Origin of the sequence: Pseudomonas sp. BGI-2, assembly GCF_004310295.1 — a bacterium.
Lineage (GTDB): Bacteria > Pseudomonadota > Gammaproteobacteria > Pseudomonadales > Pseudomonadaceae > Aquipseudomonas.
On sequence record NZ_SISB01000037.1, the window covers coordinates 1 to 55,377 of the forward strand.

The following is a 55,377-nucleotide window of genomic DNA, read 5'->3' on the forward strand; positions in this document are numbered from 1 at the left end:
GAAGCATACAACGTTCGCTTAAGTAATTATTTTTCCAAAGAGAAAGCCGCCAAAGAGATGGCGTCGAGTCCCGGGGGCTCGGGGAAGGGTAAAAGAGACAGCGTCGCACCGCCCCGTTGGGCTGCGAAGCGGCCCCCAGCGTCCATTCTGACAGACCGAGTTGTCCGGATTTACGACTGCTGCGCAGCCGAACGGGGCGGTGCGACGTTTCGCTAAATCCCCTCGCCACAGATAAATCCCCTTACCATAGATAAGCCCCCTCACCACAGGTTTATGCTCGGCTGAACATTGTCTTAAGTGAACAGCATTTCATTAACAGTTGGGGTTTCTGTGGGCGAGCGACTCTTATTTGACGAGTCGCTTTTCCTTGGAAGGTCTGTAGCCGAAATACGAGCTGTAGCACTTGCTGAAATGGCTCGGTGACACAAACCCACACGCCACCAACACGTCCACCTGGGACAACTCCGTATGCTGGAGCAGCCGCCGCGCTTCGGTGATCCGCAATTCCATGTAATACCGTTGTGGCGTGGTGCCCAGTTGCTCCTTGAACAAACGCTCAAGTTGTCGACGGGAACGGCCGGCGTAAACCGCCAGCTGCTCCAATTCCAAAGGCTCTTCGAGGTTGGCATCCATCAGCTTCACCACCTCGCGCAAGGGCGCACTCACACAGACATTTTCAGTCGGCTTGATGCGTCGGTAGCGGGACTCCTCGAAGGCCAGGATGTCCTCGATCCCCTCGACGAGCGCTTTACCGTACAGTCCTTTGATCCAGTCCAGCGCCATATGGAATGCCCCGGAAGGACTGGACGCCGTCAGCCGGTCTCGATCAATGATGTAAGGCTCACTGCTGACCTGCGTCGCCTTGCAGAAATCCGCGAGCGCGGGGCGATGCTCGGGGTGAATCGCGCAACGGTAACCGTCCAGCAAACCGGCCTTCCCCAGGAACCATGCTCCGTTCCATAACCCGGCCAGACTGACGCCCTGGTCTGATGCCGTCCTCAACAGGCTGATCAAGCCTTCGCTGGCCTTGAGTTCTGTCCTGTAGCCGCCGCAAATCACCAGCAGGTCCAGCGCTTTTATCGCTGCACTATCGATGCGCGCATCGGGTCGGATGACCAGGCCCAGATCGCTGACGACTTCGCCTGCATTCAAGCCGAATGTCCGTGAAGAGAATGAGTCAGGTCGGAGCAGATTGGCCGTGATGACCGTATCCAGCGCCTGAGTGAACGCGGGCAGCGAGAAATGTTCGAGCAGCAGGAATCCCGCGCGAACCGTTTGCTGGCTCCCATCGGGGTGTTCATTCAGATAGCGAAGGTTTTTACCCTTCATGCCTCCGCTAAATTGGCGTCGTTCGATCAATGCTGGCCCCACTCCATTACGTTACCGAACCGGTTGTCTATTGCCTTGATAAGGCGCCATGTTAACCCGCAGCGCCACTATGGCGTATCCACGCGCCTTGATGGAACGCCAGATAGCGCTCTGCCTCAGTTATTTATACTCAAATGCCAGCTTAATAATATTTTACCGATACCAGGGTCATCCCTAGTCTTGAACCCAAGAAATGGCAGGTCGTTCGCGACCTAACTCCAACTTCGAAGGGTATTGAGATGACCACTGAAAAAATAAAAACAGATACGCTGATTGTTGGCGCCGGTCAGGCTGGCGTGGCCATGAGTGAACACCTGAGCAAACTCGGCGTGCCGCACCTGGTGCTGGAGCGCAATCGCATTGCCGAGCGCTGGCGCACCGGACGCTGGGATTCGCTGGTGGCGAATGGTCCGGCGTGGCACGACCGTTTTCCAGGGCTTGATTTTGACGACCTCAGCCCGGATGAGTTTGCCCCGAAAGAACGCGTAGCCGATTACTTCGAAGCCTACGCAAAGAAGTTCAACGCTCCGATCCGCACCGGCGTGGACGTGCTGAAAGTCGAGCGCAACATCGGTCGCCCGGGCTTCACCATTGAAACCTCTGAAGGCGTGTTCGAGGCCAACCGCGTAGTGGCTGCCACCGGGCCTTTCCAGCGTCCGGTCATCCCGCCGATTGCGCCGAAAGATCAGCCGTTCATGCAGATCCACTCGGCCGACTACCGCAACCCGGCGCAACTGCCTGATGGCGCGGTGCTGGTGGTTGGCGCGGGTTCGTCCGGTGTGCAGATTGCCGATGAATTGCAGCGTGCCGGCAAGAAGGTTTACCTCTCGGTCGGCGCCCACGACCGCCCGCCTCGCGCTTATCGCAACCGTGATTTCTGCTGGTGGCTGGGTGTGCTGGGCGAGTGGGATCAAGCGGCGATGAAACCGGGTCGGGAGCACGTGACCATCGCGGTGAGCGGTGCCCATGGCGGCCGCACGGTGGACTTCCGTGGACTCGCCCATCGCGGCATGACGCTGGTCGGTTTGACTCAATCGTTCAACGGTGGCGTGGCGACGTTCCAGGCGAATCTGGCCGACAACCTTGCACGTGGCGATGAGAACTATCTGGCGCTGCTGAATGCTGCCGACGCCTACATCGAACGCAATGGCCTGGACCTGCCGGAAGAACCTGAAGCGCGCCACGCGTTCCCAGATCCGGAGTGCGTCACCCACCCGATCCTTGAACTCGACCTGGCCAAGGTCGGCGTGACCTCGATCATCTGGGCCACCGGTTTTGCCACGGATTACAGCTGGCTCAAGGTTGATGCCTTCGACGACAACGGCAAGCCGCAGCATCAGCGCGGCGTATCGAGCGAGGCTGGTGTGTATTTCCTCGGCCTGCCGTGGCAGTCCCGTCGCGGCTCTTCGTTCATCTGGGGTGTCTGGCATGACGCCAAGTACGTGGCTGATCACATCGCCATTCAGCGCTCTTATCTCGACTACCACGATGCGGCGCAACGCGAGGCTGAACAGGCCCCGGTCGCCCATAAAGCCACGGTCAGTGCCTAAGCCTTTTTCTTTTCAGGAGCTTCAAATGTCCACGCCAACCCATACCCGCATTCGCATGTTCAACACCAAGGAAACCTACCCGAACCAGAGCCTGGACAACGACCTGTGCCAAGCGGTCCGCGCCGGTAACACCGTTTATGTTCGTGGCCAGGTCGGGACTGATTTCGAGGGCAGACTAGTGGGTCTGGGTGACCCGCGTGCTCAGGCCGAGCAAGCCATGCGCAACGTCAAGCAGTTGCTGGAAGAGGCAGGCAGCGACCTCAGCCACATCGTGAAAACCACGACTTACCTGATTGACCCGCGGTATCGCGAGCCGGTGTATCAGGAAGTGGGCAAGTGGCTCAAAGGTGTATTTCCGATTTCGACCGGGCTGGTGGTGTCGGCACTTGGGCAGCCGCAGTGGTTGATGGAGATTGATGTGATTGCGGTGATTCCTGAGTAAGCAGGTAAGACCCAGTCGCGGCCTTCGCGAGCAAGCTTCGCTCCTACGTTAGATCTCTGTTTCATGCACGACCCCGATCCTCTGTAGGAGCGAAGCTTGCTCGCGAAGAGGCCCGCCCAGGCACCACACTCTCCAAGGCAACCCAAGGAGCAAAACCATGACCTTCTCCATCACCGCCCGTTGCCCCGAAACCGGTCAGTTCGGCATTGCGATCAGTTCCTCCAGCATCGCCGTCGGCGCCCGTTGCCCGTGGCTGCTGCCGGGTGTCGGCGCCGTGTCCACACAAAACATCACCCTGCCGTCGTTAGGCCCGGAAGTCCTCGCCCTGATGGAGCAAGGCCTCGCCCCTGCCGAGGCGTTGGACAAAGTCCTGACCCGCAACGGCTACAGCCAATACCGGCAGATCACTGCGATTGACCACCTCGGCCAGACCGCCCATTTCAGCGGCGCGCAAACTCTCGGCAACCACAACGCCGTGTCCGGTGAGCAATGCGTCGCCGCTGGCAACATGCTCGCGGACCGCGCGGTGATTGAGGCCATGGTCGAGGCCTTCGAACACGGCGAAGGCCAACTCGCCGACCGCTTGCTCGCGGCTATGAAAGCCGCCATCGCCGCCGGTGGCGAAGCCGGGCCGGTGCATTCGGCGGCGATGGTGGTGGTCGGTGAACTGACCTGGCCGATCATCAACCTGCGGGTCGACTGGGCTGACGAAAATCCCATCGGCCAGTTGGAAAAACTTTGGGACGCTTACCGCCCACAAGTGCAGGACTACATCGACCGCGCCCTCGCCCCCGACAAATCCCCTGGCTACGGCGTCGCCGGAGACGACCGATGAGCAGCAGCCGCGATTTGCTGCAAACCCTGGTGGCGTTCGACACCACGAGCCGCGAATCCAACCTGCACCTCATCGAGTTCGTCCGCGACTACCTCGCGGGTTTCGATGTGCCTTGCGAACTGGTCTACAACGAGCAGCGCAGCAAGGCCAATCTGTTCGCCACCATTGGCCCGGCGGATCGGCCGGGCATCGTGCTGTCGGGGCACACCGACGTAGTGCCCGTCGACGGCCAGCCGTGGACGGTTGCGCCGTTTGAACTCACCGAGCGCGATGGCAAGTTGTACGGTCGCGGCACGGCGGACATGAAAGGCTACATCGCTTGCGTGCTCGCCCTTGTTCCGTCGTTGGTGAATGCCACGCTGCGGCTGCCGGTACACATCGCGCTGTCCTACGATGAAGAAGTCGGCTGCCTCGGCGTGCGCTCGTTGCTGGCGGAGTTGGAACAGCGACCGGTCAAACCGATGCTGTGCATCATTGGCGAGCCGACCGAACTGAAACCGGTGCTCGGGCATAAAGGCAAACTGGCGATGCGCTGCGATGTTCATGGTGAAGCGTGCCATTCGGCGTACGCGCCGCTTGGGGTCAATGCGATTGAATACGCCGCCGAACTGATCGGTGAACTGGGGCGGATTGGTCAACGCCTCAAAGCGCCTGAGCATCACGATGCACGGTTTGATCCGCCGTTCAGCACCGTGCAGACCGGGGTGATTTCCGGTGGCAAAGCGTTGAACATCGTACCCGCCGATTGCCGCTTCGACTTCGAAATCCGCGCGTTGCCTTCGCATGATCCGAGTGAGGTTGCGCAGGCATTGAAGGCCTATGCCGAGCAGCAGGTTCTACCGCGCATGCGTGCGGTGAGTGAACAAAGCGAGATTCGATTTAGCCAGTTGTCGGCGTATCCCGGTTTGGCCACCGACGCACACAGCGAAGCGGCCGAGTTGATCGCCATGTTCTGCGGCTCCCGAGCATTCGGCACGGTCGCTTTCGGCACTGAGGGCGGCCTGTTCGACGCCGCCGGTGTCCCCACCGTCGTCTGCGGGCCCGGCAGCATGGACCAGGGCCATAAACCGGATGAATTCGTCAGCCTAGAACAACTCACCGCCTGCGACGCCATGTTGCAACGGATGCTGCAATCGATCAGCGCTTGAGACCCGGCAACCACTAATCCCTGGAGGAGCGAGCGGTGCGGCGATCCGACTTGCCCGCGAAGACGGCCTAACATCCAACATCGTGGCTGACTGACACTCCGCCTTCGCGGGCAAGCCTCGCTCCTACGGGGTCCGCGGTGCTTTAACAATCCGGTAAGCCTGAATCGCGAAAGAATTTGAACACTCAAAAATCCCTGTGGGAGTGAGCCTGCTCGCGATAGCGGTCTGTCAGCCAAATCAATTTTGACTGACAGACCGCTATCGCGAGCAGGCTCGCTCCCACAGGTTTTTCGGCTACCCGGCGACATACATTTTTTAACGTCTATACCCACAATCTTACTAATTTATCTATCCGCCCCCACCGCACATCATCAACTCCAACAAGAAAAGCGTCGCCCCGTGCAGGGCTCACCGAAGTACGTCCACGTACTCAAAATGCCTTGGAGTCCGTCATGGTTACCACAGCAACAACCGCCGCCCCGCTCATCGAAAAACACACCATCGGCTACGTGCCGCCCGAAGATCGCCACGGCAAAACCCGCGACCTGTTCACCCTCTGGTTCGGCGGCAACATCGCCCCGCTGCCCATCGTCACCGGCGCCCTCGGCGTGCAGATGTTCCACCTCAATCTGGTGTGGGGTATCGTCGCCATCCTCGTCGGCCACCTGGTCGGCGGCGTGCTGATGGCGCTGCACTCTGCGCAAGGCCCGCAGATGGGCATTCCGCAAATGATCCAGAGCCGCGCCCAGTTCGGCTCCCTCGGCGCGCTGCTGGTGGTGTTGATCGCCGGCATCATGTACATCGGCTTCTTCGCCTCCAACATCGTCCTCGCCGGCAAATCCCTGCACGGCGTCGTCGACAGCGTCCCGGTGCCGGTGGGCATCGTCATCGGCGCCCTCGGTTCGGGCATCATCGGCATCATCGGCTACCGCTTCATCCACGTGCTCAACCGCATCGGCACCTGGGTGCTCGGCGCCGGCATCGTGCTCGGTTTCGGCTACATCTTCACCCACGTGCAAACCGCCGACTTCCTCACCCGCGGCAGCTTCAACATCTCCGGCTGGCTCGCCACCGTGTCGCTGGCCGCGCTCTGGCAAATCGCCTTCGCGCCCTACGTCTCCGACTACTCGCGCTACCTGCCGGCCAACATGCCCGTCGCCGCAACGTTCTGGACGACCTACCTGGGCACCGTCCTCGGCTCCAGCCTCTCGTTCATCTTCGGCGCCGTCGCCGTCCTCGCCACGCCCGTCGGCATGGACACCATGGACGCCGTCAAACTCGCCACCGGCTCCATCGGCCCGTTGATGCTCGTGCTGTTCCTGCTCAGCGTCATCAGCCACAACGCCCTCAACCTCTACGGCGCCGTGCTGTCGCTGATCACCCTGATCCAGACCTTCGCCTACCGCTGGATCCCCACCGCCAAAAGCCGCGCCGTGCTTTCGGTCGTCATCCTCGCCGCCTGCTGCTTCGCCGCCGTCGGCGCCTCCGCCAACTTCATCGGCCACTTCGTCGACATGGTGCTGGTGCTGCTCGTGGTGCTGGTGCCGTGGACCGCGATCAACCTGATCGACTTCTATGCGATTCACAAAGGTCAGTACGACATCGGCTCGATCTTCAAGGTCGACGGCGGGATCTATGGCCGGTACAACCCGCAGGCGTTGTTGGCGTATGCGATCGGGATTGCGGTGCAGATTCCGTTTATGAACACGCCGCTGTATGTCGGGCCGATCTCCGAGCACATCAACGGCGCTGACTTGTCCTGGCTGGTCGGCCTGCTCATCACCTCCCCGCTCTACTACTGGCTGGCCAACCGCGACACCGCCTACAAACGCCGCCTCTCCACCGGAAAACTCGCCAACAGCCTCTAACCGAAGCACCGCTGTTCCTTGTAGGAGCCAGGCTTGCCGGCGAAGACGTCCTCAAAAACGCCATCGCCAGCAGGCCATTCCCTCTGTAGCAGCTGTCGAGTGAAACGAGGCTGCGATCTTTTCATCTTCCTCCCGCGATATTTAATGAACCCCTCCCGCGCCCACCCACCTAACAAAAAGACTATCTGGAGGGTGACTAATGCAAATCGAAACAATCTGGATCGTACTGACCGCAGCTCTTTTGCTGATCGAGCTATGGGCCATCAACCGAGTGCGCAAAGCCCAAGGCAAATCGAGCAACAAACTCCTGTGGATCGTGGTGATCGTGTTTGTGCCGCTGATTGGGGTGGTGGCGTGGGCATTGGCGGGGCCGAAACACACTGAACACAATCCGCATTCGCCGCAGGCTGGGCAATGAGGTCGAGTGGTCCGCGATAACGATTTGAAAACTGCACAATTTGAAATGACAAAGCCCCGATGATTCGGGGCTTTGTTGTTTCTGGCCATCCGATCAGCGTGTGGACTGCCGAAAGCCAAAATCTTTTGATTTTCCCATCCGAAAATCATGTAGGAAACCACCCTCCGTGGCGAGGGAACTTGCTCCCGCTGGGTGGCGAAGCCGCCCCAAACCCTGCAAAGTTTTTAAACAACACAAACCCCTGTAGCAGCTGGCGAAGCCTGCGTTCGGCTGCGCAGCAGCCGCGAATCCAGCAAACACGATCCGCCTGACACTAAACAACCTCTGAATTCACGTCAGCTGCTCAACCTAGCGCAGTCTCCACCACGAGCTACAAAACTCGGATTTTGGTCCTACACACCCGTTTGCAGACATAAAAATCGACGCCTATATTCGACCCGTCGCTGACCGCTGTTAGCGATTGGGTTTCGCAGCCCTAAGAGATGGCCTTAACCGTCGAATGAAAAATCTGGCAAAATTCGCCCGCATTTCATTTCATGGCGGTTGTGCGTGGGAGACTTTCGAGTCTGCCGGGTTTAGGTCATCTCGGTCTGCGAACCCGCGTACAGCTGCCACCCAATTGTTTCGCAGCAAAAAAGTGGCGCCTCTATTCATTCTCGTAGAGAACTACCAATGACCATGAACAACCCGCCTCGCCGCTTCACCCCAATGTCCCAACTCGCCACCAACCACCCCGTACTGCTCATCGACTACGACGCCCCACTGCGCGAACTCCACAACTGCCTCAGCGAACGCCTCAACGCCGTCCTCAAATACCTCAACCTCATGGCCTGCACCAGCCTCCCCGACTACGCCGAACACGACATCAACACCGTCACCAACATCGCCCGGATCATGGTCCAGGATGTGAGCGATGTGTTTCGGGTGATTGAGCAGCGTGGGTTTGATATGCCCAAGGGGCACTGACCCGTTTTAAACCGCAGCAACACCCGTTGCTGCGGTTTTCCGATGACCTGAACACATGCCGTCATAGTCGTTTACTTTTCAGTGAACAGATTTCAAGGGATCGTTACGGATACTTCAGGGCAGAAGTGACATGCATTTCATATTGGAAAATCTGTCCCTTTACCCATTATTCAAGGCGTAGACTACCGAGGAGATTGAAATGGACCTGATGACATTCGAAAGCCCGGTTGCTGCGGTATTATCCGGGCACGAAGCACCAGAGCGCTCGCTCAAGCGGAGAATCCCGATGACTGCAAAAACCAAAAAGCTTTCGGAACAGGAAATGGACGCGCTGGAGCGCCAGGTACCGGATCTCGCTGAAATAGCTACCAAGACGGCATATGCTCGCGCACTGTTGGTGAGCGATAGCGTACTGCGTGTCGATTCTGGCGATTTGGTATGGATGTCACTTGACGGCAGCAAGACGGTTGTAGCCAAAGCAAAACCGCGCCGCAAAGTCAAGGTAGGCGAGGTAATCAAAGTGCGCCGTATCGAGGATCAAACGGCTGGTGGTCATGCCTAGGTTTCGAATATTTGCGGGACCGAATGGGTCTGGCAAGAGCACCATCAAGGGAGAAATTGATCCCGCCCTTATCAAGACGTACGTGAATGCCGATGATCTCGAGAAGGAAGCAAAAGAGACCGGGTTCATCGATCTGGCTACCTTTGAAGTCGCCACGACATTATCCGAGTTGCTCACATTCCATACCGAACACTATCTGATCAGAAACAGAGGGCTCAGCGGTCAAGCCGAACAGATTGGATTGCTGGGCACCAAAGTCGACTACCGAAACGTCAACGTCAATTCCTATCTGGCCTCTGTGCTATCGGACTTCCTTCGCCAACGCCTGCTGGAAAAAGGCGTGAGTTTTACCTTCGAGACGGTGATGTCACATCGCAGCAAGGTCGACTTCATGAGAGAGGCCCAGGCTCGCGGTTACCGGACATACCTTTACTTCGTTTCAACTGAAAACCCGGCTATCAACATAGACCGCGTAGGAATCAGAGTACGCGAAGGCGGACATCCCGTGGCTCCTGAAAAAGTGAGCGAACGGTATTACAAATCTCTGGGCCTTCTACCAGACGCCATTGCAGTCAGCAACCGGGCGTACATCTTCGATAACTCCGGCGACAGTACGGTTCTTCTGGCGGAGATTACAGATGGAATTAGTCTTGAATTTCAAACTAACGAAGTCCCGGATTGGTTCTTCGAATCTTATGTCGATAAAGTCGAAACCACTTAAAAAATAGAAAAACAAACATGTAATTCAAATAGATTTGTCACCTTTTCCTGTGAATATGCCAATGAGCATACGTCACAAAATCGCCCGGATCATGGTCCAGGATGTGAGCGATGTGTTTCGGGTGATTGAACAGAGAGCATTTGATACGCCGAAGGCGTAGCTAACATTTCAACCTCAAAAAAACCCGCATTGATGCGGGTTTTTATGCCTATATGTTTTCTTTAAGATACTGTTATTTTTTTGAAAACAATTTTCTCGCAGAATAGTTCGAGACCAGTCAATTGCGATCTTGCCGCGTCCCAAACCAATAAGTCTTTCACCTTTCCAGTAAAAAAACTCCCGCTTTGGCTAACCCGCCTGAGTAGTGAATTTATTTACATTTGCAAACCCATTAGCATACCGCGCCACGTCAGCCAAAGTAACACACTCTCTAATCCTATCTTCATCAGGGTGGCTTGCATTAAACTGATACTCAAGCATAGAGACAATCATCTCAATCAACTTGTCATACAACTCCGCAGACTCAGAAGAAATAGATTTTAATTCACATAGTTTGTTTTGCACAGCAACAAACTCCGGTGAGCATGGTTCTACTCTATCCTCCTTGAAAGAATAATCCCCGTTGAAATGCGCCTTTGTTTTCAGGTAGAAATATGGAAGCTTTTCCAGCATATAATGTAGCATGTAAGCGTATTGCGTTTCAGAGGCTGACATTTTAAAACTCCTTTATTGGATATAACTCGCCTATCAAAACCCACTACCAAGGAACTAAATTACATACTCGCCATGCAACTCAATTTCCTTCTCTTGACAAGTGAAATACAAATGGAGTGAATCATTACAGCCACTGTAAAATCTGACAGTTTTTTATATTAGTTTGCGATAACTCATCAGCGCATTACGAGAAAACAACGAACCTAAATCAACCCCTTTTCATCCGTTTTCATACTTGGTCGCCGTTCGAGAGCGCATTTACATAGACCAGTTCTGGAACGAGTACGCGGGCGATCCCAGCAAGGTGGATGAAGAAGCCCGCAAGCATTACGCCACGCGCGTGCCCGCCCCGGCGCCATGCACGCAGCCTTCGCTCAGTTCCGCAGCATTCGTCAGAATGAGTTGGACAACAAGGCTTTGATGGCGACGCGGCTCACGATGCCAGTGTGGGCCATCGGCAGCGAAAACTCCTTTGGCACCCATAAAGCGATCGTGATGCGCAATGCGGCGAATAAGGTCACCGAAGTGGTGATTCCGAAGAGGGGCGGGACATTGGCTGATGGAAGAAGCGCCAACACAGACTGTTCAAGCGATTCGTCACTTCATCGCGCAGTGATCGGAAAAGGTCTCGAAGAAGGCCCTGTCTTCAGGGCCACCATGACAACAGCGATCAGTAAACCTGCACCCGCCACAACTCGCGCGACGAAGAAGCCGGCGACATCGGCAGTCGACCGTGCAGCGTTCGATAGTTGTCGATCAGCACCAGATCACCTTCGCTCCATTGATGGGCGATCAGGCAGTCCGGGTCGTAAACCAGCGCGTTGACCTGTTCGAGCAACACTTGCTGAGCCTCCTCGTCATGGTCCTGCACAGACTGGCTCAGGGTCTGCAGTGTCGAGTCGGCGCCCTCTTGGTAACGCAGGATGAGTTCGCCACTGCGGGGGTGATGATCCACCAGGCTGTACATGCGCGGCGAGCCACCGAAGTAGGTCATCTTGGTGTAGTAGGTGATGTTCACCGACTGCCATTGCCGGGCGACTTGCCGCCCGACTTTTCGCAGTACGTTTCGGCTGTCGACGATGGTGGTCTGGCCCTCGCCCGGCTGCGGCGCGGTCTTGCAATACAGCATGAATTTACTGGCGCAGAATTTCGGGTTGCGCTGAACCTGTGCGTCGCTGTCGGGCAGCATGTTCAGGTCCCAGTGCAAAGGCGTTTTCTCCAGAGAGTGCACCACGCCTTGCGGTTTGTCCGCGGGTTTGACCACATGCACGGCGCCGAAGGCCCATTCGTACAGCGTGCCGAAGCGTTCGCAACTGCGAGCAAAACTGTCCTGGTCGTCGAAGCGACAGCCCTTGAGGCAGACGAAACCAAAGGTTTCCACCAGTGCTTCCAGCAGGCCCGTGGACAGTCGTTCGAAACCCTGCCCCAACGGGTCTCGCACCACTAGGCCAAAGAGCGGAAGTTTTTGCAGTTCGTATTCGAAGCCTTTGGCCTGCGGATTTTCCGTTTGGTGGAAGAGCCACGGCCGCCCCTGCCAGGTGACCAGCACATGGTGGTCGAGGTCGACCTGGGCGCGTGCGCGAAGGCTCTGGCTGCCATCGATGTTGCACACCGGCACGGCATGCCAGGGGCTGTCGACACGAGTCAGCCCTTCGGCCAAGCCAAAGGTGAATTTGGGCCCGGCATTGCTGTATTGATGGACCGACAATCGAATGTCATCGCCGAAAAAACGATCCACTGCCGCATTCAATGCCTGCCCGCGAAACATCATCTGGAAGGCTTTGAAATTGATATGCTGCAGGTACTCGTCCTCGCTCTGCCCGTCTTCACGGCACAAACGCAGGTCGTTGTAGAGGTGACTGCAGAGGTCGTCATGCGCCTGGCTGAGGGATTCATCGTGCCGGCTCTGCTCGATCAGTTCCCCAAGGTTTTTCCAGGGCAGACGGGCCTGCTTGATCAGGCTGGCGCGAACCGACTCGGCACTTTGGGCCTGTGGGAACAGGTCTTCCATGCTGACCCACTGAATCGTATGGGTGGTGCACAGTTCACGCAAAGCCCGGTTGTAGGTCTCGCGAACGTCGTCGGCCACCCCGACGATGTCATTGAATGTCGTGCCGTCACTGAGGATCGACACCACACAACCCGGTGCGTGCAGCGCGGCGATGGCTTGGCCGAGCTGGTCGAGGCGTTCGATGGCGATGACCTCGCCGTAGTCCGGCAGCACGCCGAATGTCTGGTCAATGGCGTTTGGCGACTTGCAGGGAAAGCCTGGCAGTACCAGACGCACCGGCAGGCTCTGATCGAAGCAATGCCCCAGGCGTAGCGCGAGATGCGCCCTGCCTTGTGTGTCGAAACAATCATCGGTGCCTTTGAGCAGATAACCAGCGAGCAAATCGCTGACGGCAGCGATCCATGCGTCTCTATGTTCCATAGAACAACTTCCTTGAGAGTGTGTGTATCAATAGGATTTAACGGTGTCGCCATGATCGGTGAACACATGCGCTGTACCGCAGACTTGCTGCAGAATGCGCAGCAACCCGGCCGGCTGTTCGCAGCAGAAGTTTGGGGCCTGGGCCTGCAATGTAGGGGTAAGGCCATACCCCCAAGTGACCGCCGCCGAGTACATGCCTGCAGCACGGGCGGTCTTCAGATCGATCTCGGTGTCACCGACGAACAAACAGCGTTGCGGATCAACCGACAATCGCTGGGCGGCTTCCCATGCCACCTCCGGCTCAGGCTTGAGCGCCCTGCCCGCGCGATGCCCCAGAATTGTTCCGAAGGTATTCTGTGGAAGCAGTGCATCAGCTACTTGCCGGGCCATTTCCTCGGTCTTGTTGGTCACGATTGCCAGCGGCACTTGTAGCTGGCGACAACCTTCAAGCAAGGCAAGCACACCGCTGAATGGCCGGGAAAATTGAACCAGGTTGTTTTGGTATAGCGTCACATAACGCTGGTGCAGAGCGACCGCATCGGCGATACCAAACTGCGTGGCAACCCGCTCGATCATCGCCGTGACCCCACCGCCGATATAACCCCGCACTGTCTCCGCAGTCAGCGCCGGGCAACCCTGTTCGAGCAACACCTGGTTCAGGCACCAGGTGATGTCAGGCAAGGTGTCGACCAAGGTCCCATCCAAATCGAAGAGTACGGCTTCCACCCGCAACCGAGACGCCATCATTGAGCACTGGCGTAGTGACAAGGGCGCCCTTTGCGGAACACCAGGCGATGGTAGCGCTCATCGACATTGCTGCGTTTTTCGAGCGTGACCACACCCCGCCGCTTGATGGCCACCGAATGCCAGGGCGTGCGCCACAGATCACTGGTTGGCACCAACCGGATACCGATCTTCGTCGAGACCGCCAGTTGCGGGTGAATCGACAGGCGCAGGCAATGCGGGTAGCGCGCCTGTAACAGGGCACTCCAGGCTTCACTGCGCTGGATCACCCGCTGCGAGGCCGGTTTGGCAACTTTCTTCACCGCATTAAGGCTCATGCCAGCGAATACCTTGAGCCCCGAGTAATCCTCGGAAAGAAAGCGATGGATGCCGCAGTACATCAACATCATGTGCGGATCATCCTTGAAGCGCTGCTGCAACAAGACCAAAGACTGGCCATGTTCGATCATCATCTCCTCACGCATGGCGTCCAGACAATCAAGCGGAGGATAGGCATCTCTGAGGTCGAAATGGGCGAACGTGCCGGGATAATGCTGTTCGGCGTAGTCTTGGATAGCATCGGTGTAGGCTTTGACATCCGTATCGGGAACATGCACCAGGTCAGAGAATACATAGCCATCGGAGCAGATATGAATCAGCGCCCCCGGTGCGTAGATCTCCTGGATCTCCTTGCACAGGCGATGTAACTCGTCGATTGCATGATGTTCCGCAAGATCAGGCAGATGGCTGAGGGTTTTCTTGCGGCTGGGCGACTTGCCGGGAAAGGCTGGCAAGACCATTTCGACCTTGCGACCACTCTCGACCGCTTGCATTACCTTCGCTAGATGGGGTTCCAGTACCTGTAACGAAAGTTCGTGATCCTGCCCTGGGGCAAGGTTACGACGTTGAAACAAGCATCCTAGGATTTGCTGGGCAATGTTCATGTGCGCGATGTTCTGATGCTCATGCACCAGCTGACCGCACACCTGTTGAGCAACGGTGTTTGAACCCTGCATAGACAATCCCTTGTGTGGTGAATAACGGCCATTTTTTGGCCGTCAGCAGATATTCCTTACCTGCGGGCGGCTAAATTCCTACAAGTCGTTAGGGCTGTCAATCGTGGCAATCAGGAATATTTCGGCCTGCACGAGCCCCCCCGAGTCTGCCGTCGGTCAAGCAATCAACCCTGTCTAGCCTAAAAAAGCCCTTTCACCATAGGAACACAAGCCAGTTGAAGCCCGGAGGGCGAATGGTAAATAGCAGGTTCGTCACCAACGAAACCGCAGCGCCGGTAAAAGTCAGCGGCGTTCAATGTGGCGTCCAGATTGACTTCCCTCAGCCCCAGTTCCCGCGCCCGGTTTTCAAGGTAGTTCAGGATTCCCACGCCGATGCCTTGCCCCATGAAACCTGGCAGCACAAAGATCGCGCCGATTTCACTGTTCTCCAGATCAAGCATCCCTGTCGCCACCGGTTCACCCTGAATACAACCCAGGTAAAAGTGTTTTTCCATAAGGTCGCTGTACCCGTCCTTGGCGGCTCCGGCCGTCCAGGCAAGCATTTGTTCTGCGGTATAAGCGCCGATGCATTGGTGCCGTATCGCTTGAAGGCGGATATCGAATGCCGTTTGGGCATCGCTGGGCTGGGCGCGTCTGATCTCGAACATTTCATTCTCCTTTAGCCATTTGTGGGCGGAGAACTAAAAAGCTCCGTCCATTTCTGGCGGGGCCTTGGGTAACTACGTCAAATCCTGTGAACGCGTGACCTCACGGCCCGCCAGAGGCGGTCATGGAGGAGCACATCATGTTCATGCTGCAAATGTAGGTCATGGATCGATAGTGTTTTGGATGATCCGGGTTGTCAATTTTGAAGAGGGAAATAAATGCGTCCCCTTTTTCCCTTTCCGAGAAACCAGCCTCCGTGGCGAGGGTGCTTGCTCCCGCTGGACGGCGAAGCCGTCCCTGCCTCCTCACGTCACGATTTTGTACTATTTTTATAGATTCTCTGGATTGACCGCTCCTGATCAGAACGGGCTGACGGTCATCAAAGATCCGTAACAGGAGATCGCATCATGAAGCGCTTGCTGGGGTCCCTTGGATTCTCATCGTTACTGGTGGCATCGGCGGTGTTCGCTCATCACGGCTGGAGTGAGTACGACTCGAGCAAAACCTTGCAGCTGGACGGAACGATCGAGGAATCCGGTTATTCCCACCCGCATGGGTTTGTTCGCCTGAAGACTGACGACAAGACCTGGAACGTCGTGCTGGCGCCACCATCGCGCATGGAGAACCGTGGTCTTTCCAGGGAAATGCTGACTGTCGGCAAGCGGGCTATGGTGGTTGGCTATCAGAATCGCAACAAACCCGATGAACTGCGCGCAGAAAGCATCACGGTCGACAACAAAACCACTGAGTTACGCTGATGCAATCAACTGGCACCAGCGGTGGATCGGGTCTGGAAGGCTGGCTGGACTATGTGGGTGACTCGCAACTCGGGTCGGCCATGCGAAGCGAAATATGGCTGTATCCGATAGTCGAGGTGGTTCACATCCTTGGTTTCGTGGTGCTTGTCGGCTCTGTCGTCATGTTCGACCTGAGGGTTCTCGGGCTGTCGAAAGGTCTTCCGGTGACGGCACTGGCTCGTCACCTCCTGACATGGGGAGTAGCGGCCCTGCTATTGATAGTCCCGGCTGGGCTGATGATGTTTTCAGCCCATCCGCACGACTTCGCATCCAACGGCGTTTTTATTCTGAAGCTTTGCTTGATCGGTATTGCGGGCCTCAATGCGGCTCTTTTTCACGTGGGTGTCTTCCGTTCAGTAGCCCGGTGGAACACCGACACCGCGGCGCCTGGAATAGCGAAAATCCAGGCGGTTTTTTCGATTATGTTATGGATCAGCGTGGTGCTCTGCGGTCGACTGCTGGCCTACACCTGACAGGGCGACATGGAAAAAGGGACCAGATCTATTTTTTCACTTTCAACAAATAGTATTAGAGTGCCCACCTCAAACCGCTACAGACAGAACCCCCCATGAAACCGTTGTACTCAGGCTCGCTCCTGCTTCTGATTACGGGTTGCTCGCCGATCCCGCAATACGAAACCCCTGCCAATGCCCCCCAAGCGCAGATTCGCAGTGAAATGGACGCACTAACCAACCGTCGCAACTACCTGACCCTTAGCGCAGCGCCGACCACGGCCTGCAAGTACGGAAGGTCGGTACCCGTGACACCCGCTCGGGAACTATTCTCGGTCAGCGGTGGGCACCCTTCGAAACCCGAAGGTTTTCGAGCTATCGAAGCGGGTAAACCGATCCACCTGGTGCTGGAGGGCGGAGCCAGCGGCAACCGCAGATGCACGGTCGATTTTGTCAGTGAGTTCATGCCGGGCGCCCGCTATGTGATCAAGGGTGGCATCAGCGATGGCCCCAATGTCATGAGCGGCTGCCAGATCAACATCGTTGATCTGGATTCCAGAGCTCGACTCTTTCAGGCTAAGCAGTCACCGGCCAACGGCTGTGCTCTGGATCGGTTATCACTGCCGACGCGTTGAGCGCGCTGACCGATTGAGCGGCGTCATCTATTCCCTTTGTAATTCATTGGCGTTGGAAATATACAAATATGGCGACAAGACCTGAAACAACCTGGGAGATGCTGAATGAGGCCATGTCCCATTTCCAGGAGCACATTCGCAACAAGAAGTTAATCTGGGAGCTTTCGCTGACCGACCTCCTGCACGTAAGCAATTTCAAGGGTGGAAATGCTTCTATAACAGAGCCGATGGCTACGCTGCCCCCGAAGCTGAAACAATACGAAATTGTTCTCAGAGACATCGAAACAACCTTTAAGAAAAAGGGCTTGAATGATCTGACAGAAGAAGAGCTGACTCAATTGACGGGTCGTTGCACAGACTTCCTCGCTTTAACAACAAAACCGAAAAGTAAAATCCGAGGGCTGGGGCCGTCTTACGCTTCAGCGCTACTGGCGGCGCATTTTATAAATCTCATCCCCGTTCTGGATCGTCGAGTCCTGAACGGTGCCGCTATCAGCGTTACAACGCAGGCTAACGGCCAGGTCAAGGACATCGCTAAACACTATGCGGAACTCATCAAGGCGTTCAGAGCGGCGCTGCGACTGACGCCAGAAATGAGTTTGCGAGAGCTGGATAAAAAATGGTTCATTAAAAGTCTCTGAGATCGTCATAACCAGAGAAACGGCCACCCGCCGCTTCTCTTATTTAAATAGATCTGTCATCTGTCACCTTTTCCCTGCCTTTTCCTCTTTTCGATCAATAGGTCAAACAGCGCTATTGCTAATGACCGAGCATCAGTCCAGCAACGCGAGCTTCTTCAGCAGCTCGTACAACCCGTCAGGAACCAGCGACGTATCGCCAGTAATACTGTCGAGCGGCAGCCACTTCGCAATAAAGACTGCACCGTCGCTTTCATGAGCGTTCAAGTGGGGCCGTTCATAGACGCTGGCATCCACGAATTTCGCATCGTAGACCTGCACGATTTCGTGCCCTGGCGTGCCGGCAAAGGTGAAGATGTTTTCGAGTGTGCCGAGTAAGCGAACATCGGTGATGGATAAACCGAGTTCTTCATCGACTTCACGTATTACGGCTTGGGCGCTGGTTTCGCCAAACTCGATTCCGCCACCGGCGCAAGAATGGCTTTCCAGTAATGGGGTCATACGCTTCGTTGACCAGTATCTTGCCATCGTGATGGAAGATGCAGAGTGCGAGGGGGCGGATGCGGTGTGTAGTCATGAAGTGAAGTCCATTTACTTTGTTTAAACCCTGTAGCGGGTGCTTCCATTTGGCATGGATGGTGGCCGCGGACGCAGCCTTCGGCAACTGCTACAGGGTAGTGTCCATTTTGAGATCAGAAGTTGGCTGGAGTATTGGCGCTGATGATTTCCGCCTCATCCTGGCCGATATTGCGAAACTTGTGAGGCAACGTCGTCGGAAAGTAATACCCATCCCCGGCATTCAGCACACTGATCTGTCCATCAACCGTCAGCTCAACCGTCCCACGAGTGACAAGCCCACACTCCTCCCCTTCCGAATGCACAATCGGCTCTTCCCCCGAACTCGCCCCCGGCGCGTATTGCTCGCGCAACAAGCGCATCTGCCGGCTCGGTACCGAAGCGCCAATCAACAACAACCGCAGCCCATGACGCCCAAGATCCGGCTGTTCATTGGCACGGAACACGTATTGATGTTCGCGCGGCGGCTGGTCGAAGGTGAAGAAGTCCGCCAAAGACATCGGTATGCCTTCGAGCAGTTTTTTCAGGGAGCTGACGGAGGGGCTGACGCGATTCTGTTCGATCAGGGAGATGGTGGCATTGGTGACGCCGCTACGCCGGGCCAGCTCGCGCTGGGAGAGTTTGTAGCTTTCGCGTACTAATTTGAGTCGTGAGCCCGTGTCCATGACAGCCTTATGCGAGAAATACTTAAGGGTTATGGGGGTGGATGGCGGGCGACTTTTGGCCGCGAAAGTACCGCTTCCCTGTCCCGGAAATGTGAAAGGCGGGTATTAAATCACGTTTGGTGGTGTTGCTCAGCAGGTTCGATGTGTGGGTGGGTGAAAAGGTTGTTCGGTCTATTACCAGCCGGCAATTCTGCGGAAATTTTGGCAGGTGAGCTGGTTTGCGATAGCGGTGTGCCCGGTAGGATTGATGGCGGCTGAATTGGCCTCATCGCGAGCAAGCTCGCTCCCACATTTGGGCGGTGGTGTTTTTGGAATCTGTGCATGGCGCCGAATGGAGGTGATTGGGCTGGCCTCTTCTCGAGCAGACTCGCTCCCACGGTTTGGTCCCGGTCGTATACAAGCTTTGTACTCGCCATAGATCTCCTGTGGGAGCGGGCTTGCTCGCGAAAGCGGTGTGTCCGCCACTTCAATGGCGACTGACAGGGCCCCTTCGCGAGCAAGCCCGCTCCCACATTTGATCTGTGGTGTTACTACATTATCTGCTCCGGGCTTAGATGCCGAACCGGTCACGCAGCGCGTAGTACGCTGCGCCCATGGCGGTGAGTGGGGCCTGGAAGGTGCGGCCGCCGAGCATGGGCATGTGCGGGAGCGAGGCGAACGCGTCGAAGCGTTCGGCGTCGCCGCGGATCATTTCCGAGATCAGTTTGCCGGCCAGGTGCGAGCAGGTGACGCCGTGGCCGCTGTAGCCTTGCATGTAGTAGGCGTTTTTCTCGATGCGGCCGAATTGCGGCATGCGGGACATGGTCAGCAGGAAGTTGCCGGTCCAGCGGTAGTCGATCTTCACGTCCTTCAGTTGCGGGAAGGTCTTGAGGATTTTCGGCTTGATCAGTTGCTCGATGTCGTCCGGTTCGCGGGCGCCGTAGACTACGCCGCCGCCGTACAGCAGGCGGTTGTCGGCAGTGAGGCGGTAGTAGTCGAGCAGGTAGTTGCAGTCTTCGACGCAGTAGTTGTTTTTGATCAGGCTGCGCGCAACCTTCTCGGACAACGGCTCGGTGACAACGATTTGCGAGCCGCACGGCATGCTTTTGCGCGTGACGCGGTTGTCGAGGTCTTGCGGCAGGTAGGCGTTGCCGGCGATCAGCAGGTACTTGGCGCGGACCAGGCCTTTAGCGGTGCGCACGGTGATCGGTTCACCGTAGGTGATTTCAACCGCTGCAGATTGTTCGTAGATTTTGCCACCGAGGCCGATGATGGCCGAGGCTTCCCCGAGGGCCAGGTTCAGCGGGTGGATGTGGCCGCCCTGCATGTCGAGCAGGCCGCCGACGTAGTTGTCGCAACCGACTTCGCGCTTGATGTCAGCCGCGTCGAGCATCTTCAGGTTTTTGTTGCCGTAGCGTTCCCAACTGCTCTTCTGCTCGGCCAGGCCTTTGAGCTGCTTCTTGTTCAGCGCGGCGAAGATGCCGCCCGGCTTGTAGTCGCACTGGATGTCGTAATGTTGTATGCGCTGACGGATGATGTCGGCGCCTTCGAAGATCATGCTGCCGAGGACTTCGGCGGTTTTGTCGCCGTAGCGTTCTTCAATTACGTCAACGTCGCGGCTGTAAGAGTTGACCAGTTGGCCGCCGTTGCGACCGCTGGCGCCGAAACCGACTTTGGCGGCTTCGAGCACGGTCACGCTGTAACCCGCTTCGCAGAGGAACAGGGCCGAGGACAAACCGGTGTAGCCGGCGCCGATCACGCAGACGTCGCAATCGACCGCTTGTTCCAGCACCGGAAAGTCGCCGGTGAAGTTGCGGGTGGCGGCGTAGTAGCTGTTTACATGTGTTGTTTGTTTCATACGTTTCTCCGATGGCCGCAGGATGGCCTGCGACCGCCGCTGTAGAGGTATTAGAGCTTGATCCAGGTCGCTTTGAGTTCGGTGTATTTGTCGAACGCGTGCAGCGATTTGTCCCGACCGTTACCCGACTGCTTGTACCCGCCGAACGGCGCGGTCATGTCGCCGCCGTCGTACTGGTTGACCCAGACGCTGCCGGCGCGCAAACCGCGGGCGAAGGTGTGGGCCTTGCTCAGGTTGCTGGTCCAGACGCCAGCGGCCAGGCCGAAGATGCTGTCGTTGGCAATCGCCAGGGCTTCTTCAGCGGTGTCGAAGGTGATCAGCGACAACACCGGGCCGAAGATTTCTTCACGGGCGATGGTCATGGCGTTGGTCACGCCGTCGAAAATCGCCGGTTCCACGTACAGGCCACCAGTGGCTTCGAGGGTGCGGCTGCCGCCGGCGATCAGTTGCGCGCCCTGGTCTTTGCCGACCTGGATGTAGCGCAACACGTTGTCCAGTTGACGCTGATCGACCACGGCACCGACGGTGGTTTCCGGGTCAAGCGCGTGCCCCGGTTTCCAGGCTTGCAGCGCTTCCACCAGCAGCGGAATGAACTGCTCGCGAATCGAACGCTCCACCAGCAAGCGCGAACCGGCGGTGCAGACTTCGCCCTGGTTGAAGGCAATCGCACCGGCCGCCGCTTGTGCTGCCGCGCGCAAATCCGGCGCGTCGGCGAACACCACGTTCGGGCTCTTCCCCCCCGCTTCGAGCCAGACGCGTTTCATGTTGCTTTGCCCGGCGTAGATCAGCAGTTGCTTGGCAATCGCAGTCGAGCCGGTGAATGCCAGCACGTCGACGTCCATGTGCAACGCCAGCGCCTTGCCGACGGTGTGACCGTAGCCTGGCAGAACGTTGAACACGCCGTTCGGGATGCCCGCTTCCAGAGCAAGCTGCGCGATGCGGATGGCAGTCAGTGGCGACTTTTCCGAAGGCTTGAGGATGAACGAGTTGCCTGCGGCGAGTGCCGGTGCGAACTTCCAGCTGGCCATGATCAACGGGAAGTTCCACGGCACGATGGCGGCGACCACGCCCGCAGGTTCGCGGGTGATGAGGCCGAGTTGATCGTGTGGCGTGGCGGCGACTTCGTCGTAGATCTTGTCGATGGCCTCGGCGCTCCAGCGGATCGCGTTGGCGGTCGCCGGGATGTCGATGTTCATCGAATCGTTGATCGGCTTGCCCATGTCGAGGGTTTCGAGCAGGGCGAGTTCTTCCTGGTTGGCCAGGATCAGGTCGGCGAAGCGGATCAGAATGCGCTTGCGCTCGGCCGGGGCAAGGTTAGCCCAGATGCCTGAATCGAAGGTGCGGCGCGCGACGGCGACGGCTTCATTCGCATCGGCTTCGTCGGTACTGGCGACGTTGGCCAGGAAACGGCCGTCGACCGGGCTGATGCATTCGAAGGTGTCACCGCTGAGTGCTGCGCGGTATTGGCCGTCGATGAAGGCGCGGCTTTCGATGGTTAAGGACTGGAAGCGTTGTTCCCAGTCGCTGCGAGTGTTTGTCATTGTTGTGACTCGACGCAGAGGAATAGTTGATCGTCAGTTAAAACTTGAAATGCAATCCCCTGTGGGAGCGGGCTTGCTCGCGAAGGGGGAGTGTCAGTCGACATCATCGTTGGCTGATATACCTCCTTCGCGAGCAAGCCCGCTCCCACAGGTGATTCACCAGCCGTCAAACCGTGTGCAGGTACCAGTTGTACTCAAGATCGGAGATGGAGTTCTCGAACTCGGCCAGCTCGCTTTCCTTGCACGCCACGAACACGTCGATGTACAGCGGGTCGATGTATTTGGCCATGACTTCGCTGTCGTCCAGCTCGCGCAGTGCATCGCGCAGGTTGTTCGGCAGGCTCTGCTCGTTCTGCTCGTAGCTGTTGCCTTCGACCGGTGCGCCCGGCTCGATTTCGTTGGTCAGGCCGTGGTGAATACCGGCCAGCACCGAGGCCATTAGCAAGTACGGGTTGGCATCAGCGCCGGCTACGCGGTGTTCGATGCGCACCGAGTCCGGCGAACCGGTCGGCACTCGCACTGCAACGGTACGGTTGTCGATGCCCCAGCTCGGCGAGTTCGGCACATAAAACTGCGCGCCGAAGCGGCGGTACGAGTTGACGTTCGGGCACAGGAACGCCATCTGCGCCGGCAGGGTCTCGAGCACACCGCCGATCGCGTGTCGCAGCGCGGCGTTCTGCTCGGGATCCTCGCTGGCAAAGATGTTGTTGCCTTCTTTATCGAGAATCGAAATGTGCACGTGCAAACCATTGCCCGCCTGGCCAGGATACGGCTTGGCCATAAACGTGGTGTCCATCTCGTGGTCGTAGGCGATGTTCTTCACCAGACGCTTGAGCAACACCGCGTAGTCGCAGGCCTTGATCGGGTCATTGACGTGATGCAGGTTCACTTCGAACTGCGCCGGGGCGCTTTCCTTGACGATGGCGTCGGCAGGAATGCCCTGCTCTTTCGCGCCTTCGAGGATGTCTTGCAGGCAATCGACGTATTCGTCGAGGTCGTCGATCAGGTAGACCTGGGTCGACACCGGACGCTTGCCCGACACCGGCGAACGCGGTGACTGCGGACGACCGTTCACGTTGTCCTGGTCAATCAGGTAGAACTCCAGCTCGAACGCCGCGCAGATGGTCAGGCCAAGCTCGTCGAACTTGCGCACCACGTTGGCCAGCACTTCGCGCGGATCGGCGAAGAACGCCTCGCCTTCCAGTTCGTGCATGGTCATCAGCAACTGAGCGGTTGGGCGCTTCTGCCACGGCTCGATGCTCAGGGTGCCAGGGATGGGAAAGCAGATCCGGTCCGAGTCGCCGATATCCAGACCCAGGCCGGTGCTTTCCACCGTAGAACCGTTGATGTCCAGGGCAAACAGTGACGCCGGAAGGTTGATGCCTTTTTCGTAAACCTTATGAAGACTGGTGCGCTCGATGCGCTTGCCGCGCACCACACCGTTCATATCCGCAATCAGAAGGTCGACGTACAAAACCTCAGGATATTTCTTAAGGAATGCGTTTGCTTCGTTGAGTTGAACGGCACGCAGAGGGACCGACATTTTGCACCTATTAGCTGTTAATTATTATGTTCACTACCTTATTGCGAGCCCAGTCAACCCGAACGGCAAAGTGAAGTCAATAGCGAACACTTGCCCGCTCAACCTTTATTTTCGGGCCTTTTATGGGCACGAGAGTGCCAATCAAGTCCTGCGTACCGCGTAAACCCTCAGGATCAGACGCACGGCGTTTAGAATTTTTTACATGAGAGTTGTTAATTAAAATCAACAAGGCTAAGCTCCGGAAAAGCTCGTTCAAGTGTGAAACTTCGAGGTGATAAAAATGGCATTCAAGCCATTGATCGGCGTTACTGCGTGCGTCAAACAGATTGGCCTGCACCCCTACCACGTCAGCGGCGACAAGTACTTGCGTGCTGTCAGCGTCGCGGCTTTGGGGCTGCCTGTGATCATTCCTTCCTTAGGCGAACTGACTGAAATCGACGATGTGCTCGCGCATCTCGACGGTCTGCTGCTGACCGGCTCTCCCTCGAATGTGGAACCTTTCCACTATCAAGGCCCGGCCAGCGTCCCCGGCACGGATCACGATCCGGCGCGGGACGCCACCACCCTTCCTTTATTGCGTGCAGCCATTGCGGCGGGCGTGCCGGTGCTCGGCATCTGCCGCGGCTTCCAGGAAATGAACGTGGCGTTCGGTGGCAGCCTGCATCAGAAGGTGCATGAACTGCCCGGCATGCTCGATCACCGGGAAGCCGACAGTCCGGAGCTGGCGGTGCAATACGCACCGGCGCATGCGGTGACGGTACAACCGGGTGGCGTGTTCGAAACGCTGGAGTTGCCGGCCGAGTTCATGGTCAATTCGATTCACAGCCAAGGCATTGATCGACTGGCTCCAGGCTTGCGCTCGGAAGCCATCGCGCCGGACGGTTTGATCGAGGCGATTTCGGTGGAACACAGCAAGGCGTTTGCCGTCGGCGTGCAATGGCATCCGGAATGGCAGGTCCTGTCGAATCCGCCTTACTTGAGTATTTTCCAGGCGTTCGGCGATGCGTGCCGGCGACGGGCCGCGCTGCGTAAAACCCGCTGACCTAAAACACAAATTTACTGCCCCCGCGAGTCAGGCGGGCGTGCCTTTGCGCGTCCGTCCTTCGCGATGACAACACACTGCAATAACAACAAGTACGACCCCGGCAGCCAGGACGGCGGCGCCGAATAAGCCCGAACGGTATGGATCAGGCGAGCGCAATCCCTTGTAGGAGCGAGGCTTGCCCGCGAAGGCGGTGTATCAGGTAACGATGATGTCGACTGACACGCCGTCTTCGCGGGCAAGCCTCGCTCCTACAGGGTCCGCGCTCTGGCTGGCATCGCACGGTTTGGGCTTGCAATCCACTCTTAAGTCAGGCCGCGTTGGCCCGACGACTGAAACCTGTTGGGAGTTTCACATGGCAAACGCCTCCAGCATCTACAGGAAGGCTCTTGAAGGTCACCAGACATCGAAAAAGGTGCTGGTGAAAGTCGACCGCGTCACCAAGAAATTCGACGAAACCTGCGCAGTAGACGATGTCTCGCTCGAGATCCATCAAGGCGAGATCTTCGCCCTGCTCGGTGGTTCCGGTTCCGGCAAATCGACCCTGCTGCGCATGCTCGCCGGCTTCGAGCGCCCGACCGAGGGCCGGATTTTCCTCGATGGCGTGGACATCACCGACATGCCGCCGTACGAACGGCCGATCAACATGATGTTCCAGTCGTACGCGCTGTTCCCACACATGACCGTGGCACAGAACATCGCCTTCGGCCTCAAGCAGGACCGCTTGCCCGCCAGCGAAATCGACGCCCGCGTTGAAGAGATGTTGCGCCTGGTACACATGACCCAGTACGCCAAACGCAAACCCCATCAGTTGTCGGGTGGTCAGCGTCAGCGCGTGGCCCTCGCCCGCTCCCTGGCCAAACGTCCGAAGCTGTTGCTGCTCGACGAACCGATGGGCGCACTGGATAAAAAGCTGCGTTCGCAGATGCAACTGGAGCTGGTGGAAATCATCGAGCGGGTCGGTGTGACCTGCGTGATGGTGACCCACGACCAGGAAGAGGCCATGACCATGGCCCAGCGCATTGCGATCATGCACCTGGGCTGGATCGCGCAGATCGGCAGCCCGGTCGACATTTATGAAGCACCGGTCAGCCGCATGGTCTGCGAATTCATCGGCAACGTGAACGCCTTTGAAGGCACCGTTGTGGAAGACCTTGAAGGTCACGCGATCATTCACAGCCCGGATCTGGAGCAGAAGATTTACGTCGGTCACGGCGTCAGCACTTCCGTGCAGGACAAGTCGATCACCTACGCGATCCGCCCGGAAAAAATGCTGGTCAGCACCCTCAAGCCGGACACCCGCTACAACTGGTCCGAAGGCAAAGTGCATGACATCGCCTACCTCGGCGGTCACTCGGTGTTTTACGTCGAGCTGCCTGGCGGCAAGGTCGTGCAATCGTTCATGGCCAACGCCGAACGCCGTGGCGCCCGTCCGACCTGGGACGACAAAGTCTACGTGTGGTGGGAAGACGACAGCGGCGTGGTACTGCGCTCATGAAAACACTCAATCAGCAGTTCATGCGGCTGATGCCGAGTGGTCGAAAGCTCGTCATCGGGATTCCGTTCCTGTGGCTTTGCCTGTTTTTCCTGTTGCCGTTCTTCCTGGTGATGAAGATCAGCTTCTCGGAAGCGGCGCTGGCCATTCCTCCTTACTCAGAGATCTACACCTTCGCCGAGCAGAAATTTCAGCTATTGCTCAACATCGGTAACTACTTGCTGCTGACCCAAGATGAGCTGTACATCTCGGCTTACTTCGGCTCGTTGAAGGTCGCGTTTTTAAGCACGCTGATGTGCCTGGTGATCGGTTTCCCGATGGCCTACGCGATCACCAAGGCGAACAAGGAAACGCAAAACGTTCTGCTGTTGCTGATCATGATGCCGACCTGGACCGCAATCCTGATCCGCGTGTATGCGTGGATGGGCATCCTCAGCAACAACGGTTTGCTCAACGGTTTTTTGATGTGGACCGGGCTGACGGATCACCCGATCGAGATCCTCAACACCAACACGGCCGTGTACATCGGCGTGGTGTATGCGTATCTGCCGTTCATGGTGTTGCCGCTGTACGCCAACCTGGTCAAGCACGATCAGAGCCTGCTGGAAGCCGCGTCTGACCTGGGTTCGAGTAACTTCAACAACTTCTGGAAAATCACCGTGCCGCTGGCCAAGAACGGGATCATTGCAGGCGCAATGCTGGTGTTCATTCCGGTGGTCGGTGAGTTCGTGATTCCGGAGCTGTTGGGCGGCCCGGAGACACTGATGATCGGTCGCGTGCTGTGGCAAGAGTTCTTCAATAACCGCGACTGGCCGGTGGCGTCTGCCCTGGCGGTGGTGATGCTGTTGATCCTGATTGTGCCGATTCTGCTGTTCAACCGCAGCCAGGCCAAAGAGATGGAGGCACGGGGATGAAACGTTTTGGATTTTCAAAGTTGATGCTGGTGTTCGGCCTGTCGTTTATCTACCTGCCGATGTTGATTCTGGTGATTTACTCGTTCAACGCCTCGAAACTGGTGACGGTGTGGGGCGGCTGGTCGTTCAAGTGGTACGCCGGTTTGCTCGACAACACGCAACTGATGGGCTCGGTGGTGCGCTCGCTAGAAATCGCCTGCTACACCGCGATTGCCGCTGTTGCGCTGGGGACGTTGGCAGCGTTTGTGCTGACGCGGGTGACGCGCTTCAAGGGTCGTACGCTGTTTGGCGGCCTGGTGACGGCGCCGTTGGTGATGCCGGAAGTGATCACCGGTCTGTCGCTGTTGCTGCTGTTCGTGGCGATGGCGCAGTTGATCGGTTGGCCGATGGAGCGTGGCATCGTCACGATCTGGATCGCCCATACCACGTTCTGTGCGGCGTATGTGGCGGTGGTGGTCTCCGCGCGTTTACGTGAGCTGGATTTGTCCATCGAAGAAGCGGCCATGGACCTCGGGGCGAAGCCGTTCAAGGTGTTTTTCCTGATCACCATCCCGATGATCGCGCCTTCACTGGCGGCCGGCGGCATGATGTCGTTTGCCTTGTCGCTGGATGATTTGGTGCTGGCGAGCTTCGTGTCCGGCCCGGGCTCGACGACCTTGCCGATGGAAGTGTTCTCGGCGGTGCGCCTGGGTGTGAAGCCTGAGATCAACGCCGTGGCAAGTCTGATTCTGTTGGCCGTTTCGATCGTGACGTTCATGGTCTGGTACTTCAGCCGCCGCGCCGAAGCCAACCGCAAACGTGCGATCCAGGAAGCGATGGACCAGACCGCCAGCGAATCGTGGCAGCAACCTGAAAAGAAAATGGCAGGAGCGACAGCCTAGTGCATCTGGTGAGTTAACTGTGGCGAAGGAGCTTCTGTGGTGAGAGGGATTTTTGTGGCGAGAGGATTTATCCCCGTGGGTCGCGTAGCGGCCCCACAACCTGCAACCTAGGTGTATCAGATACACCTGCTTCACAGGTTTACGACTGCTTCGCAGCCGAACGTGGATAAATCCCCTCGCCACAGGCAAAGCTCCTCACTACAGGTAAATCCCCTACTACAGGGTTCTGTATTCACTGCTTTTTGCTGTGTGATTTTGAATAAAAAGAATTGGAGTTGTACCGATGAAAATGTTTGGCAGGACTCTGCTGACACTGTCCTTATTGGGCGCGATTGCCACGGTTGCCCAGGCCAATGACAAGGTTCTGCGCGTCTACAACTGGTCGGATTACATCGCACCGGACACGGTCAAGAAGTTCGAAGACGAGACCGGCATTCGCGTGACCTACGATGTGTTCGACAGCAATGAAACCCTTGAGGCCCGTCTGCTCGCGGGCAAATCCGGCTACGACATCGTTGTGCCGTCCAACAGTTTCCTGGCCAAGCAGATCAAGGCCGGTGTCTATCAGGAACTGGACAAGTCGAAGCTGTCGAACTGGAAAAATCTCAACCCGGTGCTGCTGAAAAACGCTTCCGCGAGCGACCCGAATAACGGCCACGCCTTCCCGTACATGTGGGGCTCAATCGGTATCGGCTTCAACCCGGCCAAGGTCAAGGAAGTGCTCGGCGCCAACGCACCGACCAACTCTTGGGACCTGCTGTTCAAACCGGAAAACGCCGAAAAACTGAAAGCGTGCGGCATCAGTTTCCTCGACTCGCCGACGGAAATGCTCCCAGCGGCCCTGCATTACCTGGGTTACCCGGTGAACTCGCAGGACAAGGGGCAGATCGCTGAAGCTGAAGCGCTGTTCATGAAGATTCGCCCTTCGGTGGCGTATTTCCATTCGTCGAAATACATCTCCGACCTGGCTAACGGCAACATCTGCGTCGCGGTCGGTTACTCCGGCGACGTGCTGCAAGCCAAGGCTCGCGCTCAGGAAGCGGGCGACAAGGTGAAGATCAATTACAGCATTCCAAAAGAAGGCGCCGGCAGCTTCTACGACATGGTTGCCATCCCACGGGACGCGGCGAACGTGGAAAACGCCTACCTCTTCATGAACTTCCTGATGCGCCCGGACATCATCGCCGAGATCACCAACAACATCGGCTACAGCAATGCCAACGCGGCGGCTACGCCGCTGGTGGATGAGGCGATCCGGGATGATCCGGGATCGTACCCGCCGCAAGACGTGATGGCGACGCTGTATGCGATTCCGGACATGCCAATCGGCGTTCAGCGGGTGATGACCCGGGGCTGGACGCGGGTGAAGCTCGGGAAGTAATTGCGCGCGCCCTTTGTAGGAGCGAGGCTTGCCCGCGAAGGCGGTGTGCCAGTCACCATCAATGTTGAATGTGATGGCCTCTTCGCGGGCAAGCCTCGCTCCTACGGGGACGTAGGCATGACACAAATATTGGGGTTTTACCTGTTTTCCGTTCACGCAGCGCCTTACCACCGCTGCACGCCTCTCTGACGAACGGCCTCACCTGGCTTCCTCGGTTCAGGTGAATTCGGGCGCCCTCCTCGGGCGCCTTTTTTTATGAGGGGACGAGCGGCCATTCGGCCAGTGCCCGATACCGCCCCTTATGGGATTCAAACAAGACAAAGCGATCAGCCCGCAGGAAAAACTCGGGCGGCGTCGCGGACTCAGGCACCGGCACTCGGTAGTCGCGCATCAACGTCAAATGCGGCCGAAACTCTTTCGGCGCATCCTCAAACCCGAACGGCAACATCGCCTGTTCCAGCGCATACACCAGACGCAGCAACTCCGGCGGTGCCTGCTCCGGCGCCAGCACCAGAACCCCTGCCCTGCGCCAGACATCCATTCGATCCAGCACCAACCTCAACGGCGCACCCTGTACGCGAACCTTTGCCGCAGCCGTGCAGATCTCGCCGATTTGCGCCACCGCCACGGCCCCCAAAAACAACAACGTCAGGTGGAAGTTTTCCGCCGGCACCGGGCGCCCGCTGCGCAGCTCAAGTGCGCTGCGCCACTGGGCAATGGCCTTGCGTTGCTCGGGCGGGCAATGGAGTGCGAAAAACAGCCGTTTGGAAGGTTCATGGGATTCGTCAGTCATGCCTGGCAGCTCCTGACATGCACGTTATAGTTGAACCAGCCGAATTCAACGGGAGGGGGCCATGCGAGCAATCATCAGCAAAGAGCCATGGTGGGCGATGCCACCGAAACCGGGTCAGGATGAGTCCGAGCTGGAATGGGGCTGGCTGGTTCACTATAGCGAAGGTGAGCCGCGCTTCGAGTTCGTGAGGGAGCGGCCGACGGACAGTGAGATCCGCAACCGCAAAAGTTGCAGGATCACCCCGTCGGCGGAGTGATCCTTTGGTCGGGATCAGGCCTTCACGATCACTTCGAAACCACCAAAGACCAGGCGCTGACCATCGAAGGGCATCGGATTGACGTCCGACTGCATGCGCGCATCGTTCATGAGTTTGTCCATGCCCGCATTACGGGTGGCCTTATCGGGCCAAATGATCCAGCTGAACACCACGGTTTCGTCTTCCTTGAGTTTCACCGCCATGGGAAACGAGGTCACCTTGCCGTCCGGCACATCGTCTCCCCAGCACTCTGTGACGCTGAGCGCGCCGCTTTCCTTGAAAATGACGGCGGCGGTTTCGGCGTGTTTCTTGAATTTCTCGCGATTGGCGGTGGGTACGGCAGCGAGGAAGCCATCAACGTAGGACATGGTGTTTCTCCTTCGGTTATGGAACGGTCTGCTGGTTAGTCGATTCCGCAGGGCTCCAATCGACAGCGCCGTTGCCCAAACTGACAGGCGGTACATCGGCACTCCCCGCCAGGCTGCCCTCGATCTGCGCAGCCAGGTAAAACGTTCCCGCCATCACGCCGGTGGTCGGGTTCTGCACAAGCTTCATCCAGGCCTTGTCGAACGTATTGCCCAGGCTGCTGCGAATCAGCGCCTCGCTGTCCGGCCGGTCGGCGGCCTGAATCATCGCGCGGATCCCCGCCACCCCCACCGTAATCAATCCCCCCGCGAGTTTTCCGGCCGCCGCAGCAACGGCACTGGCTGCGCCTCGAGGGGCCATTTCGGCTTCCATCCGCTGGCTGGCGCGCTTGGCCACCGGCGCCATCGCCGTGTCGGTCGACCCGACGCCCCTGTCGCCGCCCGCCTTGTGGATCTTCTCGATCAACGCCGCGTAGGCCGGCAATGTGTTCAGCGGTTGGGTGTGCACGACCTGATACAACGACGCATCGCGAGCAGGCGGCGGGCCCAGTGCAATCGCCGGAATTTTCTGCAGGCGGCCGTTGAGTTGGGCCATCGGCACGCCGTGGCGCTGGGAGATTCGCTGCAGTTCTTCCTGAAGAATGTCCACGTAGAAGGCCGTCGCCAGGCTGAGAATCGCATCAGGATCGATCTCCACCGCGACCGGCGCCAGCACGCGCTTCTGATATTGCTCCAGCAGGTAGGCCGCCAGGCGCTTGGCCGAGGCATCCTGTTCACCCGCAGCGCTGAGGGTGTACCAGCTGACCTTCACCGAGAGCCATTCCTGGGTCCAATAACTGCTGAACCAGGGAATGAAGTTCTCTTCGGTCAGTTGGTAGACGCGGGTACGCCAGTAATCCATGGCACCACGGGCGTAGATTTTGGTCTGCTCGGTGGCCGATTTCGACGCTGCGACAATCTCCTGGTCCACCTGCCGCCAAGTGCTCTCGGCCACCACCACGATCGGCACCACCACCGGGGCACGCACGGGCGTGGCGCATCCCGCCAACACTACCATCACGGCGACGATCAGCGAACGCAGGTTCAAGATCGCGGTTTCCTACAGTGATCCCCGGACGGTATGCCCGGTGCTCGAAAAGCCTATTTATTTGAGTATAGGTGGCGGGGTTTGTTCGCTTGGGGTTGATGGACGGCTTATGGCCTCATCGCGAGCAGGCTCACTCCCACAATGTCGAGTTCACCACAATCCAATGTGGGAGCGAGCCTGCTCGCGATGAGGCCCTGAAGATCACCATCATCTCTATCGATACTCACCATTGCTGCTATTGCCTTCCGCAAAAAAACCACCAGGCGCAGGATCACCCCATCCCAAGGCACAACCCCACACCGGAGGGGCAAATCATGTTGATCCATCTCCTGACCTGCCTGGCCCTGACGGCCATTACCCTGACTGTTTTCTCCTACATCGTCCTCGCCGAGGAGCGCAGATCATGATCCACGCCATCAGCCTCTCCGTAAGCTTCCCGGTGTTCGGCAACAACCTCTATTCGCAGGAATTCGTCTCTCGCAAAGTGCTGTCGCTGGTGTTCGACAAAAACTTCGAGGCGTTGCTGATCCCGGCAGCCGCGAACCACTTCAACAACGAAGTGGTCGGGCTCAACGATCAGTTCCGGTTTCTCAATGACGTATTGGTTGAGCATCTGCTGGAGATCGAGCTGGCTCAGAGCGCACCCCGGTCTTCGCGTCAGTTCACGTTTTAGGATGAGGCGGGCCGACGAACGGCCCTCACCTTCCCACTGTTTCCTCCACCACAGAAAAACCGGTCCGCGCCGTCGGACTCAAGCCCTGATACGCCAACACCGGTTGGCAGCGTGAGGCTTTCCAGCACCTCGCCGGTGTTCGGGTCGACTCGCCGCAATTCACCTTCCTCTCCTTCCCAGGTACCGTGCCACAGCGCGCCTTCCACCCAGGTCACGCCGGTGACGAAGCGGTTGGACTCGATCGTGCGAAGAATCTTGCCGGTGTCGGGGTCGATCTGATGGATCTTGCGTTCCTGATACTGGCCTACCCACAGCGTTCCTTCGGCCCACGCGAGCCCTGAGTCGCCGCCGCCGCCGGGCGCAGGAATGGTGCCGAGTACCCGGCCGTTTGATGGATCGATCTTCTGGATACGATCCTCGGCGATCTGGAACAGGTGCTGGCCGTCAAAGGCTGTCCCGGCATGCGCGGCGATATCAAGCGAGCGCAGCGTCTTCCCGCTAGTCGGATCGAGGGCATTGAGTTTTTCTCCGGAAGCGAACCAGACGTGCTGACCGTCATAAGAAACGCCATGCACGCTGTCGACGCCCGGAAAGGGTCCGTATTCGCGGATGATTTCGGCGGATGATTGCTTCATGGTTGTATCCTCTTCGTTGGGGGGGTGGAATGGATCCTAGTCACCCGGCACCCACGCTGTGAGTAACAAAGTCGTCGCGAATCCCGGCATCGGTGGCGTCATCCAGCGCCGGGCCCGCCCGCGACCAAACGCCTGCACTTTTCCGGCGGTGGCCAGCGCGTCGAGCGAACGCTGCACGGTGCGCTGACTGGCTTTCAGCGCCAAGGCGAGCGCAGAACTGGACCACGACTCGCCGTCGGCGAGGAAGGCGAGTAGCGCCGCCTGCGGTTCTTCGATGGGCCGCGCCAACACCACAACGTCGTCCGCAACCCGTGGTTGCAGCGCAAACCCGCGTTTCGTCGCGCTGACACCGGCCAGCGGATCCAGCGCCGCGCGAAGTCGACCGATTTCGACGCGCAGGCGCGCTCGATGGGACTCATCGGTGAGCTTCAAGCGAAAGGCCTGGGTGATCAGCGCTTCCCTTGCCACATCCCCGGGCCAGGCTTCGGCCAACGCCCGCACGAGGGTAAACAACACCGGGCGTTTGGCCAGGGACACCGACATTCCAGCGCCGCGCACGCCGTATCGGCACGCGTCCACCACCAGGGATGTTGACCCGAGCAGCGCTTGCACTTCATCCAGCAACAGGGGGCGTTCTTCACCACGAGCAATCAGGCGCGCTGCGGGCGTGTTGAGGACTTGAGCGGCGTGTGCGACCTCGGCGGTCAGTGCGGGAATACCGGCGTAGAACGCAGCACGCTGAGCCCTTTCGAGGGCAGAGCGCGCCCTTTTTGTTTCGAGTCGCCGCACGGCGATCCCCGCCACCACCAGCTCATGAACGGCGCGCAATGCCGGTGGCAGTGGCGCAGGGTCAAGCTCGGCGAGCAGCCCTTCGACCTCATCAAGATGCCCGATCAACAACAACCGTCGAATCTGCAAATACCGCGCATGGGCCGCATTCAGGCCATCGCCATGCGCCTCCAGCGTCACTCGCGCCGCTTCGAGCGCTTTCACCGGCCAACCCAGATCTCGTGAAGCCAGGGCAATTTCGGCCTCGGCAACCACGCACCGCGCGCGGGCCACTGGCGCTTTCGGACCGAAGGCGCGCGCGGCACTGCGCACCAATTCCTTTGCCCGAACCAGATCGCCCAACTGCGCCATGGCGATACCGCGAAGCGCCAATGCCGGTGCATCGTCGCGTAGGGCAACCCGGTTCAGCGCACCCAAGGGATCACCCGCTGCGAGAGCGTGCGCTGCAGCGGTAATCAGCGAGTCCATTTGAAATGCGCCACACGTGCCACTCCCACGGTTCGATGCCCGTTGATGAGTCTATCTCACGCCCACCAAACAGCCCGCCGGTAAAGCGCAATCCCTGTGGGTGTGAGCCTGCTCGCGATGATGGCGGTGTTTCAGTCGGTATCAATGTTGGCTGATACACCGCCATTACGCCCTGAGCCTTTCCGTCAACGCGGTTTTGCTGTGTCCAGCTCGCTGGTCATCGCGGGCGTTTGGCCTCCTGCACCCACTCGCGCGGGCTAGTGCCGGTTTTACGACGAAAAGCCCGGGCCAACGCCGAGGGGCTTTCATAACCGACTTCATCAGCGATCAGCGCAATGGACTTGCCTTCGCGCAAGCGTTTCTGCGCCAGGCTGATCCGCCAGCTCACCAGGTAGTCGACCGGCGTCTGCCCCACCACCGAGCGAAAGTATTCGGCGAAACTGGCGCGGGACATGTTGGCCGCCGCCGACAGTTCGGCCACGGTCCAGGCCTTGCCGGGCGAGTCGTGCATCAGGCTCAAGGGGCGCGCCAGGCGCGGGTCGGCGAGACCGGCCATCATGCCGGGCGTCTGATCCCGGCTGGTCAGAATGTGCCGCAACAACTGAATCACCAGCAGTTCGAACAGTCGGTCCATCATCGCTTCGCGACCACAAATGCCGCCGAACGCCTCGCTGAACAGCCAGTCCAGCGTACCGGCCATCGTCGGGATGCTGTCGAGTTTGAGCACCAGGTACTCAGGCAGCGCGGCGGCCAAAGCATTGCCCGACCCACCGTCGAATTCCAGGGTGGCGCACACCAGTTGAGTGCCCGACGCTTCGCTGGCGAACAACCGATGACGATAAGGCCGCGGAAAAGAATCAGCGTTGGCTCGTTGAGCTGAAGGTCTCGCTCATCGGCCAGTCTGAGCGTCAGTTCGCCGGCCTGAAGCAAATGCAGGTGCCCGGTGGCCTGATAACCATCAAAGGCCGTGGCACCACAAAAATCCCCACTGTGGAAAGTTCCGGCACTGACACCGAAATGCGTGAGCAAGGTGGACAAGCGATCCATGGAACGACTCCCGGGGACATATCTGGACGATCTGTCGCATATCCTCGACGTTTTGCACCCTCAAGGCCAGCGTTGATCAATAGCATGGACCCCGTACCCAGCGCATACCGCGCTTGAATCTACGGAGCATCACCATGAGCTGAATCACCACCCTGAGCCTTGAACACGCCACCGACACCACCCGCCCGCTGCTGGAAGGCGTGTAGAAAAAAATAGGCTTCTTGCCCAACGTCTTCAAGACACTGGCCCATGCCCCCGCCGTACTTGCTGCCTATCTGCAACAGTCGGTAGCCCTGGGCAAAACGTCCCTGAGCGGCCCTGAGAAAGAAGCCATTTTTTTGGCCACTTCGCAGGTCAATGGTTGCGACTACTGCTTGGCGGCGCACACCCTGTTTGCCGGCAAGGTCGGGCTGTCCGCACAAGACATCCTTAGTGCCCGGCAGGGCCAACTCAATGCCTTCGCCACGCTGGCCCAGCAGATTACTGAAAGTCGCGGCCACTTGAGCAACGAGCAAATTGAAGCGGCGCGTGCAGCCGGTATCACCGACGCCAAGATCATCGAGGTGGTCGCCCACATTGCCTCGCAGACCCTGACCAACTACCTCAACAATCTGGCCCTGACCGAGATCGACTTCCCTGCGATCGACGCTTGAATCGCATCTCGAATCCGAGGAGTACACACCATGAGCACTGTGACGCTTTACACCACTGACACCTGCCCCTACTGCCGCAATGCCAAGGCATTGCTGGCCAGCAAAGGCATCGCCACCCGGGAAATAAACATTCAGTCGGACCCCCGCAGATTCCAGGAGATGCTCACCCGCAGCGGTCGTCGCAGCGTGCCGCAAATATTTATCGGTGACACCCATGTCGCAGGCTTCGACGACCTGGCCAAACTGGACCGTCAAGGTGCCTTGTTGTCGATGCTGGCCTGAAGCAGTGATCCAGAGCCCCCTTTCCTGGCAAGACTTCTATCACCCCATGGAAGTCTTGCCGGTCGTTTTGCCACTATTCAATTAAATTCTGGCTAGCTGTACGATGACCGACGATGGGTTGCTGATAGGCCGACAAGCCTTCCGCATCTGAACAACAAAAATCCCGCCCAGGAACACCTGAGCGGGATTTTTTATGCCAACAATTTAGGCAATCGGGATCAGCGGATCAGCGGCTGCCCATGCCGTTTCGCGATTGGCCACCGGAGGGTAGATCCACACGGTGTTGATCTGGGTTTTCAGCGACTTGCCTTCCTCCTTGACTAGTTTGACCTGGCGGTCCCAACCTTCGGTGTAGACCGCACCCCAGGCCCCCAAATCCAGGCAGGTCACGTACTTCGGCTGACTGTACGGCGTCGGGTCCACGCCGAGGATCTGCGCGGCGACGTTGTTGCCCGCATGCCGGCCCAGGACGATGGCGTGTTGGCACGTCATCAGGGCGTAGTTACCGATGTCATCAGACGCGGCGTAAGCCACATCGCCCGTGGCGAAAATGTCGTCCTGGCCGATGACTTTCAGATGCGCGTCGACGTGCAGGCGGCCGAGGTGATCGCGTTCGGCCGGGATCTGCTCGGTCAGCGAGCTGGCCCGCACACCAGTGGTCCAGACCACAGTCTTTGCGTCGATGCGTTGGCCATCGGCCAGGGTCACACCGTTTTCATCGACGGCAACCACCGAAGACTTCAAGCGCCATTGCACGCCCAGCTCAGTGCTGGCTTCGGCGATCGACTGGGCGATTTCGCTGCCCATGGACGCACCGACTTTTTCACCGCGATCAACGATGCTCACTTCAATGTCGGCCTTGTCACCGAGGATGGCCCGCAAGCGCGCCGGCATTTCAGTCGCCGTTTCAATCCCGGTGAAACCGCCACCGGCCACCACCACGGTGTTACGCGCCTTGCTGTCTGGCAGCTTGGCCAGGGATTTCAGATGGTTTTCCAAGCGGATGGCTTGTTCAATCTGGTCCACGTCGAAGGCATGTTCGGCCACGCCCGGGGTGTTGGGCAACGCAAGACCGCTGCCGGTGGCCAGAACGAGTTTGTCGTAGCTGCACACTTGTTTGGCACCCGACGCATCGGTGTAGCCAACGTGTTTTTGCTGCACATCGATGGTTTCTGCGGCGCCCTTGATGAACTTCACACCGACGGCATCGAACAGCTCACCGATCGGTGCGGCGAGTTGATGAGCATTCGGCTCGTAGAAACGCGGACGTACACGCAGCTCGGCCTGAGGCGCCAGTACCGTGACTTCTACGTCGTTATGATTATGGATGTCGAACAGGCGCGTGGCGCTTAATGCCGTCCACATGCCACCGAAACCTGCGCCGATGACCAGAATGTGCTGTTTCATTGTTTAACTCCGAAGAAGACCAAAGGCTGAACCCGTCGCCGAGCTGACAACGGCGACTATAGTGATCCGAGTTGCGAGAAGCAACGACCTTCTATCGATGCTTGTCATCACAAATCCAGATACCTCGATAATTCAGACAAAAGCCATGGTCTATAAGCAGCACAGGACAGACAGACGATTTAACCCATGCCGATGGCTCGTTGCACCTGCAACCATCGGCTGGTAACATTGGCGAATCATTCAGTCGGAGATAACCATGTCTCTTTACAGCGCAGGCGTTGAATATGGCATTCATTGCCTGCTTTTTCTGGTAGGCGATTACGGCGATAGCCGTGAGGCGAGCGTGCGCGACCTCGCTGAGCTGCAAGGCGTGCCGCTGGATTACCTGGCGAAAATCTTCACCAAGCTGGCCAAGGCCAAACTGGTGGTGGCGACCGAAGGCGTGCGCGGCGGGTTCAAGCTTGCACGGCCGGCTGACGAAATCAGCGTGCTGGATATCGTTAACGCCATCGATGGCCAAAAGCTGATCTTCGATTGCCGTGATATCCGCGAGCGTTGTGCGCTGTTTGACGGTTCACCGCCGACATGGGCCGTGGAAGGTCATTGCTCGGTGCATGCGGTGATGATGACCGCGCAGCAACGCATGGAAGACGCCCTCGCCCAGCAGACCATTCTCGACCTGGCCCGAAGGGTCGGACGTAAAGCCCCGGCCGACTTCGGCGCCCAGGTGGACACCTGGATGAATGATCGTCGGGAAAAGAAAAGCAGCACCAGCACGTCGGTCGATCAGGAGCAGATCATCCCGGTGACCGATATTTCTGAATGAATGCGAAGGTCACAGGCTGGCCTATGGGCAAACCGGATCGGAGCGCTCTATGATTAAACCCCATGACGACCCTGCCTGCGATTCGCCAACCCTGCCCGCCCGGCGCCTGCGACTGCGGGCGTGACCCGCTGCTGGAAACACCGGGCGCGGACGTGCGCATCCTGCTGCTGACCCGCGCGGAAGAAAAACGCCTGATCGAACGCCTGGAAACCCTCCAGAGCCTGGCGGAACTGGAAAAATTGCAAAACCGCATGTACGCACAACTGGGCATCCGCGTGGACATCGCCCCAAGCTTCAACGAAGTGCGGACCATGCGCGGCATCAGCATCACCCTTGGCGAATTGCCCGGCCTGTGCCGCAAAACCCGACAGTCAATCCCCGCCGCCATCCGCCGCAGCCTCGAGAAGCGCCCGCAGATTGCCTACGAGATTCTCAACGCCAACGACCTGTTGCGCGACGCCTGAGGTCAGCCCCATGAACCTCGTTCTCAAATTCCCCGTGACAGACGAAATACTGACGTCGTATGCCTTGGCGATTGGCGCTGACCTTCCGGGTTATCGCAATCACATTTATCGGGTGCTGAACTTCTACAGCGCCATCAGCGGCATTGAAGGCCTGCCCTCCGAGGCCGTGCAAATCGCGGCGGCGTTTCATGACCTGGGCATCTGGACGGATGGAACCATCGATTACCTGGAACCCTCGGTTCGCCTGGCCACCGACTATCTCGCCAACCGGCAACTGTCGCACTTGAACGGCGAAGTGACGGCGCTGATCCTGGAACACCACAAAGTGCGGCCCTACGCTGCCGATCATGCGCTCAACGTCGAGCCCTTCCGGCGCGCCGATGTCATTGATGTGTCCCTCGGGCTGCTGACGTTCGGCCTGCCACGGGTCTACATCAAAACGGTGAAATCGGCCCTGCCCAATCATGGATTTCACTGGATGCTGCTCAGGCAAACCGCTCGCCAATTCCTTCGTTCGCCACTCAAGCCATTGCCCATGTTTCGCTGGTGAAACAGGTGTCGGCCACGACGTTGCCCATTCCTTGAAAAGGCCCTTTAACAGGATCAGCGGTCATACACAGACGGCCAAGCGCTGCTATGCCTTCACAAGGGGCAAGAAGCTGTAGACACAGCGTCACCGTGGTCCCGGCGCCAACCCGGTGCGCACAGACAAACAGGTGCCAATCCGTTGAAGGAGGTGGCAAATGTTATTCATCGTCAGTTGGTCGATCAATTCGGACAACCGTAACAAGGCGATCGAGCGTTTCCTCAAGACCGGGGCCGTTCCACCTGCTGGCGTCAAGATGCTCGGGCGCTGGCATGCCGTCGGTGGTTCGAGCGGTTTTGGCGTAGCAGAGGCCAGTGATCTGGTGCCGATTCAGAAGTGGGTGCTGGAATGGAACGACATCATGAAGATGGACGTCCAGGCGGCACTGACCGATGAACAGATGGCGCCGCTGCTGGCGGGCACGGTCGGCAAGTAGAGGTCATCGGGCGGCGGGTACTGCTCGCCGCCTCTCGACCCGAAAACACGTTCATGACTGACTGGAAAATTCGGCGGGCGAACCTACGCTCATCGCGAAGGAGCCGGTTTTCAGCCAGGGTTTTCTTGCCTGGACTGGCCGGGCCGACCCTGCACTGCCCCCCACGGAGTAGAAAGCATATGAACCTGTCGCAGAGACTGTTCATCGGCGCTGCACTTGCCAGCCTGTTGCTCGGCGGGTGCACCTCGAAAATCACCGAAAAAGACCAGTACTCAGGCTTCCTGTCCAACTACAACAACTTGCAGCAAGTCACCACCACCAGCGGCGAGACCGCCATGCGCTGGGTTAGCCCGTCGTGGAATCCGGATGCCTACAACACCGTCGCGTTCAACAAGCTTGAGCTGTACCCGGCGCCGCAGCCCAACGAGCGGGTCAATCGGCAAACCCTGGATGAACTGCAGAACTACATGACCAGCAAGGCCAAAAGCGTGCTGGGCCAGAAATACCGGGTGGTATCGAGCGCAAAAGCAGCACCGGTCGGTTCGAAAACCCTGATTATGCGCTCGGCGATCACCGGGGTGAACGCCGAAAACGAAGGCATGAAATGGTATGAAGTGGTGCCTGTCGCGGCCGTGGTCGGTGGTGTTTCCGCTGCCAGCGGGCATCGGGATCAGGACACCACGTTGTTCATTGAGGCCGAGTTTATCGATGCGAGCAACAACCAGACCGTGGCCAAGGTTGTGCGCAAGGTGTTTGGCAGCACCCTGGAAAATGCCAGCCAGAAAATCACCGCCAAAGACTTCAAGGTAGCGATCGACAAACTGACCAGCGATTTGCAGGCGTTTTTCCGCTAACGGCAATCTTGTAGCAGCTGCCCTGTGGCGAGGGGATTTATCCCCGTTCGGCTGCGAAGCAGTCGTAAAACCTGAACGCACGGTCTATCTGATGCACCGCGTCGTCTTAATTCACGACTGCTTCGCAGCCGAACGGGGATAAATCCCCTCGCCACAACGCGTTGCTCGGCAGCTGCTACAAAGGGGCGGCTAATCAGGGGTTATTTTTTCATGCCGACCCGTCGACGCATGTCGGCGGTGATCGCTTGCCGGGTTTTCTTCAGGTCCGCCCAGGGTTCGTCACCCACTTCGGCCAGGCGTTCCTGCACGTTGTGGATGTTCCACTGATTACCACCCTTCAATTCAGCCACCTCATCACGAAAGACCGGCACCGACACCGGCATCCCTTCGCGGGTGCGCGCGGCGTAGGCGCAAATGGTCGTGGCGCCCAGACCGTTACGCAGATAATCGATGAAAATCCGCCCAACACGATTCTTCGGTCCCGACACCGCGGAAAAACGCTCCGGCAGCAACTTGGCCATGTGGCTGACAATCGCATGGCTGAAGTCCTTCACCTCATCCCAACCCAACTTGCGAGTCAGCGGCACCACCAGGTGAATCCCCTTGCCGCCGCTGGTCTTGAGGAAGGCCTTGAGCCCGAGTTCATCGAGCACCGACAGGGTCAACTGGGTCGCCTCGACCATGCTTTTCCACGGCAGCGCCGGGTCCGGGTCGAGGTCGAGGACGAAGCGGTCAGGTTTATCAAGGTTGTCCGAGGTGGCGTTCCAGGTGTGCAGTTCCACGGTGCTCATCTGCACGGCGCCAATCAGGGCTTCGGCGTTGTTGATGATCATCACCGGTTGGCCGGTGAGCTCCTTGTCCAGCGTGGTGATCCCGGGAATGGCCAGGCGCTCGGCATTCTTCTGGAAGAACAGTTCGCCGGCGATGCCGTCCGGGGCGCGCACCAGCGCCACTGGCCGGTCCTTGAGTTCGGGCAGAATCCATTCGGCGACGCTGGCGTAATATTCCGCCAGTTGCACTTTGGTGGTGCCGCTGCTGGCGTCGATTACCCGATCCGGGTGAGTAATGCGCACCTTGCCCGCACCGAGGCCGATCTGAGACGGCGCGGGCGCTGCCTTGGCAGGCTTCTTTTTCGCCGAGGCGGTCGGTTTGGCAGCGGCGGCTTTCTTGGTGGTCTGGGCTTTCACGGCTTTCGGACGCTCCTCAGTGATGTCTTCGGCGGGTTTGTCATCGCGCAAGCCATGGAACACCGCATGGCGAACCGAACCGTCCTTGGTCATCTCGGCGAACGCGACTTCTGCGAGCAAAACCGGTTTGAGCCAATGCACACCCTTGGCTTCAAAACCGGCCGGCGGATTGACCACCGCGGGCTTTTTCGCCAGCAACGGTTTCAGCTGTTCGTAGATGTGCTTGAGCGTGGTCTCGTTAAAACCGGTGCCGACCTTGCCGGTGTAGCGCAACTCGCCGCTGTCCCGGTCATGCAAACCCAACAGCAACGCACCGAAGGCATTGCGCGAGCCTTTCGGATCGGTATAGCCGACCACGACGAATTCCTGCCGATGCTTGCACTTGAGCTTGATCCAGTCACTGCTGCGCCGGGACACGTAAGGCGAACCCAGGCGCTTGCCGATCAGCCCTTCCATTTGCATCTGGCAGGCGCTGTTGAGCAAGGCTTCCGGTTCTTCGCCGAACGCGTCGGAGAAGCGCAGCAGCGGGTCTTTGTTGGGTTTGAGCACCGTCGCCAGCGCGACCCGTCGTTCCTCGACCGGCACCTCGCGCAGGTCTACGCCATTGAGGTAAGGCATGTCGAACAGGTAGTAAACGATGTCGCCACTGCGATTGGATTCGAAGGCATTTTGCAGCGCCTGAAAGTCAGGAACGCCCTGCTCGTCCGCCACCACCATTTCACCGTCGAGCCAAGCGGATTCGAGGCCCAGCGACGCCAGTGCCTCGGCCTGCTTCGGCAGTTTATGGGTCCAGTCGTGGCCGTTGCGGGTAAAGAGTTTCACCTCGTCGTGGTCGATGCGGGCCATGATCCGATAGCCATCGAACTTGATCTCATAGCTCCAATCGCCCTGCGGGGCTTTCTCCACCAGCGTCGCCAGTTCGGGTTTGAGCTGGGCGGGCAGTTTGGCTTTGTGAGCGCCGGTGAGTTGGGCTGACTGCTCCTTCGGCGTGACCTTGCGCGCCGGCTTCTTCACCGGTTTGGGTTTGTCGGCGGTCTTCGCCTTCCTGGGGACGATGGTCCGGTCACTGAGCACGCTGTCCGGCTCGGCGACGACCACGTCGTAATCGCTTTCGGGTTTGGCCGCACCGTCCTGATGCTTGATCAGAAACCACTGTTCCTGCTTGCCCGGCATGTGCGTGCGCACCAGGTTCCACAGGCCGCCGAGTTTCTCGCCTTGCAGCTCGAACTTAAGCTTGCCCTTGGCATAGGCCTTGGCCGGATCTTCCTGCGGGATCCACACGCCGCGGTCCCAGACAATCACGTCGCCTGCGCCGTAATGCCCTTCGGGAATGCTGCCCTCGAAGGTGGCGTAGTCAATCGGATGGTCTTCAACGTGGACCGCCAGGCGCTTGACCTTGGGGTCCAGCGAAGGGCCTTTGGGCACCGCCCAGCTCTTCAGTGCTCCGTCGAGTTCCAGGCGAAAGTCATAGTGCAACCGCGAGGCATCGTGTTTCTGGATACAGAACTGCAAGGCATGGTCTTTCGCGGTTTTCCGGGCCGAACGTTTCGCGGCAGGTTCTGAAGTCGCCGAGAAATCGCGCATGCGGTTGTAATCGTCCAGATTCTTGTTCATGGAGCACCTGCTGACTCAACGCTTCCCCCAATACCGGGGCCGATGCGCGTAACGATCAGGGCCACGACCGCAATCCGCTCGACCCGTTGATAGCCTGGGGTCAGCAGTTCTTCACCGAACACGTCGGGATCGAGTTCGCGATAGGTCCAGCCGAACATTGCCGATTCCAGACGCGGAATCAGCGCCTCCAGAAACGGATCCTGGCCATCGATCATTGCCACCCCGGTGTACAGCACCAAAGAACCACCGGGCGCCAGGCGATACAGCGCCTGCTCGACAATGCGTAACGACAATTGCGCGCCCAATTCGCCACCGCCATGGCGGTATGCACGCTCTGCAGGGTCGGCCATGTACGGTGGATTGGCGACGATCAGGTCGAAATGGCCGTCGACATCCTGCAGCACATCGCTGGCTTCGACGGTGACGTTAGTGACTTCGGCAAGCGCCGCGTTGACGGCCGTCAGGCGCAGCGCCGCCGGGTTGATGTCGACGGCCAGCACTTCAGCCTCATGGCGTGCGCGGGCGATCACAATCGCCCCGACACCTGCGCCGCACCCAATGTCCACGGCGCGTCTTATCGGTGCGAAGGTTTGTTGTAGATGCGCATGAATCAGCTGCGCGAAACGGTAAGTGTCCGGGCCGAAGAACACCGCATCAGCCGCATCGGTGGGGAACCCCGAGTGAACGAACAGCAGATCGTCCAGGCTGGACCAGCGCACGCGGCTTTTCAGTCGGCCGTTGCTTTCTTGAAGGACGCCCGCCTGCTGCAACTGCCGCTGTTCATCCGTCGACAGCAGGCCAGGTTCGAACGAGCGCGACCAGCCAAACACATCGCGCAAGGTCCGCGCGTTTTGCCCGAAGGCACGGTCATTCACCCGCTGGTGGGTAAGCGGCGTCGGGGTGATGAACCGGTAGCCATCGGCCTGCAAGCGGCGCCCCAGTTGCACCAGCGCCAGATCGGCAGCGTCCAGTTGCTCTTCCTGATTCATGCAGTGCTCCTATCGCAGGCTGGATTTGAGTTCGATAAACCGTCGCGTCGCCATCAGGCCGGCTGGATGGGAATGCCGATGGGCCGACAGCCACGGAATCAACACTTGCATCTGCTCGTGCGCGGCGAGCCCGTCCAACGCGGTTTGCAGGCTCTGGATATCCGGGTCGTTGTCGGACATGGGCGGTTCTGTCGCGACACTCGTGCCCCGGCGAACCGCTGTGGCTGAGCGCTCAGGCGTCCATTCGCCGGCAATCCAGTCATGCAGCAGCTGTTTTTCATAAGGGCTGAACACTCCGAACATGGCGGCGCCGTCCCCCTCGATCAACTGCCAGAAACGGCTGTCTTGAGGGTCTTGATGACGTTTGATCCAGCCCTTGTTTTCCAGGGCGGTGAGGAAGCCCGGCAACTGCTCTGGCGCCGATAGCCATTGGTTGACGGTCTTGCCTTCGAAACGGCAGTAGTCGGAATGCATGTGCTGGCCGAACGGGCGCTTGCGCTCAAGCATGCTCAGCAACTCTGCGTCGAGGTCGAACGATTCGATGATCGCGCGACTGCCCTGCCCCAGATCATTGAGCCGATACCCCAACGCGACCCGGCGCAGAAAGTCTTCTCGATCGCCTTCCACCGGCAGCAGTTGCAGCACCGACTGCACGGCTTTGTGCGCGTGGCCGGTGCTGGCATTGTCGATGGTCACGTGCAGGGTGAAGTAATACGGATCGATGCCCAATTCGCTGAGTTCATAGGCGCTGATCAGCAAATGCAGCGGCAGTTGTTCGTAGCCGAGGTTGTAGCCGATCGCCTCAGGCAGAAACTCATCGGCGGATTCGCCCAGCGCCAGTTGTATCGCGCCTTGCAGGTAATGTTCGTCGGCAATCACGCCAGTGTCTTGCAAGCCATGTTCGGCAAGGAGCTTGCGGTAGATAACCACATGGTTCTGCGCCGGGTTGCCGTCGCCCAGCTCCTCTAGATAAGTGCAAATCAGCCCTTCGAAACGCGGGTCCCGCCAATAACGCAACAGGCCATACAGCCACGCGCCGTCGACCAGTTTGGTCGGGGCAACGGCTTGCAGGAAAAACAACGCGTGCGCCTTGTTGGTGAAAAATTGCCGGGGCCCGCCGTCTTTTCGTTGTTGCAGGTAATCGGCGTATTGGCGGGCGACGTCAACGCTGTGCTGTTCGACGAACGATTGCAGGGCTGACAGGTCATTCGGCATTTCCTGCGGCAGGTCGGTGGCGTGCTCGAGCTGCGCCTCGAGAAAGGTCCGGGCGAGTGCGCGCCGTTGCTCGGGGTCGTCTCCCAGCAGCAGCTGTTCATAGGCCTGTTTCAGGCTCCCGGCGGCCGGGATCGGGTGTGCGTGGGCGGGCCACGATTCAAGTCGTGTCAGGGCAGTCATGGGCGCATCTCTCGGTCTGAGGCCAGTGGCAGGACGCTGAATCAACACGTCTCTACTTCAGAAGAGCGATTTGCCCGGAAAAAAATTCAATCGGCGTTGAAAATGCCCTGACGGACGGGCCTGTGGGGCGAAGTCCAGCCGGCGCGCCAGGCATATACTCAGCGGGTCGGATTCATCTTCGGAGAGCAATCATGCGAACGGTGCACGTCATCGAGCAATCGCCGGCGCCGGTGAACGTCGTGGGCGAGGCAATCACGATCCTCGCGGGCGGCGATCTGAGCAAACCCTTTGAAATGCATATCCAGGAAGGCGTGCAAGGCGGAGGGCCGCCACCGCACTTTCATCCGTGGGACGAGGCGTTTTACGTGGTCGACGGCCAGGTCGAAGTGACCGTGGCGGGCAAGTCCACCACCGTCTCCGCCGGAGGTTATGTGCATATTCCCGGGGGCTCCATCCATGCCTACAAGAACATCAGCCCTACCGCGAAGATGATAGGCGTGGTGTCCGACCCGCGTGGCGGGCAGTTTTTTGCGGCCGTGCATCAATTACGAGTGCCGGAGGATTTGCCCCGGATACTGGAGATTGCCGAGGCGCATGGCGTTATCTTCCTGGTGCCGAAACCTGCAGGTTGACCGCGTTAACGTTCTTCGCTAGCAGGCTAGCTCCCACAGGGATCTTGTGCACACCGCAGATCTCACTGTGGGAGCTAGCCTGCTAGCGAAGGCGGCCGGAAAAGCAACCTGATTTTTGCAGGCACACCTTAAGCCGCGCCACTCTTGGCCTGCTGTTCCAGATGCACTTGCAACTCCGGATCGATTTTCAGCGCGGCAGCCAGTTCATCCAGATAGCTGCGCTCGGCCTCCTGCTGATCATCCACCAGCATCACGCTGGCCAGGTACATTTCCGCCGCAATCGCCGGATCCGTCGCCGACTGCGCCACATCAGCAGCATCCAGTGGCCGGGCAACTTCGTCGTCCAGCCATTGCTGCAGTTCCGGGTCATCGGTGTGGCGGCCGATTTCGGTACTGATCATCTGTTTCTCGGAGTCGTCGATCCGGCCATCGGCCTTCGCTGCAGCTATTAATGCGCGCAGGACTGCATGGCTGTGGTCCTCGACTTCCGGGCCGGATAGAAGATCCACGGTGCGCGGTGCCTGTTGCGGCGCACCAGCCTGATTGCGTTGCCACGCCTGATACGCCTGAAAGGCCATCATTCCGAGCGAAGCCAGGGCCGCATAGTGGGTGCCGCCACCCGAGCGGGTCCGGGTCGCGCCGCCCATGGGTGAGCCGCCGCCCAGCAGACCACCGAGCAAGCCACCCAATCCGCCACCGCCCTCGCCCTCGCTTGAGCCGGCGCCACCGCCCAACAGGCCGCCCAGCAATCTGCCGAGACCGCCGCCGATGCCTCCCTGAGCGGATGCGTCACCCTGTTGCGCCCCGGAGCCCCGCAGAAGTTGTTCGAGCAAATCGCTGGTGTTCATGACGATGTCCTCATCGATTGGAGTGACCCGGTCAGGCAACAATAGTCCTCGCCGGCAAATGCGCCACCACCGTTTGGCTGACATGAAATCGACCGGACTGGCGAAGCAAACGAGACAATCTCAGTCGAGCAAGAACCCTGTGGCGAGGGGATTTATCCCCGTTGGGCTGCGAAGCAGTCGTAAATCCAGACAATTCAGTATGTCTGAACGGACGTTGAGGGCCGCTTCGCGACCCAACGGGGCGGTGCGACGTTTCGCTAAATCCCCTCACCACAGGTTCTTGCTCGCCTGAAGCACCGTATTTAAGTGATCAGCACCACAGATTAATCCAGAGTATTTCTTGCCGGCCCAGCTAAGATTCACAGACGGTGAACCTTATTCCCGGATTTCCGGTCGATACCTGCAACCGAACCGGTTTGCCGCCGCCCTCGATGATGAGGGTGATGACTGGCTTGCTTCACTTTTTGGAGAACGCCCCGTGATATCCACCCTACACATCGCCAGGCTCAAAGCATGGGGCGCCCATGGTTTTACCGCCACCGGCGTGGTCACTGCCTTCCTCGCCACCCTCGCCTTGCTCGAAAACCAGGCCACCAACTGCCTGCTGTGGCTGGGCGTGGCCCTGATCGTCGATGGGCTTGACGGTGCCCTGGCGCGCAAGGTCAATGTGCAGTCGGTGCTGCCCAGCTTCGATGGATCGATCCTCGATCTGGTGATCGACTACCTGACGTATGTGTTCATCCCCGCGCTGTTCATCTATCGCTACATCCCGTTGCCGGACTACACGCTGCTGCTGACCGTGTCGCTCATTCTGGTCTCGTCGCTGTTTTGCTTCTGCAACGTCAACATGAAAAGCAAGGACAACTACTTCCAGGGCTTCCCCGCCGCGTGGAACGTGGTTGCCCTGTGCCTGTACATCATCGCCCCGTCGCCGTGGATTACCTTCTTGACCGTCATTGGCCTGGCGTTGCTGACCGTGACTCGCATGAAGTTCCTGCACCCGTTCCGCGTACGCAAGTTCATGCCGATCAACATCGCCGTAACGGCCATCTGGTTGCTGTGCAGCTTGTCGCTGGTGGTCAACCATCCGGTCATCAACCCGATGGTGATGGGGCTTTGGCTGCTGATGTCCGCTTACTTCCTGGGGATCTGCATCTGGCGCACCGCGATGGAGTGGTTTGACGGATCGCGTCAAAAGTAACCTGGCATGGCCATCCATATCGTACGACTCGGCTCACCCCGCTCACCCGATGAAGGGCTGCGGATCGGCACGGTACGCCGCCCACCTCGCGGTGTACCGAAGGCCGAGTTTGCCAGTCGGGACTTTTATGATGTGTGGCAACCGCTGCTTTCGCCGAGTGCGGAACTGGTGGCCGAGGCCAAAGCGGCCGAGGATGAAAAGGCCTGGGAGGCGTTCAGGCGCAGGTTCAAGGCTGAAATGAACCATCCCGCGCCCAATCAGTTGCTGGATCTGTTGGCCGCCCTCTCCCATCAAACCTCGCTGGCGGTTGGGTGTTATTGCGAAGTTGAGGCGCATTGCCATCGTTCCGTATTGCGGGAACTGCTGAAAGCACGCGGCGCCAAGGTTGCTTAATGAAAATGACCACCGCGAATCCCTTGTGGGAGCGGGCTTGCTCGCGAAAACGGAGTGTCAGGCAACATCATCGTCGACTGACACGCCGCCTTCGCGAGCAAGCCCGCTCCCACAGGGGATTTGTGTGTTCAAGGGATTGAAGTAGCAATATGAAACCCCAGATACGGCCTGCCACCCCTGCGGATGCGGCCACCATCAGCCAGGTCATCATCCACTCGCTTCGCCAGTCCAATGCCCTGGACTACCCACCCGAAGTCATCGCGCAGGTGGAGAAAAGCTTTTCTACCGAGTCCATCTGCACTTTGCTGACCCAGCGCCAGGTCTTTGTCGCAACCATCGATCACCGCGTAATCGCCACCGCCAGCCTTGATCACGATGTCGTGCGCAGCGTATTTGTCGACCCCGCCCATCAAGGGAACGGACTCGGCCGGCAATTGATGGCAACGATCGAAACCCTCGCCACCGATGCGAACATCGAGGTATTGCGCGTCCCCTCCTCCATCACCGCAGAAGCCTTCTACTCCAAACTGGGCTTTCGAAAGATCCGCGATGAATTCCACGGTGCCGAGCGCACCATCATCATGGAACTGCGCCTGCCCCGGGCCGCCGGACGAGATGTTGATCATGGTCAATACTTAAGGGATTGAACGGCTATTGAATGACCGCTGTCTCTTCGTTCACCCACGGGAGGTTCGCCATGTCTGGTCAATCACGCTTCATGCTGGTCGCCTCGCCACTGATGGAGCACAGCCCCGCCTTCGACAGGGCTGCGGCGCTGGCCAAGGCCGAAGACGCGGCGTTGCACATCGTGGCTTTCGATTATCTGGAAGGCCTGGCGACCGCCAGCCTGGTCAACGAAAAGGCCCTGGAGCAAATGCGCCTGGGCTACGTCGATCGGCACCGTCAGTGGCTCGAAGAACAAGCCCGGCCCTTGCGCAAGATCGGCGTGCACGTCACTACCGAGGTGGCGTGGGTCGAACGCCCGCTGGAAGAAATCCTGATTCACCTCAAAGAGCAGCCGATGGACGTGCTGATCAAGGCACTGGAGCACGAATCGCTGCTGTCGCGGCTGATGTTTACCCCGCTCGACGTGCATTTGCTGCGCGAATGCCCGGTGCCGCTGCATTTCGTCAGCCATGCCGTTCACGCCCTGCCACGCCGGATCGTCGCGGCGGTCGACCCCTTCCATCGCGATGATCACTACAAAACCTTCAACGACCGGATCCTTCACGAAGCGGCGAAACTGGCCAGTGCCTGCAACGCCGAGCTGGATGTGGTCTATGCCTATGACCTTTCATCCATCAGCGCGGACGAGTTCGGCTTCGACAATGGTTCGGCGTTTTTCTCCTCGGGCAAAGCAAAAACCCTGTTCGACTACCAGGAAGACGCCTTCAACGAATTGGCCGAGCGCAACGGCATCGCGCCCGAGCAACGGCACATGATCATGGGCAATCCGGCCAAGGTGCTGACCCGTTATGCCGATGCCTATGACGTCGACGTGATTGTCATGGGCCGGGTCGGCCATCGCGGCTTGGGCCGGTTGATCGGCAGCACGGTCGAGCATCTGCTGTACAAAATGCCGTGCAGCGTGTGGGTGGTGTACACCGAGCGGTTGGATGAGTGAGCCTGCTGAAAACACCACATTCCCCTTGTAGGAGCGAGCGGTGCGGCGATCCGACTTGCCCGCGAAGGCGCAGTGTCAGTCGACAAATATGTTGCCTGACACTCCGTCTTCGCGGGCAAGCCTCGCTCCTACAAGTAATGCTGTTCACTTAAGCGCGGGCACTCATTTGTAGCGAGGGGATTCATCGAAACGTCGCACCGCCCCGTTCGGCTGCGAAGCAGTCGTAAATCCACACAACTCGGTCTGTCTGAACGGGCGCAGGGGGCCGCTTCGCAGCCCAACGGGGCGGTGCGACGTTTCGCTGAATCCCCTCGCCACAGGTTCTCGCTCGACTGATGATTGTCTTAAGTGAACAGCATTACGCTCCTACAAGGGGTTTTGTGATGTCTGGTCAACGTCGGGTGATCACCACTTCGAGGTATTCACTCGGCACCACCAACGATTTCTCTCCCGCCCTGTTCATCTTGTTGATCAGTCCGGTCAAATCGCTTTCCAAGGCCTGGCCACTTTCGGGAGGCAGCGCCGCGAAGGCCTTGTGGACCGGGCCGTACCAGGTGCGAAAAATGTCGATGAAGTGCGCCGCCGAGCGGTAGCGGAAGTTGAAGGTCCGCCGCGTCACCTGCACCAGGAAGCTGCGTTCATCGAACTGCGAGTGCAACCAGGCTTCGTTTCCCCAATTTGAGGGCGGTTGCGCGCCGGCCGGTGGCGGCATGTGCCGGCCCAGGGTCTTGAACATCTGGCCGACAAAGCCTTCAGGCGTCCAGTTGGCCAGGCCGATGCGGCCACCGGGGCGACAGACGCGCGCCAGTTCCGCGGCGGCTTTGGGCTGGTCCGGCGTAAACATCACACCGAAGGTCGAGAGCACGGCATCGAAGCTCGCGTCTTCGAACGGCAGTGCCTCGGCATCGGCGACCTGGAAGGTCACGTCCAGGCGTTCTGCCCGGGCCCGGTCTTCGCCGCGTTCCAGCAGCGCGGGGACGTAATCGGTGGAAGTGACGCTGCAGCCTCGGCGTGCGGCGGCCAGCGTCGCATTGCCGTTGCCGGCGGCCACGTCCAGCACACGCTCGTCGCAGAGCAAGTCACAGGCTTCGGCCAGTTGCTCGCCGACAATCTGCAGGGTGGTGCCGATCACGGCATAGTCGCCGCTGGCCCAGGAGGCCATCTGGCGGTTTTTCAAGGCAGTGAGATCAATGGGTGTACTCATTAAGTCAGCTCCGTAAGGTTGGAACGCTGCCCCGGCTTATTCCGCCGTGGTCGGATCGATGATGTTCATGACTTGAGAAATGCGGTTGGCCGGGAAACCGCTCTGCCGGGCGTGCTCCTGAATCAGCGCTTCGCTGGGCGAGATGTACACGCAGTACAACTTCTCGCCCGTGACATAACTCTGAAGCCACTGCACCTGCGGCAACTCGCGCAAAGCCCGGCAGGACTTTTGCGAAGCGGCTTTCAAATCCCTTTCTGACAGTGTTCCAGCACCTGGAATCTCGCGTTCGATAACGATTTTCGGCATGGCAACCTCTCATTCTTGTTATTGATGACAGGGTCGGCAGTGGCCCTGTAGGCAAACTATCGCCCTGCCGCACGCCGGCGTCCTGCCCGATCGTCGGCCAACACTGCCCGATCGTCCGGAGAACTCACGTTTGGCGCAGACGCGCTCACAATCAGAAAGCCCTCCGCACGGGAAACCACCATGGACGCCCTGTCCCAAACCCTGCGCGTCGTCCGCCTGGTCGGTGCGATTTTCATCAATGCCAGGTTCACTGCGCCCTGGTACTACCAGTCGCCCAACTCCGACACCGCGGCACCGTTTCTGGAGCCCGGCGCAGAGCGGGTGGTGATCTTTCACTTGATCACCGAAGGCGAGTGCTATGTCGAGATAGGTAACGATCCGCCGCTGCGGCTGACGGCCGGCGATGTGGTGGTGTTCCCTCAGGGCGACGCCCATCGCATGAGCTCTCAACCCGGATTAACACCGGTCACCGGCAAGCGCCTGGACGTGGTGCTGGCACGCCGTCCCCGGCAACTGAGCTACGGCGGGGGCGGTGGCGGTGCGGTGACGCGTCTGGTGTGCGGTTATCTGGCGTGCGACACACGATTGACGGGCATGTTGCTGACGGGGTTGCCGGCCGTGGTCCGGGTCAATGTGCGCGGCTCAAATGCCGGTATCTGGCTGGAATCTTCGGTTCGGCAGCGTGGCGGCGCAATCAGGAGAAAAAACCAATGGCCCACGGCGCGCAGCCAGTGAGCCATTGATTTCGCGGGTTACGCCGCAGGTGCCTTGGCCTCTTCCAGCAGTTGCTGAATCATTTTCTCCTGGGGTTCGTAGGCGCCTTCACCGAAGTGGGTGTAACGCACCTGGCCCTTGGCGTCGATCAGGTAGTGAGCGGGCCAGTACTGGTTGTCGAAGGCGCGCCAGATCGCGTAGTTGTTGTCGATGGCCACCGGGTAGGTAATGCCGAGCTCTTTGACCTGATCCTTGACGTTGTCGATGATGCGCTCGTAACCGTATTCAGGGGTGTGGACGCCGACGACCACCAGGCCATCCTTCTCGTATTTCTTCGCCCAGTCCTTCACGTACGGCAAGGTGTGCTGGCAGTTGATGCAGTCGTAGGTCCAGAAGTCCACCAGCACCACTTTGCCTTTGAGCGAGTCATTGCTCAGCGCTGGCGAGTTCAGCCATTGCACGGCACCGGACAGCGACGGCATGGCGCCTTGGGCGTTGTCCATGGAGTCGGCCTTGACCTTGCTGACGAAGTAGTCGACGACTTTCGGTACGCTTTCCAACACACCTTTCTCAAGGGTGCTGACGCCTTCGGACGAAGTGCCGGCGAGCAATGTCCTGTCGGCACCGGTGGAAATCACCGCCACGGTAGCCAGCACGGCAACACCGGCACCACGACGCAGCCAACCGGTGACCGGGATCGACGCTTTCAAGCGATTGACCAGGCCGCGACCGGTGAAGATCAAGGTGCCCAGGGACAACGCGCTGCCCAAGCCGTACGCCAGCAGCAACAGGCTGGTCTGGGCGTTGGCGCCTTGCAGCATGGCACCGGTGAGAATCACCCCGAGAATCGGCCCGGCACACGGCGCCCAGAGCAGACCCGTGGCCACGCCGATCATGACCGAACCCAGCGGGCCGGACATTTTGCGAGTGTCGGGGTCGAGGCGATTGCCCAGCGCCACGAACGGCCGGGCCATCCAGTCTCCGACCCGGGCGGAAATCAGCGACAGGGCGAACAGCGCCATCACGATGAGGGCGACATGGCGACCGGTGTTGTTGGCTTGCACCACCCATTCGCTGCTGACCACCGCCAGGCTGGAGATCAGGGCGAAGGTCAGGACCATGCCCCCAAGGGTGAGCAGGATGGATGAACGCGTGCGTTTGACCCCGGCGAACAGGAACGGCACGACCGGGAGGATGCAAGGGCTGAGGACGGTCAATATGCCGCCCAGGAAAGCGATGAGAAACATGGTAATCACCTTGAAAATAGAGAGGGGCGACACACCACCGATCCCTGTGGGAGCGGGCTTGCTCGCGAAGAGGCCAGTACATTCAAAATTAATGTCGACTGACACTCCGCTTTCGCGAGCAAGCCCGCTCCCACAGTGGATCGGTGGTGTTCACGAAACAGTGTCCGGGTTTCAGGCCGTCTGGTTTTCCAGCTGCTGGCCCTGCGGCGTACGGCTTGCACCGTCCTGTGCCAGGAAGGCATGACCGCCCTGCTCCGCCACGGGCGTCAGCTGGAAGCAGGTTGCGCTGCCACAGCTTTTCTGTTCAACAGCGGCATTGGCATGGGCAGCCGCGCCGGCTACGGAGAAAGCAACAGCGGTCAAGAAGCGGGTGACGTTGTTCATGGTGTTCTTCCTGTTTCAAAGGGGGTTGGCAATCGGTCAGCGAAGGACTCAGTTGTCCGCGTTGCAGCCGTCAGCAAATTTGCGGTAATCCAGCACCTGGGTGTTGTGCTGGGAATCCAGGTAGGTCAGCTGGGTATTCACAATCCCGCAGGAAGGCGCGGCGTCCTCTTTCAACGACACCACTTTCTTGATGTCCAGGTGGGTGCCGTAGGTG

The 55,377-nt window shown here is 58.8% G+C and carries 56 protein-coding genes and 5 pseudogenes (1 of these 61 only partly in view); 34 read left to right on the plus strand and 27 right to left on the minus strand.

From position 1 onward, the window contains the following. Positions 1-345: 345 nt before the first annotated feature. Entirely contained in the window at positions 346-1,329 is a 984-nt protein-coding gene (locus EYC95_RS22425) for a GlxA family transcriptional regulator (protein ID WP_131062327.1), read from the minus strand. Between the two features lie 278 nt (positions 1,330-1,607). Between EYC95_RS22425 and EYC95_RS22430 the strand changes: the two genes are divergently transcribed. From EYC95_RS22430 to EYC95_RS30725, 10 genes and pseudogenes are all read left to right on the plus strand, one after another. Next, positions 1,608-2,918: an NAD(P)/FAD-dependent oxidoreductase gene (locus tag EYC95_RS22430; RefSeq protein WP_131062269.1), complete on the plus strand. Its 1,311-nt coding sequence runs from the start codon at positions 1,608-1,610 to the stop codon at positions 2,916-2,918. Between the two features lie 25 nt (positions 2,919-2,943). Next, the gene (locus EYC95_RS22435; RefSeq protein ID WP_017338215.1) at positions 2,944-3,360 is read left to right on the plus strand and encodes a RidA family protein; all 417 of its coding nucleotides are present in this window, start codon (positions 2,944-2,946) and stop codon (positions 3,358-3,360) included. Positions 3,361-3,517: 157 nt separating this feature from the next. Continuing rightward, the gene (locus tag EYC95_RS22440) at positions 3,518-4,195 is read left to right on the plus strand and encodes a DUF1028 domain-containing protein (protein WP_131062270.1); all 678 of its coding nucleotides are present in this window, start codon (positions 3,518-3,520) and stop codon (positions 4,193-4,195) included. Beyond that, a complete protein-coding gene (argE, locus tag EYC95_RS22445; RefSeq protein WP_131062271.1) occupies positions 4,192-5,343 on the plus strand; it encodes an acetylornithine deacetylase in 1,152 nt (383 codons plus the stop codon). The genes EYC95_RS22440 and argE overlap by 4 nt, the downstream gene beginning before the upstream one ends. Before the next feature lie 452 nt (positions 5,344-5,795). After that, positions 5,796-7,211, plus strand: a complete 1,416-nt coding sequence (locus EYC95_RS22450; protein WP_131062272.1) for a cytosine permease — start codon at positions 5,796-5,798, stop codon at positions 7,209-7,211. Between the two features lie 199 nt (positions 7,212-7,410). Then, the gene (locus EYC95_RS22455) at positions 7,411-7,629 is read left to right on the plus strand and encodes a PLD nuclease N-terminal domain-containing protein (RefSeq protein ID WP_131062273.1); all 219 of its coding nucleotides are present in this window, start codon (positions 7,411-7,413) and stop codon (positions 7,627-7,629) included. 672 nt (positions 7,630-8,301) lie between these two features. Beyond that, complete coding sequence (locus EYC95_RS22460) at positions 8,302-8,595, plus strand: fructose-bisphosphate aldolase (protein WP_131062274.1); 294 nt, start codon at positions 8,302-8,304, stop codon at positions 8,593-8,595. A 199-nt stretch (positions 8,596-8,794) separates the two neighbouring features. Beyond that, positions 8,795-9,157, plus strand: a complete 363-nt coding sequence (locus EYC95_RS22465; protein ID WP_256656988.1) for a hypothetical protein — start codon at positions 8,795-8,797, stop codon at positions 9,155-9,157. Next, positions 9,144-9,878 (plus strand): zeta toxin family protein, encoded by a 735-nt coding sequence (locus tag EYC95_RS22470; protein WP_131062275.1) that lies wholly within the window; start codon positions 9,144-9,146, stop codon positions 9,876-9,878. Before EYC95_RS22465 ends, EYC95_RS22470 begins: the two co-directional genes overlap by 14 nt. Positions 9,879-9,957: 79 nt before the next feature. Continuing rightward, positions 9,958-10,038: pseudogene (locus tag EYC95_RS30725) on the plus strand (fructose-bisphosphate aldolase); the annotation flags it as partial. A 188-nt stretch (positions 10,039-10,226) separates the two neighbouring features. Here the strand turns inward: EYC95_RS30725 and EYC95_RS22480 are convergent. The 5 genes from EYC95_RS22480 to EYC95_RS22505 form a co-directional block, all read right to left on the minus strand. Continuing rightward, the gene (locus tag EYC95_RS22480; RefSeq protein ID WP_131062276.1) at positions 10,227-10,592 is read right to left on the minus strand and encodes a hypothetical protein; all 366 of its coding nucleotides are present in this window, start codon (positions 10,590-10,592) and stop codon (positions 10,227-10,229) included. Positions 10,593-11,262: 670 nt separating this feature from the next. Further along, a complete protein-coding gene (locus EYC95_RS22490; RefSeq protein WP_131062277.1) occupies positions 11,263-13,023 on the minus strand; it encodes an L-tyrosine/L-tryptophan isonitrile synthase family protein in 1,761 nt (586 codons plus the stop codon). 27 nt (positions 13,024-13,050) lie between these two features. After that, a complete protein-coding gene (locus tag EYC95_RS22495) occupies positions 13,051-13,767 on the minus strand; it encodes an HAD family hydrolase (protein ID WP_131062329.1) in 717 nt (238 codons plus the stop codon). Continuing rightward, positions 13,767-14,762, minus strand: a complete 996-nt coding sequence (locus EYC95_RS22500) for an isocyanide synthase family protein (RefSeq protein WP_131062278.1) — start codon at positions 14,760-14,762, stop codon at positions 13,767-13,769. Before EYC95_RS22500 ends, EYC95_RS22495 begins: the two co-directional genes overlap by 1 nt. Positions 14,763-14,941: 179 nt before the next feature. Continuing rightward, positions 14,942-15,409 carry a GNAT family N-acetyltransferase gene (locus EYC95_RS22505; RefSeq protein ID WP_131062279.1) on the minus strand — a complete coding sequence of 156 codons (468 nt, stop codon included), beginning with the start codon at positions 15,407-15,409 and terminating at the stop codon, positions 14,942-14,944. Between the two features lie 405 nt (positions 15,410-15,814). Between EYC95_RS22505 and EYC95_RS22510 the strand changes: the two genes are divergently transcribed. From EYC95_RS22510 to EYC95_RS22525, 4 genes are all read left to right on the plus strand, one after another. Then, positions 15,815-16,165, plus strand: coding sequence for a DUF6152 family protein (locus EYC95_RS22510; protein ID WP_131062280.1), 351 nt, complete (start codon positions 15,815-15,817; stop codon positions 16,163-16,165). Beyond that, the gene (locus tag EYC95_RS22515; RefSeq protein WP_131062281.1) at positions 16,165-16,677 is read left to right on the plus strand and encodes a DUF6644 family protein; all 513 of its coding nucleotides are present in this window, start codon (positions 16,165-16,167) and stop codon (positions 16,675-16,677) included. The genes EYC95_RS22510 and EYC95_RS22515 overlap by 1 nt, the downstream gene beginning before the upstream one ends. Positions 16,678-16,772: 95 nt before the next feature. Beyond that, on the plus strand, positions 16,773-17,291 hold the full coding sequence (locus tag EYC95_RS22520; protein WP_131062282.1) for a hypothetical protein: 519 nt from the start codon (positions 16,773-16,775) through the stop codon (positions 17,289-17,291). Between the two features lie 68 nt (positions 17,292-17,359). Then, positions 17,360-17,932, plus strand: a complete 573-nt coding sequence (locus tag EYC95_RS22525; protein ID WP_131062283.1) for a hypothetical protein — start codon at positions 17,360-17,362, stop codon at positions 17,930-17,932. 132 nt (positions 17,933-18,064) lie between these two features. Here EYC95_RS22525 and EYC95_RS22530 read toward each other — a convergent pair. From EYC95_RS22530 to EYC95_RS22550, 5 genes and pseudogenes are all read right to left on the minus strand, one after another. Further along, positions 18,065-18,506: pseudogene (locus tag EYC95_RS22530) on the minus strand (NUDIX hydrolase). A gap of 115 nt (positions 18,507-18,621) precedes the next feature. Beyond that, positions 18,622-19,170 carry a cupin domain-containing protein gene (locus tag EYC95_RS22535; RefSeq protein ID WP_007946335.1) on the minus strand — a complete coding sequence of 183 codons (549 nt, stop codon included), beginning with the start codon at positions 19,168-19,170 and terminating at the stop codon, positions 18,622-18,624. Between the two features lie 550 nt (positions 19,171-19,720). Continuing rightward, positions 19,721-21,007 (minus strand): FAD-binding oxidoreductase, encoded by a 1,287-nt coding sequence (locus EYC95_RS22540; RefSeq protein ID WP_131062284.1) that lies wholly within the window; start codon positions 21,005-21,007, stop codon positions 19,721-19,723. A 50-nt stretch (positions 21,008-21,057) separates the two neighbouring features. Then, positions 21,058-22,548, minus strand: coding sequence for an aldehyde dehydrogenase (locus EYC95_RS22545; protein ID WP_131062285.1), 1,491 nt, complete (start codon positions 22,546-22,548; stop codon positions 21,058-21,060). A 166-nt stretch (positions 22,549-22,714) separates the two neighbouring features. After that, complete coding sequence (locus EYC95_RS22550; protein WP_131062286.1) at positions 22,715-24,091, minus strand: glutamine synthetase family protein; 1,377 nt, start codon at positions 24,089-24,091, stop codon at positions 22,715-22,717. A 280-nt stretch (positions 24,092-24,371) separates the two neighbouring features. Here EYC95_RS22550 and EYC95_RS22555 point away from each other — a divergent pair, with 280 nt between their 5' ends. From EYC95_RS22555 to EYC95_RS22575, 5 genes are all read left to right on the plus strand, one after another. Continuing rightward, on the plus strand, positions 24,372-25,133 hold the full coding sequence (locus EYC95_RS22555; RefSeq protein WP_131062287.1) for a gamma-glutamyl-gamma-aminobutyrate hydrolase family protein: 762 nt from the start codon (positions 24,372-24,374) through the stop codon (positions 25,131-25,133). Positions 25,134-25,488: 355 nt separating this feature from the next. Beyond that, entirely contained in the window at positions 25,489-26,631 is a 1,143-nt protein-coding gene (gene potA, locus EYC95_RS22560; protein WP_131062288.1) for a polyamine ABC transporter ATP-binding protein, read from the plus strand. 29 nt (positions 26,632-26,660) lie between these two features. Next, positions 26,661-27,542, plus strand: coding sequence for an ABC transporter permease subunit (locus EYC95_RS22565; RefSeq protein ID WP_165557495.1), 882 nt, complete (start codon positions 26,661-26,663; stop codon positions 27,540-27,542). After that, positions 27,539-28,423, plus strand: coding sequence for an ABC transporter permease subunit (locus EYC95_RS22570; protein WP_131062290.1), 885 nt, complete (start codon positions 27,539-27,541; stop codon positions 28,421-28,423). Before EYC95_RS22565 ends, EYC95_RS22570 begins: the two co-directional genes overlap by 4 nt. A gap of 283 nt (positions 28,424-28,706) precedes the next feature. Next, on the plus strand, positions 28,707-29,804 hold the full coding sequence (locus EYC95_RS22575; RefSeq protein WP_131062291.1) for a polyamine ABC transporter substrate-binding protein: 1,098 nt from the start codon (positions 28,707-28,709) through the stop codon (positions 29,802-29,804). A gap of 253 nt (positions 29,805-30,057) precedes the next feature. Here EYC95_RS22575 and thpR read toward each other — a convergent pair whose 3' ends face one another. Further along, positions 30,058-30,597: an RNA 2',3'-cyclic phosphodiesterase gene (gene thpR, locus EYC95_RS22580; RefSeq protein ID WP_131062292.1), complete on the minus strand. Its 540-nt coding sequence runs from the start codon at positions 30,595-30,597 to the stop codon at positions 30,058-30,060. Positions 30,598-30,658: 61 nt separating this feature from the next. Here thpR and EYC95_RS22585 point away from each other — a divergent pair, with 61 nt between their 5' ends. Beyond that, a complete protein-coding gene (locus EYC95_RS22585) occupies positions 30,659-30,853 on the plus strand; it encodes a hypothetical protein (protein ID WP_131062293.1) in 195 nt (64 codons plus the stop codon). A 14-nt stretch (positions 30,854-30,867) separates the two neighbouring features. Here the strand turns inward: EYC95_RS22585 and EYC95_RS22590 are convergent, their stop codons facing one another. Beyond that, positions 30,868-31,221 (minus strand): DUF1428 domain-containing protein, encoded by a 354-nt coding sequence (locus EYC95_RS22590; protein WP_131062294.1) that lies wholly within the window; start codon positions 31,219-31,221, stop codon positions 30,868-30,870. A gap of 16 nt (positions 31,222-31,237) precedes the next feature. Beyond that, positions 31,238-32,305, minus strand: coding sequence for a hypothetical protein (locus tag EYC95_RS22595; protein WP_131062295.1), 1,068 nt, complete (start codon positions 32,303-32,305; stop codon positions 31,238-31,240). Between the two features lie 403 nt (positions 32,306-32,708). On the opposite strand from EYC95_RS22595, the gene EYC95_RS22600 reads away from it, so the two are divergent. Then, positions 32,709-32,978: a hypothetical protein gene (locus EYC95_RS22600; protein WP_131062296.1), complete on the plus strand. Its 270-nt coding sequence runs from the start codon at positions 32,709-32,711 to the stop codon at positions 32,976-32,978. Here EYC95_RS22600 and EYC95_RS22605 read toward each other — a convergent pair. From EYC95_RS22605 to EYC95_RS22615, 3 genes and pseudogenes are all read right to left on the minus strand, one after another. Beyond that, positions 32,975-33,613, minus strand: a complete 639-nt coding sequence (locus EYC95_RS22605; protein ID WP_131062297.1) for a DUF5074 domain-containing protein — start codon at positions 33,611-33,613, stop codon at positions 32,975-32,977. The genes EYC95_RS22600 and EYC95_RS22605 overlap by 4 nt on opposite strands. A 36-nt stretch (positions 33,614-33,649) precedes the next feature. Further along, complete coding sequence (locus tag EYC95_RS22610) at positions 33,650-34,870, minus strand: helix-turn-helix domain-containing protein (RefSeq protein WP_131062298.1); 1,221 nt, start codon at positions 34,868-34,870, stop codon at positions 33,650-33,652. 217 nt (positions 34,871-35,087) lie between these two features. Beyond that, positions 35,088-35,917 (minus strand): annotated as a pseudogene (locus EYC95_RS22615) (AraC family transcriptional regulator). Positions 35,918-36,060: 143 nt separating this feature from the next. Between EYC95_RS22615 and EYC95_RS22620 the strand changes: the two are divergent. Together EYC95_RS22620 and grxC are read left to right on the plus strand one after the other, a co-directional pair. Next, positions 36,061-36,570, plus strand: a pseudogene (locus EYC95_RS22620) (carboxymuconolactone decarboxylase family protein). 30 nt (positions 36,571-36,600) lie between these two features. Then, complete coding sequence (gene grxC, locus EYC95_RS22625) at positions 36,601-36,852, plus strand: glutaredoxin 3 (RefSeq protein WP_131062299.1); 252 nt, start codon at positions 36,601-36,603, stop codon at positions 36,850-36,852. A 204-nt stretch (positions 36,853-37,056) separates the two neighbouring features. Here grxC and EYC95_RS22630 read toward each other — a convergent pair whose 3' ends face one another. After that, the gene (locus tag EYC95_RS22630) at positions 37,057-38,259 is read right to left on the minus strand and encodes an NAD(P)/FAD-dependent oxidoreductase (RefSeq protein ID WP_131062300.1); all 1,203 of its coding nucleotides are present in this window, start codon (positions 38,257-38,259) and stop codon (positions 37,057-37,059) included. Positions 38,260-38,515: 256 nt separating this feature from the next. On the opposite strand from EYC95_RS22630, the gene EYC95_RS22635 reads away from it, so the two are divergent. The 5 genes from EYC95_RS22635 (at position 38,516) to EYC95_RS22655 (ending at position 41,425) form a co-directional block, all read left to right on the plus strand. After that, the gene (locus tag EYC95_RS22635) at positions 38,516-39,085 is read left to right on the plus strand and encodes an Rrf2 family transcriptional regulator (RefSeq protein ID WP_131062301.1); all 570 of its coding nucleotides are present in this window, start codon (positions 38,516-38,518) and stop codon (positions 39,083-39,085) included. A 62-nt stretch (positions 39,086-39,147) separates the two neighbouring features. Continuing rightward, complete coding sequence (locus EYC95_RS22640) at positions 39,148-39,549, plus strand: hypothetical protein (RefSeq protein ID WP_131062302.1); 402 nt, start codon at positions 39,148-39,150, stop codon at positions 39,547-39,549. Between the two features lie 10 nt (positions 39,550-39,559). Further along, positions 39,560-40,099, plus strand: a complete 540-nt coding sequence (locus tag EYC95_RS22645) for an HD domain-containing protein (RefSeq protein WP_131062303.1) — start codon at positions 39,560-39,562, stop codon at positions 40,097-40,099. Positions 40,100-40,292: 193 nt separating this feature from the next. Next, on the plus strand, positions 40,293-40,571 hold the full coding sequence (locus EYC95_RS22650; protein WP_131062304.1) for a DUF3303 domain-containing protein: 279 nt from the start codon (positions 40,293-40,295) through the stop codon (positions 40,569-40,571). Positions 40,572-40,750: 179 nt separating this feature from the next. Further along, positions 40,751-41,425 (plus strand): DUF3313 domain-containing protein, encoded by a 675-nt coding sequence (locus tag EYC95_RS22655; RefSeq protein WP_131062305.1) that lies wholly within the window; start codon positions 40,751-40,753, stop codon positions 41,423-41,425. 200 nt (positions 41,426-41,625) lie between these two features. On the opposite strand, the gene ligD is transcribed toward EYC95_RS22655, so the two are convergent. The 3 genes from ligD to EYC95_RS22670 are packed head-to-tail and all read right to left on the minus strand — an operon-like array spanning position 41,626 to position 46,610. After that, positions 41,626-44,226: a DNA ligase D gene (ligD, locus tag EYC95_RS22660; protein WP_131062306.1), complete on the minus strand. Its 2,601-nt coding sequence runs from the start codon at positions 44,224-44,226 to the stop codon at positions 41,626-41,628. Beyond that, positions 44,223-45,215: a class I SAM-dependent methyltransferase gene (locus EYC95_RS22665; protein WP_131062307.1), complete on the minus strand. Its 993-nt coding sequence runs from the start codon at positions 45,213-45,215 to the stop codon at positions 44,223-44,225. Before EYC95_RS22665 ends, ligD begins: the two co-directional genes overlap by 4 nt. Before the next feature lie 9 nt (positions 45,216-45,224). Continuing rightward, a complete protein-coding gene (locus EYC95_RS22670; protein WP_131062308.1) occupies positions 45,225-46,610 on the minus strand; it encodes an iron-containing redox enzyme family protein in 1,386 nt (461 codons plus the stop codon). Positions 46,611-46,801: 191 nt separating this feature from the next. On the opposite strand from EYC95_RS22670, the gene EYC95_RS22675 reads away from it, so the two are divergent. After that, positions 46,802-47,242, plus strand: a complete 441-nt coding sequence (locus EYC95_RS22675) for a cupin domain-containing protein (RefSeq protein WP_131062309.1) — start codon at positions 46,802-46,804, stop codon at positions 47,240-47,242. A 128-nt stretch (positions 47,243-47,370) separates the two neighbouring features. Here EYC95_RS22675 and EYC95_RS22680 read toward each other — a convergent pair whose 3' ends face one another. Beyond that, positions 47,371-48,090 carry a tellurite resistance TerB family protein gene (locus EYC95_RS22680; RefSeq protein WP_131062310.1) on the minus strand — a complete coding sequence of 240 codons (720 nt, stop codon included), beginning with the start codon at positions 48,088-48,090 and terminating at the stop codon, positions 47,371-47,373. 478 nt (positions 48,091-48,568) lie between these two features. Here EYC95_RS22680 and pcsA point away from each other — a divergent pair, with 478 nt between their 5' ends. The 4 genes from pcsA to EYC95_RS22705 all read left to right on the plus strand — a co-directional run bounded on the left by pcsA (position 48,569) and on the right by EYC95_RS22705 (position 51,308). Beyond that, positions 48,569-49,291, plus strand: coding sequence for a phosphatidylcholine synthase (gene pcsA, locus EYC95_RS22690; RefSeq protein WP_131062312.1), 723 nt, complete (start codon positions 48,569-48,571; stop codon positions 49,289-49,291). Between the two features lie 6 nt (positions 49,292-49,297). Next, complete coding sequence (locus tag EYC95_RS22695) at positions 49,298-49,684, plus strand: DUF488 domain-containing protein (RefSeq protein ID WP_131062313.1); 387 nt, start codon at positions 49,298-49,300, stop codon at positions 49,682-49,684. Between the two features lie 149 nt (positions 49,685-49,833). Then, positions 49,834-50,331: a GNAT family N-acetyltransferase gene (locus tag EYC95_RS22700; protein WP_131062314.1), complete on the plus strand. Its 498-nt coding sequence runs from the start codon at positions 49,834-49,836 to the stop codon at positions 50,329-50,331. A 50-nt stretch (positions 50,332-50,381) separates the two neighbouring features. Continuing rightward, on the plus strand, positions 50,382-51,308 hold the full coding sequence (locus tag EYC95_RS22705; protein WP_131062315.1) for a universal stress protein: 927 nt from the start codon (positions 50,382-50,384) through the stop codon (positions 51,306-51,308). 391 nt (positions 51,309-51,699) lie between these two features. Here the strand turns inward: EYC95_RS22705 and EYC95_RS22710 are convergent, their stop codons facing one another. Together EYC95_RS22710 and EYC95_RS22715 are read right to left on the minus strand one after the other, a co-directional pair. Then, entirely contained in the window at positions 51,700-52,512 is an 813-nt protein-coding gene (locus EYC95_RS22710; RefSeq protein WP_131062316.1) for a class I SAM-dependent methyltransferase, read from the minus strand. A gap of 36 nt (positions 52,513-52,548) precedes the next feature. Next, a complete protein-coding gene (locus tag EYC95_RS22715; protein ID WP_131062317.1) occupies positions 52,549-52,818 on the minus strand; it encodes a DUF4242 domain-containing protein in 270 nt (89 codons plus the stop codon). 180 nt (positions 52,819-52,998) lie between these two features. Between EYC95_RS22715 and EYC95_RS22720 the strand changes: the two are divergent. Next, a pseudogene (locus EYC95_RS22720) lies at positions 52,999-53,496 on the plus strand (cupin domain-containing protein); the annotation flags it as partial. Between the two features lie 74 nt (positions 53,497-53,570). Here EYC95_RS22720 and EYC95_RS22725 read toward each other — a convergent pair. The 3 genes from EYC95_RS22725 to EYC95_RS22740 all read right to left on the minus strand — a co-directional run. Continuing rightward, positions 53,571-54,779, minus strand: a complete 1,209-nt coding sequence (locus EYC95_RS22725; RefSeq protein WP_131062318.1) for a cytochrome c biogenesis protein DipZ — start codon at positions 54,777-54,779, stop codon at positions 53,571-53,573. Between the two features lie 171 nt (positions 54,780-54,950). After that, complete coding sequence (locus EYC95_RS22735; RefSeq protein WP_131062319.1) at positions 54,951-55,163, minus strand: hypothetical protein; 213 nt, start codon at positions 55,161-55,163, stop codon at positions 54,951-54,953. A gap of 48 nt (positions 55,164-55,211) precedes the next feature. Further along, positions 55,212-55,377 carry the 3' portion of a DUF2790 domain-containing protein gene (locus tag EYC95_RS22740; RefSeq protein ID WP_131062320.1) on the minus strand. It continues 101 nt past the right edge of the window, so only the last 166 of its 267 coding nucleotides appear in the window; its start codon lies off the right edge, out of view — the gene reads right to left on this strand; it ends in the stop codon at positions 55,212-55,214.

Excerpts from the sequence above, each read along its gene's own strand:
- thpR (WP_131062292.1), bottom strand. The coding sequence starts at position 30,597 with ATGACTGACGAATCCCATGAACCTTCCAAACGGCTGTTTTTCGCACTC.
- EYC95_RS22550 (WP_131062286.1), bottom strand. The coding sequence starts at position 24,091 with ATGTCGGTCCCTCTGCGTGCCGTTCAACTCAACGAAGCAAACGCATTC.
- EYC95_RS22605 (WP_131062297.1), bottom strand. The coding sequence starts at position 33,613 with ATGAAGCAATCATCCGCCGAAATCATCCGCGAATACGGACCCTTTCCG.
- EYC95_RS22700 (WP_131062314.1), top strand. The coding sequence starts at position 49,834 with ATGAAACCCCAGATACGGCCTGCCACCCCTGCGGATGCGGCCACCATC.
- EYC95_RS22650 (WP_131062304.1), top strand. The coding sequence starts at position 40,293 with ATGTTATTCATCGTCAGTTGGTCGATCAATTCGGACAACCGTAACAAG.
- EYC95_RS22575 (WP_131062291.1), top strand. The coding sequence starts at position 28,707 with ATGAAAATGTTTGGCAGGACTCTGCTGACACTGTCCTTATTGGGCGCG.
- EYC95_RS22670 (WP_131062308.1), bottom strand. The coding sequence starts at position 46,610 with ATGACTGCCCTGACACGACTTGAATCGTGGCCCGCCCACGCACACCCG.
- EYC95_RS22600 (WP_131062296.1), top strand. The coding sequence starts at position 32,709 with ATGATCCACGCCATCAGCCTCTCCGTAAGCTTCCCGGTGTTCGGCAAC.
- EYC95_RS22565 (WP_165557495.1), top strand. The coding sequence starts at position 26,661 with ATGCCGAGTGGTCGAAAGCTCGTCATCGGGATTCCGTTCCTGTGGCTT.
- EYC95_RS22570 (WP_131062290.1), top strand. The coding sequence starts at position 27,539 with ATGAAACGTTTTGGATTTTCAAAGTTGATGCTGGTGTTCGGCCTGTCG.
- EYC95_RS22435 (WP_017338215.1), top strand. The coding sequence starts at position 2,944 with ATGTCCACGCCAACCCATACCCGCATTCGCATGTTCAACACCAAGGAA.
- EYC95_RS22490 (WP_131062277.1), bottom strand. The coding sequence starts at position 13,023 with ATGGAACATAGAGACGCATGGATCGCTGCCGTCAGCGATTTGCTCGCT.
- EYC95_RS22440 (WP_131062270.1), top strand. The coding sequence starts at position 3,518 with ATGACCTTCTCCATCACCGCCCGTTGCCCCGAAACCGGTCAGTTCGGC.
- EYC95_RS22450 (WP_131062272.1), top strand. The coding sequence starts at position 5,796 with ATGGTTACCACAGCAACAACCGCCGCCCCGCTCATCGAAAAACACACC.
- EYC95_RS22520 (WP_131062282.1), top strand. The coding sequence starts at position 16,773 with ATGAAACCGTTGTACTCAGGCTCGCTCCTGCTTCTGATTACGGGTTGC.
- EYC95_RS22525 (WP_131062283.1), top strand. The coding sequence starts at position 17,360 with ATGGCGACAAGACCTGAAACAACCTGGGAGATGCTGAATGAGGCCATG.
- EYC95_RS22425 (WP_131062327.1), bottom strand. The coding sequence starts at position 1,329 with ATGAAGGGTAAAAACCTTCGCTATCTGAATGAACACCCCGATGGGAGC.
- EYC95_RS22735 (WP_131062319.1), bottom strand. The coding sequence starts at position 55,163 with ATGAACAACGTCACCCGCTTCTTGACCGCTGTTGCTTTCTCCGTAGCC.
- EYC95_RS22655 (WP_131062305.1), top strand. The coding sequence starts at position 40,751 with ATGAACCTGTCGCAGAGACTGTTCATCGGCGCTGCACTTGCCAGCCTG.
- EYC95_RS22545 (WP_131062285.1), bottom strand. The coding sequence starts at position 22,548 with ATGACAAACACTCGCAGCGACTGGGAACAACGCTTCCAGTCCTTAACC.
- EYC95_RS22510 (WP_131062280.1), top strand. The coding sequence starts at position 15,815 with ATGAAGCGCTTGCTGGGGTCCCTTGGATTCTCATCGTTACTGGTGGCA.
- EYC95_RS22715 (WP_131062317.1), bottom strand. The coding sequence starts at position 52,818 with ATGCCGAAAATCGTTATCGAACGCGAGATTCCAGGTGCTGGAACACTG.
- EYC95_RS22590 (WP_131062294.1), bottom strand. The coding sequence starts at position 31,221 with ATGTCCTACGTTGATGGCTTCCTCGCTGCCGTACCCACCGCCAATCGC.
- EYC95_RS22555 (WP_131062287.1), top strand. The coding sequence starts at position 24,372 with ATGGCATTCAAGCCATTGATCGGCGTTACTGCGTGCGTCAAACAGATT.
- EYC95_RS22540 (WP_131062284.1), bottom strand. The coding sequence starts at position 21,007 with ATGAAACAAACAACACATGTAAACAGCTACTACGCCGCCACCCGCAAC.
- EYC95_RS22695 (WP_131062313.1), top strand. The coding sequence starts at position 49,298 with ATGGCCATCCATATCGTACGACTCGGCTCACCCCGCTCACCCGATGAA.
- EYC95_RS22500 (WP_131062278.1), bottom strand. The coding sequence starts at position 14,762 with ATGCAGGGTTCAAACACCGTTGCTCAACAGGTGTGCGGTCAGCTGGTG.
- EYC95_RS22640 (WP_131062302.1), top strand. The coding sequence starts at position 39,148 with ATGACGACCCTGCCTGCGATTCGCCAACCCTGCCCGCCCGGCGCCTGC.
- EYC95_RS22430 (WP_131062269.1), top strand. The coding sequence starts at position 1,608 with ATGACCACTGAAAAAATAAAAACAGATACGCTGATTGTTGGCGCCGGT.
- grxC (WP_131062299.1), top strand. The coding sequence starts at position 36,601 with ATGAGCACTGTGACGCTTTACACCACTGACACCTGCCCCTACTGCCGC.
- EYC95_RS22535 (WP_007946335.1), bottom strand. The coding sequence starts at position 19,170 with ATGGACACGGGCTCACGACTCAAATTAGTACGCGAAAGCTACAAACTC.
- EYC95_RS22455 (WP_131062273.1), top strand. The coding sequence starts at position 7,411 with ATGCAAATCGAAACAATCTGGATCGTACTGACCGCAGCTCTTTTGCTG.
- EYC95_RS22630 (WP_131062300.1), bottom strand. The coding sequence starts at position 38,259 with ATGAAACAGCACATTCTGGTCATCGGCGCAGGTTTCGGTGGCATGTGG.
- EYC95_RS22465 (WP_256656988.1), top strand. The coding sequence starts at position 8,795 with ATGGACCTGATGACATTCGAAAGCCCGGTTGCTGCGGTATTATCCGGG.
- EYC95_RS22645 (WP_131062303.1), top strand. The coding sequence starts at position 39,560 with ATGAACCTCGTTCTCAAATTCCCCGTGACAGACGAAATACTGACGTCG.
- argE (WP_131062271.1), top strand. The coding sequence starts at position 4,192 with ATGAGCAGCAGCCGCGATTTGCTGCAAACCCTGGTGGCGTTCGACACC.
- EYC95_RS22680 (WP_131062310.1), bottom strand. The coding sequence starts at position 48,090 with ATGAACACCAGCGATTTGCTCGAACAACTTCTGCGGGGCTCCGGGGCG.
- EYC95_RS22480 (WP_131062276.1), bottom strand. The coding sequence starts at position 10,592 with ATGTCAGCCTCTGAAACGCAATACGCTTACATGCTACATTATATGCTG.
- EYC95_RS22585 (WP_131062293.1), top strand. The coding sequence starts at position 30,659 with ATGCGAGCAATCATCAGCAAAGAGCCATGGTGGGCGATGCCACCGAAA.
- EYC95_RS22665 (WP_131062307.1), bottom strand. The coding sequence starts at position 45,215 with ATGAATCAGGAAGAGCAACTGGACGCTGCCGATCTGGCGCTGGTGCAA.
- EYC95_RS22705 (WP_131062315.1), top strand. The coding sequence starts at position 50,382 with ATGTCTGGTCAATCACGCTTCATGCTGGTCGCCTCGCCACTGATGGAG.
- ligD (WP_131062306.1), bottom strand. The coding sequence starts at position 44,226 with ATGAACAAGAATCTGGACGATTACAACCGCATGCGCGATTTCTCGGCG.
- EYC95_RS22675 (WP_131062309.1), top strand. The coding sequence starts at position 46,802 with ATGCGAACGGTGCACGTCATCGAGCAATCGCCGGCGCCGGTGAACGTC.
- EYC95_RS22635 (WP_131062301.1), top strand. The coding sequence starts at position 38,516 with ATGTCTCTTTACAGCGCAGGCGTTGAATATGGCATTCATTGCCTGCTT.
- EYC95_RS22610 (WP_131062298.1), bottom strand. The coding sequence starts at position 34,870 with ATGGACTCGCTGATTACCGCTGCAGCGCACGCTCTCGCAGCGGGTGAT.
- EYC95_RS22460 (WP_131062274.1), top strand. The coding sequence starts at position 8,302 with ATGACCATGAACAACCCGCCTCGCCGCTTCACCCCAATGTCCCAACTC.
- EYC95_RS22505 (WP_131062279.1), bottom strand. The coding sequence starts at position 15,409 with ATGTTCGAGATCAGACGCGCCCAGCCCAGCGATGCCCAAACGGCATTC.
- potA (WP_131062288.1), top strand. The coding sequence starts at position 25,489 with ATGGCAAACGCCTCCAGCATCTACAGGAAGGCTCTTGAAGGTCACCAG.
- EYC95_RS22515 (WP_131062281.1), top strand. The coding sequence starts at position 16,165 with ATGCAATCAACTGGCACCAGCGGTGGATCGGGTCTGGAAGGCTGGCTG.
- EYC95_RS22495 (WP_131062329.1), bottom strand. The coding sequence starts at position 13,767 with ATGGCGTCTCGGTTGCGGGTGGAAGCCGTACTCTTCGATTTGGATGGG.
- EYC95_RS22710 (WP_131062316.1), bottom strand. The coding sequence starts at position 52,512 with ATGAGTACACCCATTGATCTCACTGCCTTGAAAAACCGCCAGATGGCC.
- EYC95_RS22725 (WP_131062318.1), bottom strand. The coding sequence starts at position 54,779 with ATGTTTCTCATCGCTTTCCTGGGCGGCATATTGACCGTCCTCAGCCCT.